Consider the following 57,671-nt stretch of genomic DNA (forward strand, 5'->3'; position numbering starts at 1 on the left):
GATGGGGTGTGTTGCGGCGCGAAGCCCGCTGTCACACCGGGGCGTGGGTGTGGACCGGGCCCAGGGGGCCGGCCTCCGGGCGGGCCAGCGAGGCCGCCCAGCGGTCGCCGATGTCGACGTCCATCACCTGCCAGTGCGATTCCTCGCCGCGGTAGCGGTGCACCACCCGCACGGGGCCGTCCTGCGCCGGACTGACGTCCAGCGTGTTGAGCGGCATGCCCAGCAGGCCGAGGCCGACGGCCTTGACCACCGCCTCCTTGCGGGTCCAGGCCCGGTGGAAGGCGGCGTCCCTGGCTGGGCCCGGGGGCAGGCCGAGGACGTGTGCGCCCTCCGAGGCGGTGAGGACCACCTCGGCCAGGCCGGCCGGTTCGACCGGTCTGAGGGCCTCCACGTCGACGCCCACCCAGTTGCCCGCCCGTACCGCGAGGGCTCCGGCCCCCGCCGTGCGGGACAGGCTGACCGCGAGCGGGACCGGCGGGTCGGAGACGGCGGGCGGGCCGTGCTCCCGGTCGCCGCAGCCGGGGCAGATCCGCCGGCCGAAGCCGACCTCCCCCGGTTCGACGCCGAGCAGCGCGGCCACGGCCCGCCGGGCACCGGCCCTGGTGGCGGTGAACGCGGCGGCGTCCGCCTCGGCGTGGAAGCGCTGGGCCCGGCCCCGCTCCACCTCGTCGAGAACGGCGTAGTCCGCCGGGTCGGTCCGTGCGCCGAGCGGCCACCACCACACGTGGATCTCACCCGACTCCTGCATCCGGCCGACCGTTTCGAGCGCCGGTCGGGGTATGCGCACCTCGCTGATCGCGGTGTTCCGCCGAGGTGTCATCTGGCCTCCTCTCGATCCTTTCGATACGGCCGGTCTCAGGCCAGTCCGTTGAGGCGCAGGAGTAGATCCTTCACCTCGGTGGCGTGGTAGCGGTCCCGTTCCTGCCCCGGGTCGGAGCACAGCAGCAGCGGCCCGTCCCGGTGGTCCTGGGGCAGCCGTCCGTGGCTGCCCTTGACGTGGGCCGGGTCGAGCGGCACCACGGTGAGCGGTGCGCGCATTCCGGCCTTCTTGCGCAACAGGGTGAGTGCTGCCTTCGCCTTCACCGCCTTGTCGGCGGGGTCGAAGAAGAGTTCGGCCGGGTCGTAGCCCGGTTTGCGGTGGATCTCGACGCCGCGCGCGAAGTCGGGGGCGCGGGTGTCGTCGAGCCAGTAGTAGTACGTGAACCAGGCGTCCGGTTCGGCGACGGCGACCAGCTCCCCCGCGTTGGGGTGGTCGATGCCGTAGGTGGCCTGTTCGGTGCGGTCCCAGATCTCGTCGACGCCCTCGGTGTGCTTCAGGACGTCGCGGACGCGCGGGATGTCGGCGGGGTCGGCGACGTACACATGGGCGGCCTGGTGGTCGGCCACGGCGAACGCGCGGGAGGTGCAGGGGTCCAGGTACTCCATGCCGCGCTGGCTGTACACCGAGAGGAGTCCCTCGCGGCGCAGTGCGCGGTTGATGTCGACGGGCCGGGTGACGGGGCTGATGCCGTACTCGCTGAGGGCGACGACGGTGGTCCCGCGGTCGCGCAGGTCGTCCAGGAGCGGGGCGAGCGCGGCGTCGGCCTCGCGGGCGGCGCGGACGGCCCGGGGGCTGTCGGGTCCGTAGCGCTGGAGGTCGTAGTCGAGGTGGGGCACGTAGATGAACGACAGATCGGGGCGGCGGGTGTCGGCGACATGGCGGGCGGCGCCGGCGATCCATCGGGTGGAGGCGATGGAGGCGGTCGGCCCCCAGTAGTTGAAAAGGGGGAACTCGCCCTGGCGGGCGGTGAGTTCGTCGCGCAGCCCGGCCGGTTTCGTATAGCAGTCGGGGGATTTGCGGCCGTCGTAGTGGTACACGGGTCGCGGCGTCAGTACGGTGTCGACGTCCGCGCCCATGGCCCACCACCAGCACAGGTACGCGGTGGTGTGCTCGGGGTCCTGCTTGCGGGCGGCCTGCCACACCTTCTCGCCCCCGACGAGGGCGTTGTGCTGGCGCCACATCATGACCTCGCCGTGGTCGCGGTGGTACCAGCCGTTGGCGACGGCCCCGTGGTCGCGGGGCAGCAGGCCGGTGGTGAGGGTGGCCTGGACGGTGGCGGTGACGGCGGGGAAGACGGTGTCGAGGCGGGCGGTGAAGCCCTCCTGGCCGATGGCCGCGACGTGCGGCATCTCGCCGAGCAGGCGTGGGGTGAGGCCTACGGTGCACAGCACCGCGACCTGGCGGTCGGTCATGGCGTGGCTCCGGCCTGCTCGGTGAGGCCGAGACGGAGCAACTCGCCGTACGTCCACTCCAGTTCGGTGGCGATTCCGGCGGCGATGCCGGCCGACCCGGTGGGCCGGAGTCCGGCGGGCAGTACGTCCCAGGTGTACGTCTCGACCTCGACGTGGTCGGTGAGGGCGCGCTCACCGCCGAGCGTCGCCCGCAGGGTCTCCTGGAGGGAGGCGCTGGTGTTGCGCAGCGGCGGCTCGGGCTGGTCGTGCAGGGGTACGTGGTAGTGGATGCGCCAGGGCGCGTCGCCGGGCAGGGCGCCCGCGAGGGCGGGGGCGAGGTCGTCGGAGCCGTGCAGGGTGCCGTCGGGGCCCTGTTCGCGGACCTGGTGCAGGAAGCGCGGTTCGGCGAAGGGGCGCAGCGCCTCGCGGGACTCGGGGTCGGCGGGGGTGTCGGCGACGAGGGCGGAGGACGCCTGGAGCTTGACGATGGGCACGCCTTCGGCGACGAGGGCCGCGACGGCGCTTGACGGGTCCTCGTGCTGGACGGCGAGGTGGCAGGCGTCCAGGCACAGGCCGATCCAGTCGTGGTCGGCGCCGGCGATGGCCTGGGCGGCCTGGGCGGTGGTCTCTGCGACGCAGCCGGGTTCGGGTTCCAGGCCGACGCGGATGGTGCGGCCGGTCTCGGCCTCGATCTGCTTGAGTCCGGCGGCAAGGTCGTCGAGGTGCCGGGCGGCGGTGGAGCGCTGCACGCCGGTCCAGGGAGTGCGCCAGGCCAGCGGCAGGGTGGATATGGAGCCGCGGGCGGCGTCCTCGGGGAGCAGTCCGGCGAGCACCTTGGCGAGGTTGAGGGTGTAGGTCAGGCGGGACGGCTCGGACCAGTCGGGGAAGTACACGCCGCGTTTGACGACGGGGGTGTGGAAGCCGCGGTAGGGGAAGCCGTTGAGGGTGACGGTCTCCAGGCCCCGGGAGGTCAGGGCCCGGCGCAGCGCGGCGGTGTCGGCCGGGTGGTCGGCGAGGTGGTGGGCCACTTCGGCGGGGAGCCAGAGGCCGAGGCCGACCAGGTCGGTGCCGAGGTGCTGGCGTACCTGTTCCGCGTGGTCGGCGAGCTGGGCCGTGATCCCGTCGAGGGTCTCCGCCGGATGCACGTTGGTGCAGTAGGCGAGGTGGATGGTGGTGGAGTCCGAGTGGTGCAGACGCATGATGTATCGACCTCAACTGCCGCCGCGGGCGATCGAATTTCCGGCGTACAGCCCCGCGGCCTGCACATCGTTGTAACCGTCCAGGTCAAGCCTGCCCGACTGCCCGTAGAACGTGAGCGGGTTGCGCCACATGACGCGGTCGACATCATCCTCGTCGAATCCGGCTTCGAGCATGGTTTCCGCGGTGATCCTGGTGAGCAGGGGATCGCTGTGTCCCCAGTCCGCCGCCGAGTTAACGAGCATGTGCTCCGTTCCGTACTTTTTGAGGATGTCGACCATCCGCTGCGGGGTCATCTTGGTGTCCGGATAGATGGAGAACCCCATCCAGCAGCCGGTTCCGATCACCTCGGTGACGGTTACCTCGTTGAGATGGTCGAGGACGACGTGACCGGGGTCGATGCCGGACTCCTCGATGACGGCCAGGGAGCGGGCGGTGCCGCCGGCCTTGTCGCGGTGCGGGGTGTGGACCAGTGCGGGCAGCCCGAACTCGACGGCGAGGCCGAGCTGTGCGGCGAAGGCGTGCTCCTCCGCCTCGGTCATGGTGTCGTAGCCGATCTCCCCGACCGCTACGACGGAATCCTTGGCGAGGTAGCGCGGCAGCAGGTCGAGGACCGGGGTGCAGCGCGGGTCGTTGGCCTCTTTCGGGTTGAGTCCGATGGTGCAGTGGTGCCGGATGCCGAACTGGGCGGCGCGGTAGGGCTCCCAGCCGAGCAGGGCGTCGAAGTAGTCGGCGAAGCTGGCCGGGTGGGTACGTGGCTGGCCGAGCCAGAAGGCCGGTTCCACCAGGGCGCGTACACCTGCGTCGTACATGGCCCGGTAGTCGTCGGTGGTCCGGGACGTCATGTGGATGTGCGGGTCGAATATACGCATGGCCGATCTCCGTCGGGTGTGTGGCCCGGCTCCGTTGCGGGCCGGGGTGGTGCTCAGCTGTCGTGGGTGGCGACCAGCCACAGGTCGGCGGGTACGGTGCGGCCCGCCGCCCGGCGCTCGGTCGCGAAGCCGACGGCCATCCGGGCCAGCTCGGCGTCCCGGCGTTCGTGCAGGCCGGCCACCTTGGCCAGCGGGATCCCGGTGAAGAGGCACTTCAGGACGGCCTGGCGCCAGCGGTACTGGTCGAGGTGGACCCGTGCGTAGGGACCGAGTGCGGCGGCGATGAGCCGGTTGTCGTTGGTGCGCAGCGCGTCGTCGGTGAGGTGGACGGCGGACGGTCCGAGCGGCAGGAAGGGCAGGGCGCACAGGACGCCGCGCCGCTCCGCCGCATCGCCGTTGCGGTAGCGCTCCGTGGCTTCCTGCGCCAACTCCGTTCCTTCGAGCTCCAGTTGGCCCAGGAGCCTGGTGCGTACGCCGTCCTCGACGCTCCAGCCCGCCCAGCCGGGCAGCCTGCCCCGGCCGTAGACGCGGCCTGCGGCGGGGAAGCGGCTGTCGAGGGCGGCCGGACCCTGTTCGGCGACGGCCGCGAGGTCCTGGGCGAGGCGGGCGCGGTGCTCGTGGTCGAGGGCCGAGCCGAGGCCCTCGGTGAGGGCGCGCAGGGTGAGGGTGTGGTGCACGGTGGTCGGTGCCGCCGTGATCGTCGGTGCTGTCATACCGGTTCGGCCTCCTTCGACAGGGCTGCGGTGCGCAGGAATTCGATGCTGTGGCGGGCGGTCGCGGTCGCCGCGTGGCTGTGCCTGGGCAGCTCCACCGAGACCAGCCCCCGGTACCCGGCGGCGGCGAGGGCACGCAGTACCGGCGGGAAGTCGATCTCGCCGTCGCCGAACGGCAGGTGTTCGTGGACGCCGCGTCGCATGTCCTCGATCTGGACGTGGGCGAGGCGGTCGGATGCCAGTTCGACGCAGCGGGGGACGCTGTGGGGTTCGAGGCACCGGCAGTGGCCTATGTCGAGGGTGAGGCGGAAGCGGTCGGGGAGGCCGAGCTCGTGGTGCAGCCTGCGGTAGCCGGCGAGGTCGGCGACGAGCATGCCGGGCTCGGGCTCGAAGGCGAGGTCGATCCCGGTGGCGTCGGCGTGTGCGACGGTCTCGGCGCAGCCGTCGACCAGCCGCTGCCAGGCCTGTTCCGGGGTGGTGCCGGGGTCCGGGGTGCCGCTCCAGAAGTGGACGGCCCCGGCACCGAGTTCGGCGGCGATGCCGATGGCGCGGCGCAGCAGTCCCAGGCGCAGGTCACGGCCCTCGGGCTCGGCGGAGAGCAGGGTGGGGCGGTGCTTGCGCCAGGGGTCGAGGAGGTAGCGGGCGCCGGTCTCGACGACGACGGCGAGGCCGGTGGCGTCCAGGGCGCGCCGGGTCTCGGCGATCCGCCGGGGCAGGTCGTGGGCGTAGGGGTCGAGGTGCTGGTGGTCCAGGGTGAGGGAGACGCCCCGGTAGCCGAGGTCGGCGAGGACGCGCAGCGCGTCGGGCAGCCGGTGGTCGGCGAAGCCGTTGGTGCCGTATGCGAAGCGCAGGTCGGAGGGGTCCGGGAGGTGGCTCATGTCGAGGACACCTTCCGGGCGAGCCGTCCCACCAGGGGCAGGGCGGCGACCAGCGGCAGGGCGAGCAGGGGTGCGCCGGCGCGGGCGACCAGGGTGGCCTGGAGCGGCAGCAGGGCGTGGATGCCCGCGCCGACGGCGGCGCGGACGCGCGGGGCGGAGGGGTCGCGGACGACGGCGCTCTGGGCGCGGGCACAGGTGCCGGCGTAGGTGGCGAGGGCCGCGCCGGTCACGAGGGCGTCGACGGGCCTGCGGGCGGCGGGCGCCTCCGGTGTCCCGGCGGTGGCGAGCAGCGCGGCGACGGATCCCGCGGCAGGGGCGCCGAGGTGGGCGCCGTCCGTCGCGACGGAGAACAGCCGCGCGGCGGTGGGTGGTTGGGCCGCGTGCGTGGTTGCGGCGCGCGGCCCGGAGGCGGCCAGCAGGTGGGCCGCGCCCGCGCCGGCGATCGCGGTGGTCGTCGCCAGGGACAGCTTCGGCTCGCTCGTGGGTGCTCCGTCGACCTCGTGACGGCTGAGCCGGGTCACCGCGAAGGTGTGCGCGGCGACGGCGGTGGCGGCCGGGAGGGCGGCGGCCGCGCGGCCGGGGCCGGTGCCGTGCAGGACGTCCAGGGCGCGGGCGGCGGCCATGGCGGCCGGGCCGAACGGGGTCGATTTGAGGCCGAGGTCGTAAGCCCAGACGGCGGCGGCCAGCGGCAGGGTGCGCCGGAGCAGGGTGCGGCGGCCACCGGCGAGTGCGGCGAGGCCGAGGCCCGCGCCGGTGAGGCCGATGGCGGTGGCGAGGGCGGCGCTCGGGGTGAGCCGGCCGGACGGGATGGGGCGTTCGGGGCGTTCGGTGGCGTCCTCGGCGCGGTCCGCCCAGTCGTTGAGGGCCATGCCCGCCCAGTACAGGGCGACGGAGGACGCGGCCATACCGGTGGTGCGGCGGATGCCCGGGCGGCCCGCCGCGAGTGCCCCGGCGACGACGTCGCCGGGGACCGTGATCGCGGCGGGGGCCCGGACCAGTTCCGCGTAGGTGCGCAGGGTGGTGTTCATCGCGGGGTGCCGATCGCGGCCGGGACCGGGGCGTTCGCCCAGGCGGTCAGGGCCTCGTACTGGAGGGTGAGGTTGTGCTCGCGGGAGCCGGCCGGGTCCTTGAAGAAGAAGCCGAGTGCGGTGAGCGCGCCGGATTCGCCGCGGCGGCGGCCGTGGGCGGCCAGCCGTACGAGGTCCAGGACGAGCGGGGCGGCGAGGGCGGAGTCGCAGCCCTGCCAGGTGAACTGCATGGACATCCGGACGCCGAGGAAGCCCTCGAAGGAGATGTGGTCCCAGGCGGTCTTCCACTCCCCCATCTCGGGGACGTTGTCGATGTGGACCTGGCCCTGGACGGGGTGGCCGACGGTCTCCTCCAGGCTGCGCTGCTTGGACTCGGTCTTGCTGCGGGCGGCCTCGGGGTCCTGGAGGGTGGCGCCGTCGCCACCGCCGAGCAGGTTGGTGCCGGACCAGGAGCGCAGGCGCAGGGCGCGCTGGGTGAACATCGGGGCGAGCGCGCTCTTGACGAGGGTCTCGCCGGTCTTGCCGTCGCGCCCGGCGTGCGGGACACCGCAGGCGCGGGCGAGCTGCTCCAGGGCGGGCAGCGAGGCGCCCGCGGACGGGGTGAAGTTGACGTAGGCGCAGCCGGCCCGGAAGGCGGCGTACGCGTACAGGGAGCTGGGCGGCAGCAGGTCGGTGCTGGTGGCGAGGACCGCGTCGAGCTCCGTGAGGTCGAGGAAGGCCGGGTCGGGGTCGGGCAGCGGCTCGGTGGAGGAGACGTTGACGACGACGACCTGTTCCAGGGCGTGCCGTTCGCGGAAGGAGACGATGTCCGCGGCGAAGCGCGCGGCGGCCTCGGACTGGGGCTCGCCGGGCCGCTGCGAGCCGTCGCGGATCTCGCGATCGGCTGCCTCCAGGGCGCCGCGCACGCCGTCGAGGAGGGTGGCGGGCAGGACGCCCGCACCGGCGAGTTGCCCGGCCCTCGCCGTCAGTGGGACGGACACGATGTCGTGCCCGCCGAACACGAGGTCGGCGAGGGCCGGGAGCGATGCGTCGCGGAACGGGGGAAGGTCCGTGACGCATCCGTCACAGGAGGCGCTGCCCGCGGCGATCGCGGTGGCGCCGACGGTCGCGGCCGTGGCGACCGAGCCTCGTGCGCCGATCATCCAGACGCCGATGCGGGGTGAAGTTCCGGTCGTGGCTCGCATGGTGGGCTGTGCCTCCTGAGTCGTACGGGGAGTGGGGTGCGGTCCCGGGGCGTGTGCGGGCACGCCCCGCGGACGGGCGGCGCCGCGTTCGGCGGCCTCCTAGAACTTGCCCATGTCGACGGGGTACGGGTAGGTGTCGAAGGCCGTGTCGAGCTGGTCCGGGCTGCGGTGCAGCCACTTGCGGGTGACGCCGTGCACGGTCCGCCGGGGCAGGCGCTTGTTGTCGTTCGCGTCGATGACCGGCTGGCCGATGGACTGGAGCTCCCAGGCGACGCCGGCGAGCCGGTTGATGTGCGTCCACCACTTGACGTCGATGTCCAGGAGCCGGAAGCCGGCCAGGAAGGGGTTCCAGCGGTGGTAGGCGTGGGTGAAGTCCGGCGGCGTGAAGTTCATCATGTGGACCTTCTCGCCGGCCTTGCGGCGCGGGTCGAACAGGACGCCCTGGCCGAAGTCCTGGAAGGAGCGGACCAGTGCCTCCGGGGCGTTCCCGTAGTACTCGCGGTAGACGTCGCGCTGGGCGTTGGAGAGCAGCACGAAGGCGTCGCGGTTGGGGCGGATGAGCTCCAGGTAGCTGCGCGGGTAGCGTCCGCCGGAGCGGGTGGCGGCCCACGCCGAGTCGACCTTGGTGAAGCCGCCGAGCGGCTTGACGATGGCGTCCACGGCCTCGACGGCTTCGGGCGCCGGGTTGAAGTAGAAGCGCTCGTCGTACTCGTACCAGAACTCGTTGGCGCGACGGTCGCCGACCATGCCCGGGACCTCGGGGAACTCGCTGCGGGACCGGCCGTGTGCGGAGGCCGGCAGGGCGCCGGTCACCGTCACCGCGGCCGCCGCCCCGGCGATGCCGGCGGCGGCCCTGAGGACGCCCCGGCGGTCCATGGTGTTCTGCGGCATCGGTGGATCTCCTTCATCAGTGGGCGGTGCGGGGGATTGCGGTGATGGGACGACTCTCGCGGGCCGGACTATGTGGGTCCTATAACCGCTCAGGCAGGGTGTATTGCCTGGTCAAAGGGGGTACGAGCGGTCCCGAAGCCACCGCGATGCCGGGACGATATGGCAACGGATTACGTTCTTCCGGAAACAGATGTACGAATCACTACATCGTTTTTCGGCCATTCAAGCGGCCAGTACCAGTCACTGTCCCCACCAGTGAAGGAGTCACTGTGGTCACGCTCACGAGCGCCCGGGTCCATCAGAAGGACACCGGCGACAACGGGGGCATCCCCCGATTACACGGCCCCCTCGCCTGGTGCGCGGGGGCCATGGCACTGCTCGCGGTGACAGCCGCGGGCGGCCTGTTCCTCGACGGACGCACCGTGCTGGGTGAGGGGGTGTGGCTCAAACCCCTGAAGTTCGCGGTCTCCTTCGGCCTCTACACGATCACCCTGGCGTGGATGATCGGCCGGACGGACCGCTGGCGGCGCACCTTGCGCAGACTCGGCACCGTCACCGTGGTGCTGTTCATCGTCCCGGAGATATCGATCATCACGTTCCAGGCCGTGCGGGGCGAACGCAGCCACTTCAATGTGTCGTCCACGCTCAACGACGTGCTGGTCAAGGCGATGGGCGGCGCGGCGTACATCGGCTGGGCCATGACCCTGCTGCTCGGGATCTTCCTGTTGTGGCAGCGCAAGGTGGACCGGCCGCTGGCCTGGGCCATCCCGATCGGGCTGTTCGTCTCGCTGGCGGGCATGTCGATCGGCTATCTGATGACCACCCCCACGGCCGCGCAGCAGCGGGCCCTCGACGCCGGGGAGCATCCGGTCACGCTCGGCGCGCACAGCGTCGGGGTGCTGGACGGCGGTGCCGGTCTGCCACTGACCGACTGGGCGACCGGTGGCGGGGATCTGCGGGTGGCGCACTTCGTGGGTCTGCACGCGCTGCAGCTGCTGCCACTGGCCGCCGTGGGTCTCGGGATGCTCGCGGGAAGGCTGCCGTTGCTGCGCGGCGAGGGTACGCGTACGGCCCTGATCGTCGTCGGGGGAGCCGGCCACGCCGGGCTCACCGCACTGCTGTTGTGGCAGGCGGAGCGGGGTCAGCCGCTGCTCGAACCCGACCGGCTCACGCTCACCACCGCCGCCTGGCTCGTCGGCGCGGTCGTGGTGGCGGTCGCCGTGGTGCTCGCCACGGCGTCACGTGACCGGCGCGAATCGCCCGGGGGCTGACGCTCCCGGCACGGACGAGGAGGGGGCCACCGCGGCTGCGGTGGCCCCCTCCTTCGTCTGCGCGACCCGCCGGGCGTCCGGTCAGTCGGCCGTCGCGAACGGCCCCCGGCGCAGGGCCGGGGAGATCAGCGCGGCGAGGGCCGTCACGGCCATCGCGAGGCTGAGCCCCAGGATCGTCCGGGTCGGACCGAGGCCCTCCAGCGCGAAGCCGGCCGCGACCGGTCCCGCGGCCATCGCGCCGCCACCCACCAGCATGGCCAGGGAGTTGGCCCGTCCCCGCATGCTGTCCGGTGCGATCCGGACGAGATAGACCCCGCCCGCCACGTTGAACACACCGCCCACGTAACCGCTCAGCGCGAAGATCGCACCCAGCGCGTAGGGGTCGCGGAGCACGGCGACGGGGACCATCAGCAGCGCCCACACCGCCAGCCCGCCGATCACGAGGGCTCGCATCGAAAGCCGTTCGGTCCACCGGCCGCCGCTGAGCGCACCGACCAGACCGCCCGCCCCGCTGAGCGAGAGCACGACGCCCACCTGGAACTCGGTGCCGCCCGCCGACTGGATGCCGGACATCACCGCCAGGTTGAGCCCCTGGAAGAGGATGTTGGAGACGGCGACGGCGGCCATCACGGCCCGCAGGAAGTGCTGGCGCCACATCCAGACGAGACCGGCCCGGACCTCGGCGGCGAGCGCCGTCCGGGGCGCGTCCTTCCGTTCCTGCTGAAGCTTTCCGCGTACTCCGAACAGGCAGGCCACGGCGGCAAGTTGACCGGCGGCTGCCGCCACGAACGGAAGCGCGGAGCCGAGTGTGACCAGTCCGCTGCCCAGCGGCTGGCCCGCGATGGCGGCCCCGCGGGTGCGGGCCTCGTTGCCGGTCATGGCGGCGCCGATCTGCTCGGGCGGCACCACGGCGGGCACGGCGGCCCGCTCGGCCAGCTGGAACAGCACGCCGAGGGTGCCCTCGACGAACGCGGCGGCCAGCAGCGCCCACAGCCAGACGTGCCCGCTCAGGAGGAGCGCGGCGACCACACCGGCCACCGCCGCCTGGCCGAGTCCGGTCGCCAGCATGATGCGCCGCCGGTCCCAGCGGTCGACGAGCGCACCGCCGGGCAGCTGCACCACGAGCTGCGGCAGCAGCAGCGCGGTCCCCACGAGTCCGGCGTCGCTGGGCGACCGGGTCGCCCACAGGACGGCGAGCGGATACGCGACGGCGGTGGCCCGCCCGGCGAGCAGCGAGAGGCCGGCGCCGCCCCACAGCAGGCGGTAGTCGCGGTTGCGCCGCAACGGCACGGGCGGCGCGGCGGTCTCCCCGTCCGGTTCCGTCACCGGTTCGGGCTGCGCGGTCGGCCGGTGCTTCTTCTCCGGTGCGGAGTCGGTCCGTTGCTCGGCCAGGAGCCACGGCAGCACCGCCGGGTCGGTCAGTTCGGTCTGTCCGGTCAGGCCACTCTGTCCGGTCGGGTCGGTCGGGTCGGTCGGGTCGGTCAGGCCGCTCTGTCCGGTCAGGTCGGTCAGGTCGGGCAGGGAGTCGGTCGCGGGTTTCATCGCGCGGCCACCAGATCGCGGTCCGTGCGGTGGGCCGCCCCGGTCACGGGCTCCCCGGCCACGGGCTCCCCGGCCACGGGCTCCCCGGCCTTCGGGGACGCCTCGGCGGTGCGGACGAACTCCAGTACCGCCATCGCGCTGTGCATCTTGTTGGTGGCCTGGGCGAAGGCGATGCTGTGCGGTCCGTCCAGCACCTCGGCCACCACCTCCTCGCCCCGGTGGGCGGGCAGGTCGTGCATGAACACGGCGCCCGGGCTGGCCTCCCAGAGGGCGGGGGTGACCTGGAACGGGGCGAAGACGTTCCGCCAGTCCGGGTCGGGCTTGCTGGTGCCGGTGGTCTGCCAGCGGGTCGTGTAGATCACGTCGTAGCCGCCGGTCAGTCCGTCCATGTCGGACCGCTCGACCAGGGTGGCGCCGGTACGGGCGGCCCGGTCGCGGGCCCGCCGCGCGATCGCCTCGTCGAGGCCGTAGCCGGGCGGGGTGCGGACCTCGAAGTGGACATCGGGGAAACGGGTCAGGGCGAGCGCGAGGGCCGCCGCCGTGTTGTTGCCCTCGCCCGCGTACAGGATCCGCAGCCCGTCGATGTGGCCGAAGTGGCGTACCAGTGTGGTGAGATCGGTGAGCGCCTGGGTGGGGTGTTCCTCAGCGGTCATGGCGTTGACGACGGACATCGTCCCCTGCTGTGCCCAGCCGCGCAGTTCGGCCTCGGGACCGGCGGTCCGGGCGACGAGGACGTCGAGCATCCCGGACAGCACCCGGCCGGTGTCCTCGGTGGTCTCGCCGGTGTTGAGCTGGAGGTCGCCGGGCCCGTAGGCGATGAGGGAGCCGCCCAGCCGCAGTGACCCGGAGGAGAAGGCGGTACGGGTGCGGGTGGAGGTCTTGGCGAAATAGACGCCGACCACCTGGCCGTCCAGCGGGGCGGGCCGCCGGGCGAGGCCGGCGGAGAACTCGGCGCCGCGGTCCACGATCCGCCGCAGCTCCGCGTCGGTGAGGTCGTCGATGGAGATCAGATGACGCATGGGGTCAGCCTTCCTGGGCCGGGTCGTGGGCCGTGCGGACGTCGAGTGCGGCGGCGAGGTGTTCCACCGTGTGGTGGCGCAGTGCGGTCGCGAGGTCGAGGGGGAGCCCGGCCCTTCGGGCGGCGAGCAGCAGGGGCGGTACGAGCAGGGAGTCGCCGCCGAGGTCCCTGAAGTCGTCGTGCACACCGACCTGTTCGAGGCCGAGCACTTCGGCCCAGACGGCGGCGAGCCGTCGCTCGGTGTCGGTGCGCGGCTCCTCGTAGGGGGCGTCGGCGGCGGTGGCGGCGCGGGCCACCAGGGCGAACCGGTCGCGTTTGCCGTTCTCGCCGAGCGGGAGCGCGGGCAGTGCCGTGACGGTCGCCGGGACGACGGCGGCGGGCAGCATCGCGCGCAGCCTCTCGCGCAGGGCGGGCACGGAGACGGTGTGTCCCTCGGCGGGCACCACCCAGGCCGCGAGGCGCTTGCCGCCGTCGGCCGCGTCGACCGCCGTGACGAGGGCTTCGCGCACGGAGGGGTCGGCGGCGAGCGCGGCCTCGGCCTCGCCGGGTTCGACGCGGTGTCCCCGGATCTTGACCTGGTCGTCGGCGCGGCCGAGGAACTCCAGGGCGCCGCCGGGAAGCCGCCGGGCCAGGTCTCCGGTGCGGTAGAGGCGGGTGCCCGGCAGTCCGTAGGGGTCGGGCAGGAACGCGGCGGCGGTGAGATCGGGGCGTCCGGCGTAGCCGCGGGCGAGCCCGTCGCCACCGAGGTACACCTCGCCGGTGATGCCGTCGGGGACCGGCCGCAGCGTGCTGTCCAGGAGCCGCAGGGTGACGCCCGGGAGCGGGGAGCCGAGGGCGACCAGGGTGTGCGGGGCGCGGGGCCGTTCGGGGGCGTGCAGGGTGTCGGCGTGCTGGAGTCCGGCCCGGACGCCGGCCGGGGCAGCGACGGGGCGCGGCGTGCTCCGGTGCCGGGGCAGGACGCGCAGCGCGGTGGCGGCGACGGTTGCCTCGGTGGGTCCGTACTCGGCGGCGAGGACCATGCCGCCGGTCCCGATGCGGGCGGCGACCCGGTCGGCCTGGGCGGCCGGGTAGGCGTCGCCCGCGCAGACGGCGAGCGCGGCCAGGGAGCCGAGTTCGGTGTCGGTCAACTGGGCTTCCAGGAGCGTCAGATGGCCGGGGGTGAGCCCGACGAAGGAGTAGGGCGCGCCCTTGAGGAGTTCGGCGCCGAACTCCCTGGGCCCGTACGACTGCGGGAGCAGCCGCACGGTCTGCCCGGTCATCAGGGGTGCGTACAGCGCGGGGATTCCGAGGTCGAAGCCGACGGAGGTGAACCACGGCGCGCCGCCGGTGCCCGCCGCCGCGTACTGCTCGACCGCCCAGTGCAGGTAGTGCGAGAGGGAGCGGTGGCTGATCTCGACGCCCTTGGGGGTGCCGGTGGAGCCGGAGGTGTGCAGGACGTACGCGAGCCGGTCCGGGTCGTGGGCGGTGGCGGGCCGGGCGGGTACGGGGGTGTCGGTGAGGTCCTCGGTGACCAGGAGGGGGATGTCGCCCAGGCGGGCGGCGTGGCGGCGTTCGGTGACCGCGAGAGCGAACTCGGCGCCGGCGATCCGGGCATCGGGGGTGCAGGGGTCCACGGGCACCTGCGCGGCGCCCGCCTTCCAGACGCCCAGGAGTGCGGCGACCAGGTCGGGGCCCCGGTCCAGGAGCACCGCGACGCGGCTCTCGGGACCGGCGCCGAGGGTGCGCAGCCGGTGGGCGACGGCCTCGGCGCGGGCGTCGAGCGCGGCGTAGGAGAGAGTGGCGCAGGAGTGGGTGGCGGACGCGAAGGAGAGGGCGGGGGCGGTCGGGGTCCGGGCGGCCTGCGCCTCGAACGCGCCGAGCACGTCGTCGGGGGTGTCGGAGTGCGGCAGGGCGGGTGCGGCCAGGGCGGCCCGCTCGTAGGTGTCGGGGTAGGAACCGCGGGCGTCGCCGTCGGTTCCGGTGCGCGCCATGTCGGCGAAGACGGCGGTGTAGAGCGCGGCGAGGCGCTTGGCGCGGCCCCGGGAGAGGGTGCGGGTGCGGGAGGCGATGGACAGGTGGCCGCGCACGGGGGTGCCGACGACGAGCCGGAACTCGTTGGGGCTGTCGTCGCGGCTGGCCATGATGTCGATGAGCTCGGTGTCGACCTGGTGGAAGTCCAGGTAGTGGAAGAGGACGTCGATGAGGTGGGACTCGCCGCCGGGTCTGCGCATGGCGGGCATCGGGTAGCGGCGGTGCGGCCACAGCTCGACCTCGCGGGCGAAGACCTGCTGGGCGAGTTCGCCCCAGGTCGCGGCGGTGCGCTCGTACGGGAAGGGCACCGAGTTGAGGTACATGCCGGAGACGCGTTCGGCGCCCGCCTCCTCGGGGCGCGCGTCGGCGACCATGCCGCCGCGGAACCGCTCGGCGCGGGTGAGCAGCGAGAGGACCTTGCTGTGTGCGGCGTGCAGGACGCTCTTGTAGGGGACCTCGGCGGCGGTGGCGAGGGCACGCAGGCCGGGTTCGACATCGCCGAGCGGGACGTCGATGCGGTAGCGCTCGTCGCCCTCGTCGTCGCCCTGCCAGCCGGCCGGGACGCTGAACCGCTCGTACGTGTCGACGATGTGGCGCCAGTGGTCGCGGTCGGCCGGGTCGTCCAGGGAGCGCAGTTCGCCCGCGACGAAGTCGGCGTAGCGGACGGCGGGCACCGGCGGGGCGGGCTCGGGCTCCGCGCCGGAGCGCAGTGCGCGGTAGGCGCGGAGCATCTCCATCAGCTGGGAGTGGTAGCTCCAGCCCTCGATGACGGGGTGGCACTCGGTGATGGACAGCCACCAGCTCTCGTCGTCCAGGAGGTGGACGGCCATCCGCATGAGCGGTGCGCGGGTGAGGTCGAAGAGCTCCTCGCGGTCGCGGTCGGCGAATTCCCAGAGGACCAATTCGCGGCGGTCGGCCGGCAGGTGGCGCAGGTCGTCGAAGACGCAGGGCATTCGCGAGGCGGCGTGGACGAGCTGGAGCGGCCGGGAGTAGCCGTCGAGGGCGAAGGAGGTCCGCATGACCTCGTGGCGTTCGACGATCAGGTCGGCGGCCCGTTGGAACGCCTCGGGGTCGAAGGGGAGTTCGTCGCGGATCCGGAAGGAGGTGATGTTGTGGTAGCGGTTCTCGGTGCTCTCGCCGTACATCTCGACGAGCATCCCGGCCTGGGTGAGCGAGACGGGGTAGGCGTCGGTGACGTCGGCGGGCAGCGCGGCCCGGTCCTCCTCCCCGATGAGGGCGAACCGGGCGACGGTGCCGCCCGGTCCGGCGCCGTCCGCTTCGCCGAGGGCGGCGCGCAGCCGGGCCACGGTGCGGTGCGCGAAGATGTCGCGGACGCTGGTCTCCCAGCCGGCCTCGCGCAGCGCGCCGACGAGGGTGACGGCGCGGATGGAGTCGCCGCCGAGCTCGAAGAAGTTGTCGTGGACGCCTACGGTGTCCCGGCCCAGGACGCTGGCCCAGATTCCGGCGATGGCTCCTTCGGTGGCGTCGCGGGCCTCGACGTAGTCGCCGACGGCGGTGGCGGCGCGGCCCGGGGCGGGCAGCGCGCGCCGGTCGAGCTTGCCGTTGGCGGTCAGCGGCAGGGTTTCGAGAGTGAGGTAGGCGGCGGGCACCATGTACGGCGGGAGGGTCTCGCCGACTCGGGCGCGCAGCGCGGCCGGGGTGAGGTCGTCGGGGCCGGCGCCTTCGGCGGGGACGACGTAGGCGACGAGTTCCCTGGCGCCGGGGCTGTCCTCGCGGACGAGGGCGACGGCTTCGGCGACGGCCGGGTCCGCGGTGAGCGCGGCCTCGATCTCGCCGGGCTCGATGCGGTAGCCGCGAAGTTTGACCTGGTGGTCGGCGCGGGCGACGAAGTCGAGGTTGCCGTCGGGCAGCACGCGGGCGATGTCGCCGGTGCGGTAGAGCCGGGTGCCGGCCGGGCCGTAGGGGTCGGGTACGAAGCGTTCGGCGGTCAGGTCGGGGCGGCCCGCGTAACCGCGGGCGACGCCGATGCCGCCGATCCACACCTCGCCGGGCACGCCGACGGGCAGCGGTCGCAGGTGCTCGTCGAGGACGTACATGGTGGTGTGCGGGACGGCGCGGCCGATGGGGACGAGTTCGGTGGTGACGGGTCCGTCGAGGAAGTACGCGGAGTTGCCGACGGTGATCTCGGTGGGGCCGTACTCGGCGGCGAGGCGGGTGCCGTCGGGGCCCGCCGAGGTGGTCCAGCGCTCGGCGAGCCGGGCGGTGAAGGAGTCACCGGCGGCGATGACGAGACCGGCCAGCCCCCTGATCTGCTCATCCGTCAGTTGTTGCTGGAGCAGGTCGAGATGGCCGGGGGTGAGCTTGATGAAGGCGTACGGGGCGCCCGCGGCGAGCAGGGCGCCGAGGTCGGCGGTGTCGAAGTCCTGCGGGAGCAGGTGGACGTCGCGGCCGGTCATCAGCGGCGCGTACAGGTCGGGTACGCCGAGGTCGAAGGCGATCGACGAGAACAGCGGGGCGCCACCGGGGCCGGCTTCCGCGTAGGCCCGGACGGTCCAGCCGAGGTAGTTGGCCAGCCCGTGGTGGGTGACGAGGACGCCCTTGGGGCGGCCGGTGGAGCCGGAGGTGTAGATGACGTAGGCGAGTGCGTCGAGGTCGTACCCGGTGGGCAGCGCGGCGGTGGCGGCCGCGCGGGCGGCCTGCTCGGCCGGGTCGTCGGTGACCAGGACGGTGAGGCCGCCGTTGTCGGCGACCGGGGCGGCAGATCCGTCGTCACCGGCGACCGGGGCAGTGGAGCCGTCCTCACCGGCGACCGGAGCGGTGGAGCCGTCCTCACCGGCGACCGGGACGGCGGGGCCGTCGTCACCGGCGACCGGGACGGCGGGGCCGTCGTCACCGGCGACCGGGATGGCGGGGCCGTCGTCACCGGCGACCGGGATGGCGGGGCCGTCGTCACCGGCGACCGGGATGGCGGGGCCGTCGTCACCGGCGACCGGGACGGCGGGGCCGTCGTCACCGGCGACCGGGACGGCGGGGCCGTCGTCACCGGCGACCGGGACGGCGGGGCCTTCGAAGCGGTCGGCGTAGCGGGTCTCGGTGAGGACGGTCCGGGTGCCGGTGGTGGCCAGCATGTGGCCGACGCGCTCGTCCGGGTAGCCGGGGTCGACGGGTACGTACGCGGCTCCCGCACGCCAGATGCCGAGCAGGGCGGCGACCAGTTGCGGCGAGCGGTCCAGGAGGACGGCGACGGTGTCCTCGGGGCCGATGCCGAGCCCGGCGAGCCGGCGGGCGTACTGCTCCGATTCCTCGGCGAGCCGGCGGTAGGTGTACGTGGTGCCGCCGTGGCGCAGGGCGGTGGCGTCGGGGGTGGCCGCGGCCTGTTCCAGGATGGTTTCCAGGACCGGGCGCAGGGCGGTGGCGTCGAGGGGGTGATCGGTGCCGACGGGGGTGGCCGGTCCGTCCAGGAGCAGGGCGCGCTCCTCGGGGCCGATCGGGTCGAGGGCGGAGAGCGGGGCGTCGGGGGTGGCGGCGATCTGGGCGAGGAGTCGGGTGTAGTGGCCGGCGATCCGGGCGGCGGTGGTCGTGTCGAAGAGGGCCGTGGCGTATTCGAGGCTGCCGTGCAGGGTGCCGTCGGCGCGCTCGGTGAGGTGCAGCGTCAGGTCGAAGCGGGCGATGGAACTCGCGGCGGGGACCGGCTCGGCGCTGATGCCGGGCAGGTCGGGGCCGTCGGCCCCCTCGCCGGACGCGAGGTCGAACATGACCTGGAAGAGCGGTGTGGTGGACAGGTCGCGCTCGGGCTCCAGCTCGTCGGCGATCCGGTCGAACGGCGTCTCCTGGTGGTCGAAGGCGTCCAGCACGGTGGTGCGGTTGGCGGCGAGGACGTCCCGGAAGGCCGGGTCGGCACCCCAACGGGCCCTCAGCACCAGGGTGTTGTACGCGTATCCGGCCATCTGCCGCAGTTCGGGGCGGGTACGTCCGGAGACGGCGGTGCCGACCGAGACGTCCCGCTTGCCGGTGTAGCGGCCGAGCAGGGTCTGGTAGGCGGTGAGCAGCACCATGAAGAGGGTGGCGTCGCCGTCGCGGGCGACCCTGCGCAGCGCGGTGGCGGTGGTGGCGGGGACGTCGAAGCCGTGTGTGGCGCCGCCCCAGGTGCGCACGGCGGGGCGGGGCCGGTCGGTGGGCAGGGCGAGCGGTTCGACGCCGGCGAGCTCCCGGCGCCACCGGTCGAGGCCGCGGTCGGCATCGGGGCCGTTCTGTCTGCGGGCCGCCCAGGCCGCGTAGTCGGCGTACTGGACGGGCAGTTCGGGCAGCTCCTCGCCCCGGTAGAGGGCGGCGAGGTCGGCCAGCAGCAGTGGGCGGGTCAGCGCGTCGCAGGCGATGTGGTGCATGACGACGAGCAGGACGTGGTCGTCGGGGGCGAAGCGCAGCAGCCGGACCCGCAGCGGGTGGTCGGCGGCCAGGTCGAAGGTCTCGGCGGCACCGGCCTCGGTGAAGGCGACGGCGGCCGCGTCCCGGGCGGCCGCGTCCAGGCCGGGCCGGTCGGTGACGGCGAGGTCGACGGGACCGGCCGGGTCGACGACCTGCCGTGGGTCGGCCGTGTCCAGGACGTAGCGGGTGCGCAGGATCTCGTGGCGGGCGGCGAGCGCGTCGCACGCCTGCTGGAGGGTGCCCGGCGAGAGCGGGCCGCGCAGCCGGTACGCCATCGGCAGCAGGTATTCGGGGCTCTCCGGGTCGAGCTGGTGCAGGAACCACAACTGGCGCTGCCCGGCCGAGAGTTCGAGGGGTCCGGTGCGGTCGGCGCGCGGGATCGCGGCGGTGCGGGCGGAAGTGCCGGCGCCGCGCCCGGCGCGCCCGGCGAGGCGGCGGCGCAGGAGCTCGGCGCGCAGCTCCTCCTGCGTGGGCTGCGTCGGCGCGGTGGGTGCGGTCACGGCTGGTACTCCCTGTGGGCGAGGGCGAGTTCGGCTTCGGTGAGCGTCTCTATCTCGGCCGTCACGGCCTCTTCCACGGCTTCGGCGAGCCGGGCGACGGTGGGGCGTTCGAAGACGGCGCGCAGGGGCAGTTCGACATCGAACTCCTCCTGGATGCGGGCGACGACCTGGGCGGCGCGCACGGAGTTTCCGCCACTGCGGAAGAACCCCTGGCGGGCGCCGATCCGGTGGCCCGCGACGGCGTCCGGGCCGTGCAGCACCTCGGCCCAGATCCCGGCGATGATCTCCTCGACGGGTCCTTCGGGCGCGGTGTACGGCTCGTCGGCGAGCGCGGCGGCGAGGTCGGGCGTGGGCAGGGCCGCGGTGTCGACCTTGCCGTGCCGGGTGAGCGGTACGGCGGTGAGCGGCACGAGCAGCGCGGGGACCATGTAGTCGGGCAGCCTGCGGGCGCAGTGGTCCAGGAGGGCGCTGTCGCCGGGCACGGGGGTGCCGTCGGCGGCCACCCAGTAGCCGATGAGCGCGGCGTCGGATCCGGTGCCGTGGACGGTTACCACGGCTTGGGAGACTCCGGGGTGCTCGGCCAGGACGCCCTGGACCTCGCCGGTCTCCACCCGCCTGCCACGGATCTTGACCTGGCCGTCGGCGCGGCCGGCGAACTCCAGTGTGCCGTCGGGCAGCATGCGGGCCATGTCGCCGCTGCGGTAGAGGCGGGCGCCGGGCTCGCCGTACGGGTCGGGCACGAAAGCGGCGGCGGTCGGGCCGGGTCTGCCGTGGTAGCCGCGGGCGAGGGCGGTCCCGCCGATGCACAGCTCGCCGGTCACCCCGTACGGCACGGGGGTGAGGTTCTCGTCCAGGACCCGGACCGTGCAGTGCGGGTAGGGGCGGCCGATCGGGGTGGACCGCGCGGTGTCGTGCGCGTCCCAGCGGGTGGAGGCGATGGTCGTCTCGGTGAGCCCGTACTCGTTGATGAACCGCCGCAGCCTGCGCGAGAGGTCGCGGGCGAGGGCGGGCGGGCAGTCCTCGCCGCCGGTCTTGCCGACCAGTGGGCGGCGGCCGAATCCGGCGTCGATCAGCATCTGCCAGTGCGCGGGGGCGGCCTGGAGGTGGCTGACGCCGTGCCGGTCGAGCAGCGCCAACTGGGCACGGTGGTCGCGCAGTTCGTGGTCCTGGGCGAGGACGACCCGGCCGCCCGCGACGAGCGGCATGACGAGTTCGGTCCAGGAGATGTCGAACGTGGGCTGGGCCAGGGCCAGGTAGGCGTCGTCGGGGCCCTGCCCGAAGTCCAGGTGGGCCTGGAAGGCGCGCAGGGTGGGCAGCAGGGTGCGGTGTTCGACGGCGACGCCCTTGGGGCGGCCGGTGGAGCCCGAGGTGTACATCAGGTAGGCGAGGCGGGTGCCGTCCCCGGCGGGCAGCGGCTCGGCGTCCGCCGGTGGCGCGGCGTCCGGTTCCGTGTCCAGGGTGAGGACGGCGCCCCGGTGGATCCCGGCCAGGCGGGCGGCGCCCACCGTGTCGGTGACGAGGACGCCCGCCCCCGAGTCGGCGAGCACATGGGCGATGCGGTCGTCGGGCGCGCCCGGGTCGAGCGGCACATGGGCGGCCCCGGCGTGCCAGCTGCCGAGGATCGTGGCGAGCAGGTCGGGGGTGCGGCCGAGCAGCACGGCGACGGTGGTCTCCGGGCCGGCGCCGAGCGCGCGCAGCCGGTGGCCGAGGAATTCGGCGCGCCGGGTCAGCCGCCGGTACGTCCAGGTCTCGTCGCCGCAGACGACGGCCGGGTCCTCGGGGGAGCGCCGGGCCACCTCCGCGATCGCGGTGTGCACGCCGCCGTCGGACGCTCCGGTGATGGTGTCCCCCGCTCCGGCGGGTCCCGGGCCGTGGGCGACGAGTTCGGCGCGCAGCGGGGCGGGCAGGAGGTCGGCGGTGCCCAGCCGTACCCACGGGTCGTCGGTGACCGCCTCCAGCAGGCGGGTCCAGCAGTCGGCGAACCGTTCGACGGTGGCCGGGTCGAACAGGGCGGTGGCGTACTCGGCCATGCCGAGCAGGGAGCCGTCGTCCCGGCGCTGCACGACGAACGTGAGGTCGGTGCGGGCGGCCTGCCAGGCGCCCCGGAAGGCGTCGAGGTCGCCGGCCGAGGTCGCGGTGCCGGTGCGGCCCTCCTCGTGCAGGTCGAACATCACCTGGTAGAGCGGGGTGCGGGCGGCGTCGCGGCTCTCGTCGAGCTCGGCGACGAGCCGGTCGAAGGGCAGCTCCTGGTGGGCGAAGGCCGTGCGGGCGGTGTCGCGGACCCGGACGACGGCGTCGCGGAAGGTGTCGTCGGCCGCGGCGTCGCAGCGCAGCACGAGGGTGTTGAGGAAGAACCCGACGACATCGGCGGTCTCGGGCCGCTCGCGGCCGGCCACCGGGATGCCGACCGGGACGTCCCAGCGGCCGGTGAGGCGGGCGACGAGTGTGGAGAACGCGGTGAGCAGGGTCTGCTGGAGGGTCGCCCCGCAGCTGCGGCCGAGGGCCGCGACGCGCTCGGTGAGCGCGGCCGGGAGTGTGAAGAGGTGGACGGCGCCGTGCGCGTCGCGCACCGGGGGCCGGGGCCGGTCGGTGGGCAGGTCGAGCGGGGCGATGCCGTCCAGCTCCCGCTTCCAGTGGTCGAGTTCGCGCGAGACGAAGGTGTCGGTGAGCCGGGCGCGCCGGTGGGCGGCGTGGTCGGCGTACTGCACCGGGAGCTCGGGCAGCCGGGCGTCGGTGCCGGTGTGCGCGGCCTCGGCCAGGGCCTTGAGGTCGCGTTCCAGGACGACGGAGGACCAGCCGTCGCAGGCGATGTGGTGCAGCGAGAGAATCACGTGCAGCCGCTCGGTCCCTCCGCGTACGGTCAGGGCGCGCCAGACGGGTCCGTTCTCCAGATCGAAGGGGCGGGCGAACTCCTCCTGCACGGTTGCGTTCAGCTCGGCGGCGGTGGCGGCGAGGGCGGTGCGCAGCCGGGGCGGGCGGGTGCCGGGCGCATCGGCGATCTGGACGGGCTCGGTGCCGTTCAGCACGTACCGGGTGCGCAGGATCTCGTGCCGGTCGGCGAGTGCGCCGAGGGCGGCGGCGACGGTGGCGTCGCTGTACTCGGCGGGCAGGGTGAAAAAGGCGGGGGCGTTCCACTCGCTGCTGCCGGGGCGCAGCCGGTCGAGCAGCCACATGCCCTGCTGGCCGGGCGAGAGCGGCAGGCCCTCGGGCTTGCGGGGCGCGGGAAGGACCGTTTCCGCAAGGTGGTCGTCGCCGGTCGGGTCGGCGGGGTGGCCGATCAGAGCGGCCTGGGTCTCGACGGTGGTCGCGGTGAACAGGGCGCGCAGCGGTACGCGGGTGCCGGCCGTCGCGGACAGCAGTTCGGAGAGCCGGGTCAGCATCAGTGAGGAGCCGCCGAGCTGGAAGAAGTCGTGGGTGGCGCCGATCTCCCCGGCGGGGACGGCGATCAGCTGGGCCCAGATCTCGGCGACGGCCCGCTCGGTGGCGTCGCGCACCGGTATGTGGGCGGTCTCGGTGCGGCTCTCGGCCGGGTCGGGCAGCGCGCCCCGGTCGATCTTCCCGCTGGCGGTGAGCGGCCACTCGTCGACGGTCACGAAGACGGCGGGCACCAGGACATCGGGCAAGGTGCGGCGCAGGAAGGCGCGCAGTTCGTCGGGACGGGGCGCCTCGCCACGCGGCTGCACCCAGGCGGCGAGGCGGTGGCCGCCGCCGGCGGGGTCGGGCACGGCGGCGGCGACGGCGGTGCGCACCCAGGGGTGGGCGGCGAGCGCGGCCTCGACCTCGCCGGGCTCGATCCGTACGCCGTTGACCTTGACCTGCTGGTCGAGGCGGCCGAGGTATTCGAGGACGCCGTCGGCGCGCCAGCGCACCTTGTCGCCGGTGCGGTAGAGCCGCTGTCCCTCGTTGTGCGGGTCGGGCACGAAGCGTTCGGCGGTCAGGTCCGGGCGGCCGAGGTAGCCGAGGGCGAGCCCGATGCCGCCCGCGTGGAGTTCGCCGGGGACGCCGACCGGCACGGGCCGTCCGGCCGGGTCGAGGACGACCACGCGCATGTTGCCGATGGGGCGCCCGACGGGGACGGCGCCGGTGTCCCGGTCCGGGTCCCACAGGTGCTCGGTGATGTCGACGGACGCCTCGGTGGGACCGTAGGTGTTCCAGATCCGTACGCCGGGCGCTCGTTCGAGGATGCGGCGGCACAGGTCGGCGTGGAGGGGTTCACCGGCGCTGAAGACCAGGCGCAGGGCGGTGGCCCGCTCCCAGCCGGGTTCGTCCACGAGGCGCCGGTAGACGGAGGGGACGCCCTGGAGGACGGTGACACCGTGGTCGGCGACGGCGGCGAGCAGGGTCGCCGGGTCGCGCTCGGCGCCTTCCGGCGCGAGTACGAGGGCGGCGCCGCTGATGAGCGGGGAGAACAGCTCCAGTCCGGCTGCGTCGAACCCGACGGTGGTCTTGAGCAGCACCCGGTCGGTGGGACCGAGCCGGTGGCGGTGGGCGAGCCAGCGCACCCGGTTGGCGATGCCCTCGTGCGGAACGACGACGCCCTTGGGGCGGCCGGTGGAGCCGGAGGTGTGCAGTACGTAGGCGGGCCGGGCCGGTTCGGCGACGAACTCCGGTACCGCTGTGGGCTGTTCGACGTCGGAATCCTGGCGCTGTTCGTCGGTGACGTCCTCGGCGAGCAGCAGCCGGGTGCCCGTGGGCAGCTTGCCGGCGGTGGACCGCTCGGCGACGGCCACCGGCGCCTGCGCGTCGTCGAGGACGAGGGCGATGCGGCTCTCGGGGTGGTTGGGGTCGAGCGGTACGTAGGCGCCGCCTGCCAGCCATACACCGAGGAGCCCGGCGACCAGGTCGGGCCCGCGGTGCAGGCACACGCCCACGAAGTCGCCGGGGCGCACGCCCAGGGCGTGCAGCCGGGCGGCGAACAGGGCGGCGCGCGCGCCGAGTCCGGCGTACGTGACCACGCTTCCGTCTGCGCCGATCACGGCGGGCGCGTCGGGGGTACGGGTGCGCTGGGCGGCGAACAGCGCGGGCAGCAGGGGTGCGGTCCTGGGCCGGGCAGTGGTTGCACCGGTGTACGAACCCGACAGCGTGCGGTCGTTCACAGTCTCTCCTCCATCGGGATCGGGCGGCGCGGTGGGGGTCGGGCCCGGCCTCGGATCCGGCGGCCAGTTCGGTCAGGCGGCGGTGGCGTCCATGCGGCGGCGCAGGCTCAGCGGGCGCAGGTCGGTCCAGATCTCGGTGATGCGGGCGAGGCACTCCTCGCGGGTACCCTCGCTGCCCTCGGCGTGCCAGCCGGCCGGCAGGGCACGGTCGGCCCACCAGATCGAGTACTGCTCCTCGTCGTTGAGCACGACGCGGTACCGGGTCTCTTCGGTCTGCTGCTCGCTCATCAGTTCGACGCCCCTTTGTGTGGTCGGTTATGGCCATGTTTGAAGGGCGGCCTATCCGGGCCCTATGCCGGCCATGTATTCATCGGGCCGGGGCATGGGGGCGTTGTCCGTCCGGCGTTCCGGTGCCGGCTCCGGCCACGTCCACCGCACCGGCTACGAGCGCTGGGCCTCGGCCCGCTCGGGGATGCCCGGCCGGGCATCATGGACGCGGAGCGGCACATCAACGATCGAAGCGGTGCCTCAGCGGTCGGAACGCCATCTCAACGATCGGAACAGCGCCTCAACGATCCGTGAGCAGCCCGGCGTCGTGTGCGAGGACGGCGGCCTGTACGCGGTTGGCGCAGCCGGTGCGTGTGAGGATCCGGCTGATGTGCGCCTTGACCGTGCCGGCGCTCAGATACAGCTGATCGGCGATCTCGGCGTTGGACAGGCCCGTGCCGAGCAGTCGCAGGACATCCCGTTCGGCCGGGGTCAGCTCTTCGGTCCTGCGCAGAGCGGCCTCGGTGTCCCGTCCGGACTGTACGTGCCGCTCCAGCAGCCGTCGGGTGATCCGGGGTGCCAGTACGGGTTCCCCCCTCGCCGCGAGTTGCACGGCGCGGATCAGCTCGGTGGGGCCGGTGTCCTTGAGGAGGAACCCGCTCGCGCCGGCCCGCAGGGCGCGCGTCACGCGCGCCTCCTCGCCGAACGCCGTCAGCATCACGACACAGGTGCGGGGCGAGAGGCGGGCGATGTCCTCGGCGGCCGCGATTCCGTCACTGGTCGGCATCTGGATGTCGAGGAGGGCCACATCGATGTCCTGGGCGCGGCACGCCGCTGCGGCTTCCCGGCCATCGCCCGCCTCGGCGACCACTTCGATGTCCTCGGCGTTCTCCAGGATGAGCCGGATCCCGGCACGCATCAGCGCCTCGTCGTCGGCGACCAGGACTCGGATCATCAGCTCATCTTAGGGCTGCCGCCGTAAGCAGTACGACGAGGAAGCCCGCCGTCGGCAGGACCACGAGTGCTGCCACACAGCCCGATCCCAGGATGCGCGGCCAGGTCAGGATCTCGTCCGACAACGGGGCGCGAGATCCTGCCTGTCCGATGGGGCCGGAGCGCCTGGTGCTGCTGGACGGGAGACGGGCCGCGCCCAAGGGGGTTGCGGCAGAAGCACCCGGGAGCGCGGCGGATTCCAGGGGGCCGTCCCCTTGGACGGGCAGCCAGGCCGCCATGCGGAAACCGCCGTTCGTCAAGGCGCCCGCCTCGAATGTTCCTCCGAGCAACGAGATCCGCTCCTGGCAGCCGGCCAGCCCGCTGTGACTTCCCGCGTGGGAGCGATCCGGCGTGTGCGGCGCGTCGTTGGTGACAGACACCTCGATCCCGCTGCCCGTGCTCCTGACCTCCACCTTGGTGGGCGCACCGGACGCGTGCTTCAGCACGTTCGTCAGCCCTTCGCGGACCATTCGGTGAATCGCCTGACGCGTACGGAGGCCCACCTCGACCGTGTCGGGGACGGACCATGCCAACTCGACGGTGCTGCCTGTCCGCTGGGATTCCGTCACCAGAGCGGTGATGTCCTCACGCGTTCCCCTCTGCTCCCCGGGCCTGTCGTCCGACAGGGCCGGGTCCGCCAGGTCGGCGTGCCGCAGGACACCGAGGATCTCGCGCAGTTCGTCCATCGCCGTGCCGGCCGTCGTGCGCAGCAGATCGGCCTGCCCGGCGAGGGCGGGTGCCTGCCGCTCGGCAGCGAGTTCGAGCGCCCCCGCGTAGACGGAGATCAGGCTCAGCCGGTGGCCCAGGAGATCGTGCATCTCTCCCGCGATCCGCGTCCGTTCTTCCGTCCGGGCCGCCGCGGTGGTCAGCGTGCGGGCCTGTTCCAGGTAGGCGTTGCGCTCCCGCAGCAGGCTGACCAGGGGGCGCCGCCGCCCCAGCAGGCTCCCGGCCAGCGTGGGAAGCAGCAGAAGCAGTACCGCGGAGACCGCGGTGCCGGCCAGTTCCGACAGCAGGTCGTCGGACCGGACCAGGGCGCAGACGACGGTCAGGACGCCAACGGCGGCGCAGGCCGCCCCGGTGACCCGCCACGCACGCCTCGGCGGTGCGATGCGGCGGGCGGCGGACAGCACGATCAGCGGCACCACCGCCAGCGTCCACACGTTGGCACCCACGAACAGCAAGGAGGTACCCAGGACAGCGGCGGCCGGACGGCCGCGCCGAGCGGGGACGAGCAGCGCCGCCCACACCCCTTCCAGCACCGCCGACACCGGCCGTTCCGGGGGCACCAGCAGCAGCGGCATCAGGCAGAAGGCTGCCGCCAGGGCGCAGACCAGCGCCTCGGCGCCGACCGTACGGCGCTCGGCGGCACGCACCGCGGCCCGGCTCTCGGCCAGCTCGCGACGCGCCCACCGGGACACTCCGGTCAGCGCGCGTCCCAGCCGTACGGACAGGAGCAACGGCTCTGCTTCTTCGGGCACCCGACTCATTGATCACCCCTGCCCCGCCACCGTGGATCCCCGGGAGGAACGGTAGCCGCGGCGGTGGCGGTCGCCGCACGGCGGGGCCCGGGGGTCATGCGCCCAGCCCGAGACGCAGCTGCGCCCGCAACGCGGCGATGTCCACCCGGTCCGCAGCCAGCATCCGTACGACCGCGCCACCGGCCCCGGCCCCGGCGTCCGTGTCCGTGTCCCTGTCCGTGTCCGTGTCCGTGTTCCTGTCGGTCACTGTCGCTGTCGCCGTCGCCGTCGCCGAGTCGTCGAGCAGCGCGGACAGCAGGTGGACCGTTCCGACCGTGGGCGAACCGTGCTCGGCGGCGGACAGCCGCACGACCGCCATGATCCGGTCGGCGGCGGCGGACAGACGCGTCTCGGAGCCGTCGGGAACCGCAACGGAAACGAAATCGGTCGCCGAAGCCGAAGAGACCAGGGAGACCTGCCGCACGCCGTATCGGCGCAGCAGGGCCGGAGCAGCGTTGGCGTCCGCCAGACTCCCGGGCAGCGAGCGCCCGGCAACGGACAGCGCCCGGTCCAGGGCCAGTGTCCCCAGCAGGAGATCCACCGGCTCCGCCGCGGTGCGCCCGCACCGTACCGCTTGCCGCACGGCCTCGACGGTCACCGCGAACAGAACCGGTGAGCCGTTCTCCGAGGCCCCGGAGGTCCATGAAGTCAGCGCGCGGGTCAGGCGGTTTCCGCTCCTGCCCAGCGTTCCGGCCCGGCGGAGAAGGGTGACGCCGCGGGATTCCGGCCCCTCGTTCTCCGCTGCGGCACTCGCGTCCAGTGCGTCGAGCGCGGTCGCCGAGGCGGCCGTGTCCAGCCTCTGCAGCAACAGGGCTTCCCGTGCCCTGGTGTCCGGCAGGTCCAACAGGGCACGGGCCACGTGCCGGCAGCGCACCGAGATCGTCCCCTCGACGCGGGCCGCCCCGAGCGCGAGCAGCAGGCACGCGCGCATCGCCCCGGTCATCCCGGGCAACGCCCGACTGCTCTGCACGGCCGATCCGCGCGAACCGAGGCCGAAGCGCCACCGTGCCTCACGCCAGGCGGCGTCGACCTCCCTCTCGTCGGCTTCCTGATGGGATTCCTCATCGGCACCGGCGCCGCCTCCAGCACCAGCACTGGCACCAGCACCGGCCGGCACACTGCGCACCTCGTCGTCGCTCACCCAGCCGAGACCCGCCCGGCCGAAGATCATGCCGCTGAGCGAACCGGCCTTCCGTGTCCCCGGAGCGATCGCCCCGCCCGCCTCCGTGTCCCCCAGCACGAGCTCGCCCAGCAGAGTGTCCGTCCCCACGGCCGAGGACTCGCTCCTGACCGCCCGGCGCAACGCCTTCACCAGCAGGTCAATGACGTCCGGCTCGAACTCCGTGGTCACTCCGGCCACGGTCGTGGCGTCGGCGTGTGCTCCGGTCGTCCCTCGCTGGTCCATCGAACGTTCCCCTCGAAGCGTGGTGGCTTGGTCAACACGACGCTAGGCACGCCGCCACGACACCACATCGGCCGACCGGCCACGCTTCCGGTCCGATCGGCAGAGCGGGCTGCTGTCGGTCCTCGCCGAGGGGCGGTGCGACGGTCACTTCCGCTCCGAGCCGGACACCGGTCCCGCGCTCGGCGGGAGGCCGGTCGATGATCCGCCCCACTTGATCGTCCAGTGCTTGCCGAAGCCGACGCCGGCGGCGTCCGTCCCCGGAGATGTCGTCGCACATCGACATCAAAAGTGATGTGCGTCACACGTCTCTAGCTCGGTCGGCCGCCCGTGTGTTTCTCTACAGATGTTCAGATGTCCAACATTTGGAGGTCTTCATGGAGGGGTTGCGGCAGCCGCGCCGGGCGACGACGCTGGCAGCGCAGGTCGCCGACCAGTTGCGGGAGCAGCTGACGTCCGGGCGATGGCCGGTGGGCACGCGTATTCCGGGTGAGCAGGAGCTGGCCGACATGCTCCAGGTCAGCCGGAACACCGTTCGCGAAGCGTTGCGGGCGCTGATCCACCTCGGCCTGCTGGAGGCGCGTGTCGGCGACGGCACGTATGTCCGGGTGACCAGCGAGCTCGAAGCAGTCCTGCTGCGGCGCACGGCCACCACGCGGCCGGCGGACGTCCTGGAGCTACGGGCGGTGCTTGAGGAATACGCGGCCGGTCTGGCCGCTGAGCGCCGGTCGGAGGCGGATGCGGCACGACTCCGGGAGCTCCTGGTGGCGGCTCGCGAGAGCAACCGCTCCGGGTCGATGGCTCAGGTCGCGGCCGCCGACGGGGCTTTTCACCTCGCAATCGTGGAGGCCGGCGGCAACGAGCTGCTCATGGAGCTCTACGAACACCTGGGCAGCGCCCTGTCCGCCCTGCTGGCCGCGTTGCCGTGGGACGACGACGTCGCCGCCGAGCACGATCACTGGCACACCGCGCTCGTCGACGCGATCGGCGCCGGCGACGCGGTCGCTGCCCGGTACGCAGCGTCCATGCTGGTGCGGGTGACCGGCCGACTGAGCGCGGACATCGTCGCCGAGCAGGCCGGTGCCGCTGGGACCGGTCGTCATGCGGGTGAATGATCCGCGCGACCTGTCGGACCAGGTGAGGGCCGCAGCGCCGAGTGGGCCGTCCATGGTGTGGCTACTGGTCGGCGTCGTCCTCGTCGCAGCGAATCTGCGTGCCGCCCTGACCGGGGTGGGTCCGCTGCTTCCCGGCATCGAGGCATCGACCGGACTGTCCGGCACATGGACAGGACTGCTCGGAGCCCTGCCACTGCTCACGTTCGCCGCCACTTCGCCACTGGTCGGCCGGACCGCGCACCGCTACGGCGCGTCACGCGCCCTGGTCACCTCGCTGGCCGTGCTGACGGCCGGGCTGCTCATACGCTCCGTGCCGGGCGTGCCGTTCGTGTTCGTCGGAACGGTGGTGATCGCGGCCGCGATCGCCTACGGCAATGTGCTGCTGCCCTCCGTCATCAAGAGCACTGTGCCGGAAGACCGCATAGGGCAGGTGACCGGCCTCTATGTCACCGCGATGGGCCTGCTGGCCGCCGTCTCGTCCGGGATCTCGGTGCCCATGGCCGACCATCTGCCAGGCGGCTGGCGCACCGCGCTGGGGGTCTGGGCCGCATTGGCTGTGCTGGCCTTCGGGTTCTGGGTACCGCTCTGGAGGCGTACCGGCGCCGCGGCGGCAACCCCTGCCGGGCGAGAGCGCATCCCCTGGCGTTCCCCCTTGGCCTGGCAGGTCAGCGTGTTCATGGGGCTGCAATCCCTCGGTTTCTACACCACGATCGCCTGGCTGCCGAGCATCGTGCACGACCACGGAGTGGGAGAGGCCGCCGCCGGCTGGCAGTTGTTCCTGTACCAGATCGTCGGCCTGGTAGCCAGCAGTGCGCTTCCCGTGTTCGCCCGCCGCTGCAAGGATCAACGACTCCTGGCGGCGGCTGCCTCGGCGATCGTCGCGCTGGGTTTCGCGCTGCTGGCCGTGGCCCCCCAACTGGCCGTCGTGTCCAGCGTCCTCACGGGCCTGGGCGGCGGAGCGTGTCTGGTACTCGCCCTGGCTTTCCAGAGCCAGCGGGCGGCAGACGCCTCGCAGGCGGCGGCGCTGGCCTCGATGGCCCAGTCCGTCGGCTACCTCGTGGCCGCCGTCGGTCCACTCCTCCTCGGCGCACTGCACGAACTCACCGGCGGATGGACGCTCCCCCTGATGCTGCTCGTCGCGCTGACGCTCGCCCAGGCCGTCGTCGGCGCCGGCGCCGGCCGCGACCTGCGCCTGAAGTCCACTTCCCGACCTACCCCAACCGCACGGATCGGAGACTCACCGTCATGACCACGATCGCGCCCTTCAGTTACCTGGACACGCCGACGGCCGCGCCGCTGTCGATCACCGAGCTGATGCCCGGCGTCTACAACCTCCTGGAATACGCCGCGGTCACCGCGGGCGAGCAGGTGCTGGTCCTCGCCGAGCACGGCACCGATCCGGTGGTCATCCAGGCCATCACGGCGGCGGCCGCCTACCGCAACGCCGAGGTGCACGTGCTGTCCATACCGCCGATCAGCGCCGGCGGGTGGGATCGCTCGACGCCCTCACCGCTGCCGTCCGCGGCTCATGCCGCCGCCGACGTAGTGATCTCGCTGACCTGGTGGGGGGAAGTGCACACCACCCGCCTGTTCTTCGACGAGATCGCGAAACAACGCGCCCGGTTCGTCTCCCTGCACCAGACGGCCACGGCGTCGGCCCTGTCGACCGGTGCCCGGTTCCCGCTCGAACTGTACTTCGCGCTGGAGACCAAGGCGTACGCCCGGATCGGCGCAGCACAGGAGATCAGGGTCACGACCGCGCTGGGCACCGACGTGACCTTCCAGGCCTTCACCACCCCGGGTCACCCGAGTGCCCCCCTCACCGCCGGCATGTGGCGGCCCTTCCCCTACGGAGGCGCCAACTTCTACCCCGACCGGACGGACGGTGTGGTCGTCGTCGAGGAATCCACCGTCACCGGCGTCCCCGCCGAGCGGACCACCCTGGAGCTGGAGAACAACCGCGTCACCGCCATCCACGGCGGCACGGCGGCCGCCGAGCTGCTGCGCTACGCGCCGGACGGCTACTACATGCGCCACGCGCTCATCGGCATCAATCCCAAGGTCCGCTCGGCAGGCGGTACGCAGTTCGAACGCGAGAAGCACGCCGGCGCCTTCTACTTCGGCCTCGACGGCCTGACCCCGCAAGGGGCAGTCGACCGCACGGGCCCCGGCCACGCACACTGCGACTGCCAGTTCGACCAGCCCACCATCACCCTCGACGGCCGGCCCTTCGTCGACAACGGCTGCCTTCTGCTCCTCGACGACCCCGAAATCCGTGAGCTGGCTGGGAAGTTCGGCCCGGCCGACATCCTCCTCGATCCCAATCCCCGTCTCGTCCTGCCGGCTCGCCACAGCCGCTGACCGACCGTGGGCAACCCGGGCGGACGAGCCGCCGGGGCTGCCCCCACTACGCAGTGCCACGTACTCGATGGGATGTCCGGGGCCCCTGGCGCGGGGAGAGCGCCAGGGGCCCCTGTCCAGTGGGACGGCTGGGACGGTGTCTCTGCCGTGCGTCAGGCCGCCTGGGGAAGACGGCCCCGCGTCCCGTCCAGGGCCGCCTCGACGTCATGGTCGAGGACCCAGTCGACGCTCTCGGCGTCGATGCGGCGGTTCGCGGCGGCGTCCTTCGGCTGCTGCCCGGTGCGCGAGCCCAGCTGCACGCGGGTGGTGTGCGGGCGGCGCGCCTCCTCGTAGCGGCGCAGTGCGGCGGCGATGCCGTCCGCGCCGGGCGCCGCCCCTTCGAGGCAGACGGCGAGTGCCACGGCGTCCTCCACGGCCTGGTTGGCGCCCTGCCCGTGGTGCGGGAGCATCGGGTGGGCCGCGTCGCCGAGCAGGGTGGTGCGGGCGGTGCTCCACCGCGTCAGCGGCTCGCGGTCGTACAGCGCCCAGCGGCGCACCTCGCCCGCCGCGTCGGCGAGCGCGCGCACGGCCGGGTCCCAGCCCGTCAGGACGGCGTCCAGGTCGGTGCGGTCGCCCGCGCTGGTCCACGACTCGGCGGCGCCTTCGGCGGCCGGGGTCACCACGACGTAGGTGAACTGCCGGCCCCCGGCGACCGGGTAGAGCAGGACGCGCGCGGTGGGGCCCGCGTACATGTACATCAGCGCGGGGTCCAGGTCCGGCAGGTCGGCGGCGGCGACCACACCGCGCAGGGCGCTGTTGCCGGAGTAGACCGGGGCGTCGTCGCCCGCGACCGCACGCCGGACCGCCGAGTGCACCCCGTCCGCGCCGATCAGCACGTCGGCGTGGGCGTCGGTGCCGTCCGCGAAGTGCAGGACGACCCCGTACACGGTCTCCTCGAACCGGACGAGTTCCCTGCCGGTGTGCACCCGCTCGGCGGGAACCCGCGAGGACAGCATCCGGTGCAGGTCACCGCGGTGCACGGTGTAGTACGGGGCGCGGAACCGCTCCTGCCACGCCTCGCCCATCTCCTGGCGGGCCACGGTGGCGCCGTTGTGGAAGGCCCGGACCTCCAGGGCCTCGGGGCGCACCGCGCACCGCTCCAGCTCCGGTCCGAGGCCCAGTCGTTGGAGCAGTCGGGTGCCATTGGGGCCGAGGTGCATGCCGACGCCCTGCTCGCGCAGCTCCTCTCCCCGCTCGTAGACCTGGACGTCCAGGCCCCGGTGGTGCAGTGCGGCGGCGGCCGTCAGACCGCCGAGTCCCGCACCCACGATCGCGATGCGCATGGTCATCGGTGTTCCCAGGAGTTCTCGAAGGATTCGAAGTCGTCGAAGTCGGAGAAGTCCGCGAAATCGGCGGCGTCGTCGAATGAGGTGGTGCCGAGGGCGAGCAGCGCGGCCGTCTCGTCCTGTCCGGCCAGTTCCACGTCGCCGGTCCGGGTGTCCGGGTCGGCGACGGCCGCGGCGAGCATCCGCTCGTAGCCGTCCGCGAACCGCTCGACCGTGGCCCGGTCGAGCAGGTCGGTGTCGTACGAGAAGACGGCGGTGACACCGTCGGGGGTCTGCTCGATGCGCAGCAGCAGGTCCAGCTGGCCCTCCTGCTGGGGTACGTCGATCAGGGCGATGTCCAGCCCCTTGTACGCCACGGACGGGCCGATGACCTGCCCTGGCGGGACGTTGGGCACCGGCGGGTCCATCCGGTCCATCTGGACCAGGAACAGCGCGGTGCGGAAGACGGTGGCCTGCGGGAAGGCCAGGGCGCAGGGGTAGCGGACGTTGACCATGCCCCGCATCACCCGCTCGCCGGCCAGCGCGGCGGTGCTCCGGAAGGTGCTGGTGGCGTCGAACTCGGCCCGTACCGGCATGGTGTTGAGGAAGCAGCCGATCACGTCCCGCTGCGCCTTGCCCATCCGGCTGGTCGCGGGCACCCCGAGGACGAATTCCTCCTGGCCGGTCCAGCGGTGGGTGAGCGCCTGGAAGACGCCGAGCAGATAGGCGAACGGGGTGACTCCCGCGCCGTTGGCCGCCGCGTCGAGTCCCTGGGCGGTGGCCGGGGCGAGCGCCCGGACCACGGTGCCGCCCCGGAGCGAGCGCACGACGGGTCGCGGCCGGTCCAGCGGGAGTTCCGCGGCGGGCGCCCCGGCGACCGACTCGCGCCACCGGTCCGCGCCGCGCCGACCCGCCTCGGAGGCGATGTGGCGCAGTTCCTCGGCGGCGTGGTCGGTGTACGAGCCGGGGATGGGCCGCCAGGCCGGCGCGGTGCCGGTGGAGGTGCCCGCGTAGGCGTCGAGCAGGTCGCGGACGAGCAGCCAGCGCGAGGTGAAGTCGCTGACGATGTGGTGGGCGGCCGTCACCAGCGCCCACTCGTTGTCGGAGCGGCGCAGCAGGACGACCCGGAAGGCGCCGGACTCCAGGCGGAAGGGGCGGGCGCCCGCCTCCTCCGCGGCCTGTTGCAGTCCCTCCTCGTCGATGGCGTCGAGGTCCCTGAACTCCATGCGGACCAGGGCCCGTTCGGCGGCGGTGCGGACCGGGGTGCCGTCCTGCTCGGTGAAGACGGAGCGCAGCAGTTCCTGCCGGTCGCCGACGGCGGTGACCGCCTCGGCCATGGCGGCCGGGTCGACGGGTCCGCGCAGCAGCAGCGGCATCACGATGTTGTAGGAGGCGCTTGCGGGTGCGACCCGGTACGCGGTCCACATCGCTTCCTGGATGGCGGTCAGCGGCAAAGTTCCCTCGGCCGTGGCGCGCTCGTCGGTACCGGTCACGGTGTTCATCCGCAGCCTCCCGCGTGGCTCATGTCGGTGGTCCGGCCGGCGGCCGGGACGGCGGGCGGCTCGGTGGTGGCCGCGGGGACGGTGGCGGGGCCGAAGGACGCGGCGAAGTCGGCGACGCGGTCCAGGCCCCAGTACGGCTCGCTGCCGTTGATGAAGTACGGCACGCCGAAGACGCCGTCGCGGTGCACGTCGAGCAGCGCCCGTACGCCCTGTTCACGCACCAGTGGGTGGTGGGGGGCCTGGTCGACCTCCGCACCGTCCAGACCGATCTCCTCGGCCAGTTCGCGCACCACGTCCGGGTCGCAGATGTCGCGCCCCTCCAGCCAGCGGGCCCGCCCGGCCCGCTCGACCCAGGTGCGGCCGAGCCCCTCGCGCTCGGCGAGGAACCAGGTCAGGTGGGCCGGCTCCCACCAGGGCTTGCGGTCCACCGGCCAGGTCAGCGCCAGGCCGCGGTCGGCGGCGAGCCTGCGCACGTCGCGCAGGATGTAGAACTGCTTGGCCCTGGACATCGGGTGGAACGGGAACTCGGCGCCGGGCGAGGTCTCGGCGAGCAGCTTCTCGCTGGTCGGGTCCGGCTCCCAGAACGGACGCCACTCGACCCGGTCGAGCAGCTCCGGGTGGTCGCGCTCCAGGTCGGCGAGGGCGAAGAAGTTGTAGGGGCTGCGCAGGTTGAAGTAGAACCGGGGCGGCTTGGTGGTGCGGGCGGTCATGGCGAACTCCTTGGGATGACGGGAGGACCGGGGTGTCAGACGACCAGGCCGCCGTCGATGGAGAAGACCTGTCCGGTGATGTAGGAGGCGCGGTCGGAGGCGAGGAACGCCACCAGCTCGGCGACCTCCTCGGGCTCCCCGAACCGGCCGAGCGGGATGCTCCTGGTCATGTCCTTGGCGTACTTCTCGGAGAGTCCGCCGGTCATGTCGGTACGGATGAAGCCGGGGGCCACGGTGTTGGCGCGCAGTCCGGCCCGGCCGCCCTCCTTGGCGAGGGCCCTGGTGAAGCCGATGATCCCGGCCTTGGAGGCGGAGTAGTTGGTCTGTCCGGCCTGCCCCTGGGCCGCGACCGAGGAGAGGGTGATCACGGTGCCCCGGCGGCGCTTCATCATCGGGAAGACGAGTGCCCTGGCGAAGTTGTACGTGCCGTCGAGGTTGGTGCGCACCACGGCGTCCCAGTCGTCGTCGGCGAGTGTGGCCAGGTTGCTGTCCCGGACGATCCCGGCGGCGGTGACGAGGGTGTCGACCGGGCCGAGGGTGTCCTCGGTCTCGGCGACGAAGGCGCGCACCGCGTCCCGGTCGGTGACGTCGACGCGGCCGGCCAGTGTCCGGGCCCCGTGCTCCCGGGCCGATTTCGCGGCGAGCTCGGCCGCTTCCGCCCGGGACTGGTAGCACAGGGCCACGTCGTATCCGTCGCGGGCCAGGACCTCCACGACGGAGCGCCCGATGCCGCGCGATCCACCGGTGACGAGCGCTACCGGTCTCGGAGTGTCGGACATGGTGCGTGGCCTTTCTGCGAGTGCTGCGCGGGAAGTGGGGAACGTGCGGTGGCGGCTCAGCCGAGGCGGAGCAGGGCCGCGCCGACGGTGCCGTCCCGGTCGACGGCGGTGACCAGGGCGAGCCGGTCCACCAGCTCCGGGCGGGCGGCCGACTCGGCGAGTACGGCGGCGAGCTGGAAGGCCGCGCCGGCCGCGGTGGCGTCGCCGATGAGGGGGCGGACCGCGAGGTGGGGCGCGGCGAGGCCGTCCAGTGCTGCCGCCTCCTCCTTGCCGAAGACGCCGGGCGGGGTGCCGGGGGCGACGAGCGCGATGTCGTCGGCGGTGGCACCGGCGGCGGCCAGGACCTCGTCGATGCAGTTCCGCAGCACGACGGAGGCGCGGCCGGTGCTCCGGAAGGCCCGGAACCGGCAGCCGAGGACGGTGGCGAGGACGGTGCGTCCGCTGTCGCGGGCCGCCGCCCCGCTCTCCAGGAGGAAGAGCGCCGCGCCCTCGCCGAGCGGTTCGGCGGCGCTGCCGCCGTGGTCGGCGACCTGCTCCAGCCGGGCGCGCTGTACGGAGAACTCCTCGGCGGCGCCCGCCAGGAGTGCGGTGGCGTGTCCGCCGCGCAGCAGCCGGGAGGCGTAGTTGAGGGCGAGCAGCCCGGTGGCGGCGCCGCCGGAGACGGTGACGTTGGGGCCCTTGAGCGTGTGCCGGATGGCGCTCTGCCCGGTGGGGCAGTTCATCACGGTGTTGGGGAACCTGGCGGGGTCGACCAGGTAGGGCGCCTTTCCGGTGAGCGCGTCCCGGGTGAAGTCCATGATCGACTGGACGCTGCCGGAGGTGCCGAGCACCAGGCCGGTGCTCTCGGGGTCGGCGGCGAGGCCGGCCCCGTACTCCTCCAGGAGCATGCCGACGGTGGTGGCGGCGATGGCGGTGACCCGGTCCATGGAGCGGGTGCCCTTGCGGCCGAGGACGGCCTTGATGTCGAAGCCGGGTATGAGCCCGGCCTCTTCGTATGGCACCGGCCACTGCTCGCTGTCCAGGGCGGCGACGGCGCGCCGTCCCTCGCGCAGTCCGGCCGTGAACCCGTCCCGGCCCAGCCCGTACGGGGAGGACACAGCCCAGCCCGAAACGACCAGGTCATGCGCGGTGGTGACCGCGTCGGCTGACATGCCGTTCAACTCCTCTCAGGCCGCGTCGGGCCGGTTCAGGCCGCCGCTGTCGCGTCGGCGGGCAGGGTCTCGGCCGCGTTCTCGTCCCAGTGGCCGAGCATCAGTACGGCGTTGTTCCCGCCGAAGGCGAGGCCGTTGTTCTGCACGACCCGCAGCCGGGCCTCGACCGCCTCGTTGGGTACGCAGTCCACCGCGCACTCCGGGTCGGTCGTGCGGTGGTTGATGGTGGGCGGGATGAAGCCCTCCCGCAGCGCCAGGGAGCAGGCCGCGGCGGCCAGCGCGCTGGCGGCGCCCATGGTGTGGCCGATCATCGACTTGATCGACACGGTGCGCGGCAGTTCGTCGCCGAAGACCTGCCGGATCGCGCCGACCTCGGTGACGTCGTTGGCCTTGGTGCCGGTGCCGTGCGCCGAGATGAAGTCCACGTCGGACGCCTCGATGCCGGCGTTGCGGTGGGCGGCGGTGATGCAGCGTGCGATGGAGTCCCGGTCGGGCGCGACCGGGTGGCTCGCGTCGCAGGACAGCCCGTACCCGAGGACCTCGGCGTAGATGCGGGCGCCGCGCCCCAGCGCGGACTCCAGGGACTCCATCAGGAGGATCCCGGCGCCCTCGCCGGTCAGGATGCCCTGCCGGTCGGCGTCGAAGGGGCGGCACACGTCGGGTGCGATGGTGCCGAGCCGGTAGAAGCCGGTGAACGTCTTGCGGCACAGCGCGTCGGCCCCGCCGCAGAGCGCCATCTCGACGTCCCCGGAGCTGATCGCGTCGTAGCCGGAGCCGACCGCGTAGTTGCCGGCCGCGCAGGCGGTGGGGACGGTGACCGTCTCCACGTCCTCCAGGCCGAGTTCGCGGACGATGCCGGCGGAGAGCCGGCCGGGCCACACCCGGCGGGCGACGGTGGCGTCGAGCCGGTCCTCGCCCTCGGTGACCTGAAGGCCGATCAGGTGGTCCAGGTCGCGGGACTCGCCGTCGGTGGTGCCGACCGAGACCAGGGTGCGCCTGGCCCGTACGTCGTCCTCGGTGAGTCCCGCGTCCGCGACCGCCATCCGGCTGCCGGCCACCGCGAACTGCGCGGCCCGGCCGAGCTCGTCGGCCGCCATGTCGCGCAGCCACTGCTCGGGGTCGAAATCGGTGATCTCGCAGGCGTTGGAGTACGCGAATCCGGTGGTGTCGAAGGCGCCGATCGGTTTGGCGCCGCTGCGCCCGGCCCGCAGGCCGTCGGCGAAGGCGTCCACCCCGGTGCCGATGCTGGTCACCACGCCGAGCCCGGTGATCACCACCCGGTGCCGGGGGGCCGTGCGCGGCGCCGTGCCGCCCGTCGCTCCGTTCACTTTCCCTCGGCCTCCGCGACCACGGCGTACACGCCCGCCAGGTTGACCATGCGGCTGAGCTCTGCCTGCTCCAGGACGAGACCGAAGTTGCGCTCCATGGAGGCGAGGATCTCGATGGTGCGCAGGGAGTCGGCGTCGTGCTCCTCCTTGAAGAGGCTGATGTCGGTGACCTCGTCGAGTTCGAGTTCGAGGATGTCGCAGACGATCTCCTTGATCTCGGCCTTGCGCTCGGTGCTGAGGTCGGCGATCTGGGTGGTCATGTGGTGCCTCCGGGGCTCGGTTCGGGATTTCTCGGTTCGGGATTTCTCGGGTCTCGGGAGCTGTTCACTAAAACTGTTCGCCGGAACTTTTCACTGGAGCTGTTCACTGGAGCTGTTCGCCGGAACTGCTCGCCGGAACTGCTCGCCGGAACTGCTCGCTGATGAGGAAATCCTGCGGTGACGCGCTATTACTGGGCTATATCGGCCAGTTGGCCCACGAACCCGGCGTCCGACGGCCCGTCCCACAGGTGGGCGACGTCCCCGAAGTGCCGCTGCACCCAGGTGTCGTCGTAGATCGTGTCGAGGTAGCGGTCGCCGCCGTCGGGCAGCACGATCACCACATTGGAGCCGGGCGGTATGCCGGGGGCGAGCCGGGTCAGGGCCGCGACGACCGCGCCCGACGAGCCGCCGGCCAGGATCGCCTCGCGGCGCACCAGGGTGCGGCAGCCCACCACGCAGTCCAGGTCGCCGACGTGCACCACCCGGTCGGCGTCGGCCCGCCGCAGCAGCTTCGGCGCGACGGACGCGCCGTGGCCGGGCACCAGACGGGCGCAGTCGACGGGTGAGTCGAAGAGCACGCTGCCGAGGGCGTCGACCGCGTTGACGGTGGTGCCGAGGCCGTGCCGGCGGATGTACTCGGCGCAGCCGCCGAGCGTGCCGCTGGTGCCGGCGGCCACAACGAGCTGGTCGACCTTGCCGTCGAGGGCTTCGGCGATCTCCCCCATCGTGGTCTCGTGGGCCCGCCGGTTGAGCGGGTTGGCGTACTGGTCGGGCCAGTAGGCGTCGGGGGTGGTGGCCACGAGTTCGGCGACCCGGTGCAGCCGGGCGGACAGCAGTTCCCCGGTGGCCGGATCGGGCTCGCTGATGATCTCGACCTCGGCCCCGTAGGCCCGCAGGATCGCGATGTTCTGCCGGGTGGTGCGGGTGTCCACCACACAGACGAGCCGCAGGCCGTAGTAGCCGCAGATCTGCGCGAGCCCGATCGCGAGGTTCCCCGAGCTGGACTCGATGACCGTCGAACGGCCCGGGACGAGCTCCCCGGACCGGATCTTCGTGGCCACCATGTTCAGCGCCGAGCGGTCCTTGACACTACCGCCGGGATTGAAACGCTCCACCTTGGCGAACACCCGCGAGGTGAACCCCGGCATCAACCGTTCGAGCTCTACGAGCGGGGTTCCTCCCACAGTGGAAAGGATGCCTTTCAGCCCCGTCTCCGGCTCCCGTTCTGTGCGCGCCATGTGATGCGGCCATCCTCTGCTGGGAGATACGAGTGTGGAATCAACAGGTCCCAGGCTGTGCCTGCGCGCTATACGCCCTCCATAAATCCCGACGCCCAGCAATCTCATTCGGCCTTTTCCGCCGGGTTATAGAAGTGCCGTAGGGAGGCTGCCGATTCTGGCCATCCCCACAGTTCCGACACCACAACTTCGGCCAGAAGAGGTAATTCGATATGACGGACACCTCCCCCGCAACAGAAAACGCCATCAAGAAGGTCGTGATCCTCGGCGGCGGTACGGCCGGCTGGATGACCGCCGCCTATCTCGGCAAGGCTCTCCACAGCACGGTCGACGTCACGGTCCTGGAGGCGCCGAGCATTCCGCGTATCGGTGTGGGCGAGGCCACCGTGCCCAATCTGCACCGTGTGCTCTTCGACTTCCTCGGAATCGAGGAGGAGGAGTGGATGCGCGAGTGCAACGCCAGTTACAAGATGGCGGTCCGCTTCATCAACTGGCGTACTCCGGGCAAGGGCCAGAGCAGTCCGCGTGAGCTCGACAAGGGCGGCCCGGACCACTTCTACCACCCGTTCGGCATCAGCCCCGAGCACGACAACATTCCGATGTCGCACTACTGGTTCAAGAACAAGTTCGAGGGCAGGACGGACGAGCCGTACGACTACGCCTGCTTCCGTGAGGCGCCGCTGATGGACGCCAAGAAGTCGCCGCGGCACCTGGACGGCACCTCCCCGACCCGGTACGCGTGGCACTTCGACGCGGCGCTCGTCGCGGACTTCCTGCGCCGGTTCGCCACCGAGAAGCAGGGCGTGAACCACGTCCAGGACGAGATGACGCGGGTCGAGAAGGACGAGCGGGGCTTCGTCAAGGCCCTGCACACCAAGGAGGGCCGGGTCCTGGACGCGGACCTGTTCGTGGACTGCTCCGGCTTCCGCAGCCTGCTGATGAACCAGGCGATGGAGGAGCCCTTCGTCGACATGAGCGACCAGCTGCTGTGGGCCCCCGCGGTCGCCACCGCGGTGGCGCACGACGACGACGCCAACGGCATCGAGCCGTACACCTCGGCGATCGCGATGTCCTCCGGGTGGTCCTGGAAGATACCGATGCCGGGCCGCTTCGGCACCGGCTACGTCTACTCCAGCCGCTTCACCACGCAGGAGGAGGCCACCGCCGAGTTCTGCGAGCTGTGGGGCCTGGACCCGGAGACCACCGAGTTCAACCACGTGAAGTTCCGGGTCGGCCGCAACCGCCGCGCCTGGGTGAAGAACGTCATCGGCATCGGTCTTTCCAGCGCCTTCCTGGAGCCGCTGGAGTCCACCGGTATCTACTTCATCACCGCCGCGGCCTACCAGCTGGCCAAGCACTTCCCGGACAAGACGTTCAACCAGGCCCTGGTAGACAACTTCAACAAGGAAATCGAGGTGATGTTCGACGACACCCGCGATTTCATCCAGACGCACTTCTACTTCGCCCCGCGCACCGACTCGCCCTTCTGGCGCGCCAACAAGGAGCTGAAACTCCCGGCCAGCATCCGCGAGAAGATCGACGCGTACAAGGCGGGACTTCCGGTCAACCCCGCAGCCACGGACGACACCACGTACTACGGGAACTTCGAGGCCGAATTCCGCAACTTCTGGACCAACGAGCGCTATTACTGCATCTTCGCCGGCCTCGGTCTGGAGCCGGACGCTCCGCTGCCGATCCTCTACCACAAGCCGGAGTCCGTGGCCGCCGCGCAGGCCATGTTCACCCAAGTCAAGAAGGAGCAGCAGGAACTCCTCAACTCCCTGCCGAGCACCCACGAGGCGCTCCGTCGGCTGCACGCCAAGTAGTCGTGCCGCACCGCGTCGCCCGACAGCCGGTACTCCTCTCCGGCCGGCTGCCGGGCGCGCGGCACACGTCTTCGACAGGAGAAACCATGACCGACTGGCCCGTTCCGGAAACCGACATACGCCCGCTGATGGGCAGTTTCCCCTCCGGCGTCTCCGTGGTGACGACGCTCGACGCCGACGGCACGCCCCGCGGGATGACCTGCAGCTCACTGACGAGCGTGGCGCTCTCCCCGCCGACACTCGTGATCTGCCTGCGCACGGCGAGCCCCACCACCGAAGCCGTACTCGCCGGCGGGCAGTTGGCGCTCAACCTGCTGCACGAGGGGGCGCACGCCACCTCCGACCTCTTCGCCTCCGGCAACCCCGACCGGTTCACACTGAGCGAGTGGCGGCTGCCACTGGGCGCGGGCGGCCCGCATCTGACGGAGGCCGCGCACGCCATCGCCGACTGCACGGTGGTCGGTACGCGGGAGGTCGGGGACCACACCACGGTCTTCGCCCAGGTACGGCGGTTCACCGCCGAGGAGTCCGCCCAGCCGCTGCTGTACGGGCGGCGCCGCTACGCACGCTGGTCGGACGCCACGGCGACCGCCAGGGAAGGAGCCGGCCGTGTCGGCACATGACCCCCTGCCCGATCTCCTGATCGCCGTCCCGGTGGTCATCCTGGTGTGCCAGGCGGGCGCCCAGCTGTTCCGCAGGTTCGGCCAGCCGCCGGTCATCGGCGAGATCACCCTCGGCATCATGCTGGGGCCGTCGCTGCTGGGCTGGATCTCGCCCGCGGCACAGGCCTGGCTGTTCCCCGACTCGGTGCTGCCGTACATCGGTGCCCTGGGCAACATCGGCCTGCTGGCCTTCATGTTCCTGATCGGTCTCGAACTGGATCTCGGCACATTGCGCGGCCATCGCGGGACCGCGGTCGCGGTCAGTCAGACGAGCATCGTGCTGCCGCTGCTCCTCGGCTCGCTGCTGGCATTCGCGATGTTCGGCTCGTTCGCGCCGCCGGGCGTGGGCCGGTTGCCGTTCGTGCTGTTCATCGCCGTGTCGATGAGCGTCACCGCGTTCCCCGTGCTCGCCCGGGTGCTCACCGACCGGGGCCTGGTCGGCACTCGGATCGGCTCGCTGGCCATGGCGTGCGCCGCGGTCGACGACGTGACCGCCTGGTGCCTGCTGGCGGCGGTGGTCGCGGTGTCGACGAGCGGTTCGCCGGTCGAGGCGCTGACGACGGCGGCGCTCGCCGCGGTCTTCCTCGCCGTCATGGTCTGCGCACTGCGTCCGCTGCTCGCCCGCTGGACCGAGCGGGCCGAGCGGACAGTGGACGGTGTAGTCCTCGTCGTCCTCTTCAGCGGCCTGTGCCTCTCCGCACTGGCCACCGACCGGATCGGTGTGCACGCCCTGTTCGGCGCCTTCGTCTTCGGCCTGGTCACTCCGCGGGGGTCCATGGTCATCGAACGCTGCACGGCACGGCTGCGGGCATTCTCGGTCCCGGTGCTGCTGCCGCTGTTCTTCGTCTCCACCGGGCTGAACACCGATGTCTCGCTGCTCGGCGGCGACCCGGTCCAGTGGCTGTGGGCGCTGGCGATCCTCACCGTCGCGATGCTCGGCAAGTGGGGCGGGAGCACGGCCGGCGCCCGGCTCGCGGGTCAGTCCTGGCGCGACTCCCTGGCGATCGGGGCGCTGATGAACTGCCGGGGCCTGACCGAGCTGGTGGTGCTGAACCTGGGGCTCGAACTCGGTGTGATCGGGCCCGATCTGTTCACCATGCTGGTGCTGATGGCGCTGATCACCACGGGACTCACATCGCCGGCCCTCTCCCGGATCCGGCGCGAGAAGCTCCGCGGGTCCGTGCGGACGGCGTCCGGGCCGCCGGCCCCCGACGGCACGAAGCCGGCCGCGGCCGGCGGGGCGAACCCGGAACGGGACCAGGAGCGGGAGCAGGCTCTGGAACCCACTTCCGCCCGGTGACCGCGCGGACGCGCCATGGCCGTACCCACCGGTCTCCCGGGAGGTACCGCCATGGCGCCGTCCACGATCCGTACCCGCCCCGAGTACCCGGTCACGCCGCCGTCGCGACCCGGGCGACCGGGGCTTCGACGACCGGTGCGCACGGGGCCGAAGTGGCCCGTACCCACCGTTCGAGGGTGTCGGCCGCGGCGCCGGAGTCGATCGCCCGGCCCGCCGCTTCCACCGCCCAGCCCAGCCTTTCGGTGACGGTACGGCCCCCGGTCGGTTCGCCCGCCACGAGCGCGGCGCCCGCGGAGAGCAGCACCGCGTCCCGCACCGGTCCGCGCTCGCCGTCGAGGATCCGCCGGGCGACGGCCGCGTTGTACGCGGCGTCCTCCCCGCGCAGTGCCGCCTGCGGTGCGAGCGCGATCCCCACGTCGCGCGGGTCGAACCGTTCCTGCCGGATGTCGCCGTCGTCCACGGTCAGCACGGTGGACGTGGTGGTGACGGTGAGCTCGTCGAGCCCGTCGTCGCCCCGGAAGACCAGGCCCCGGCCACCGGCCCGGGCCAGTGCTCCGGCGATCAGCGGCAGCAGCCGGGCGTCGGCGACCCCGACCGCCTGGGCGGTGGGTGCCGCCGGATTGGTCAGCGGGCCCAGCGCGTTGAAGACGGTCGGGATGCCGAGCTGTTTGCGCGGCCCCGCCGCGTGGCGCATCGCCGGGTGGAAGTCCGGCGCGAAGCAGAAGGTGATGCCCGCCTCGTCGACCACGGCGGCGATCCGCTCGGGCGGCAGCCGCAGGGTGACGCCCAGTGCTTCCAGTACGTCGGCGGAGCCGGAGGCCGAACTCGCCGCACGGTTGCCGTGCTTGACGACCCGTGCCCCCGCTCCCGCCGCGACGATCGCGGACATCGTGGAGATGTTGACCGTGTGTGCCCCGTCGCCCCCGGTGCCCACCACGTCGACGGTCCTCCCCGGCACGTCGATGTGTACGGCATGGGCCAGCATCCCGTGTACGAGCCCTTCGAGCTCGCCCACGGTCTCGCCCTTGGCCCGCAGGGCCACCAGGAAGCCGGCGATCTGTGCGTCGGTCGCGCGGCCCCGCATCACCTGGTCCATCACCCAGGCGGTGTCGACGGCGGTCAGATCCCGGCCGTCGAGCACCTGCCCCAGCAACGGGGGCCAGGAGCGGTCCTGTTCGGGTGTCGTGGCGCTCACTGGTCTTCTCCTTCTTCGGGTCAGGCGCTCGGCGCCGGGTGCCACGGGTCGTCCAGCGTCGGTCCCTGGGCGGCCACGGGGCTCGGGTGCCACGGGTCGTCCGGCGTCGATGCCTGGGCGGCTGCGGGGCTCGGGTGCCACGGGTCGTCCAGTGTCGAAGCCTGGGCGGCCACCGGGCTCGGGTGCCACGGGTCGTCGAGCGGCGTGGCGGCGGCAGTGGTGTAGGAGCCGACGCGGTCCGCCCAGCCGGCCTCCGAGACGGTCTGCACGGTGGCGAATATCGCCGCACCGGCGAGCGTCACGACTACGGTCTGCTGGATCTTCCCGGTGATCGCATTGAGCTTCATGATTCCTTTTCCCCCTATGAACTGTTGCGGTTCGTTCCGACATCCAGAACATTAGGAAGGACCTGTTTCGAATCATTATCACAGGGACTTCCGCCCATCAGACGCAGCAATATATTTGATATAACCGCTGATCAGCGCCATACGGACGTGAATATTCCAGCCATCCCGAGGGTGTGGACGGGGGGCTGATCTCAATTTCCGACCGATCCCGCAGGCGAGTTCCGCATATCGGTCTCCTCCCGTGCGGGGCCGACCCGGCGGGCGGCCGTCAGAAAGTTGTCCAGGAGCCGCAGACCGCCGACGGTGGTGATGGACTCGGGGTGGAACTGCACCCCTTCCACGGCCAGCGTGCGGTGTCTCAGCCCCATCACATAGCCGTCGTCCTGGGCGTGCGCGGTGGCGATCAGCGGGGGCGGCAGCGGTTCGTCGGCGATCAGCGAGTGGTAGCGCGTGGCGGTCATCACCGGCTCCAGCCCTTCGAACACCCCCGCACCGTCGTGGCGTACGAGGCTGGTCTTGCCGTGCTTGAGCCGCTCGGCGACCGTGACCCGGCCCCCGTACGCCAGGCAGATCGCCTGGTGGCCCAGGCAGATGCCGAGCAGCGGTACGGACCCGGCGAAGGTGCGCACCAGCTCCACGTGGCCCGAGTCGGCCGCGTGGCCCGGCCCCGGGCCGAGGACCACCGCGTCGGGCCCCAGGCCGGCGAGCTGCTGCGGGGTGCGGGTGTGCGACCTTACGACGTCGGTGTCGGCGCCCAGGGTGCGCAGGTACTGGTCGATGATGTGGGTGAAGCTGTCGTACGCGTCGACGAGCAGGACCTTCACGGCAGCAGCTCCTCACCGGTCAGCGCCCAGTAGGCCGCGCCCATCTTGTGCAGGGTCTCGCGCCACTCGGCCCCGGGGGACGAGTCGGCGACGATGCCCGCGCAGCTCTGGGTGGAGTAGGTGCCGCTGCGGCCGTCGTGCACGATCGTGCGGATGCACAGGGCGAGTTGGCTCCAGCCGCGCAGGTCGACGAGGCCGACGGCGCCCGCGTACATGCCGCGCGGCTCGCTCTCCAGCTCCTCGATGATCTCCATCGCGCGGATCTTGGGCGCCCCGGTGACGGTGCCCGCCGGGAAGGTGGCGCGCAGCACGGACCAGGTGTCGTCCTCGGGGGCGAGGGTGCCCTCGACGGTGGAGACGAGGTGGAAGACGTGCGAGTACGTCTCGACGGTCATCAGGCCGTGTGCCTCCAGCGTGCCGGGCAGGCAGACCCGGCCGACGTCGTTGCGGCACAGGTCGACGAGCATGACGTGCTCGGCCCGTTCCTTCTCGTCGGCGACGAGCCGGGCGACCCGGGCCTCGTCGACGCCGGGGTCGCCGCTGCGCGGCGCGGTTCCGGCGATGGGCCGCATGACGACCTTGCCGCCCTCGGTGCGGAAGAGCACCTCGGGGCTGGCGCCGATGACGGTGCGTCCGTCGCGCGGGACGAGGTACATGTACGGAGACGGGTTGCGGCCGCGCAGCCGCCGGTAGACCTCGAAGGGTTCGAGGCCGGATTCGACGTCGATGCGGTGGCCGATCTGGATCTGGTAGATGTCGCCGACGCCGATGTGTTCCAGGCAGCGCCTGGCCCGCGCGAGGAAGGTCTGCTCGTCGCAGGTGTCCTGTACGGAGCGCGGCCGGGGCGCCTCGGGCAGGACCTCGGGGACCGGGCCGACGGCGGCGACCGCCCGGACGGTCTCCTCGGTCAGGTCGAGGGGGGCCGGGTCGGGGAAGGCTTCGCTGTGCGCGGTGAGTCTTCGTACGGTGCCGGGTTCCGGGCCGTACCAGACGGTCTCGCGGAACAGGCCGAGCACGATGTCGGGTTCGTCGTGGTCCCGGTCGCCCCGTTCGGGCAGGGTCTCCATGTGCCAGGCGGAGCCGTAGCCGAAGGTGGCGAGGAAGCCGAAGGCGTAGCTGTCGTGCGGGCGGCTCGTCTCCACGGTGAACAGGTCCTGGACGGCGCGCAGCAGTTGCCAGACCTGGTCGCCGTGGAGGAGACCGCGTTCGTTGCCGGGCCGGGGGGCGAGGCCGAGGCCGTCGGCGGCCGCGAGGGCCGCGGCGACGACGGTTTCGGCGCCGCCGACGGAGATCCGGTCGGCGTGCACCCGGATCTCGGCGAGCAGTCCGTGGCCGACGACGGTGGCCCCGGGGGACTGTCCGGGGCCCTCGCGGCTCTCCAGCAGGAAGACGTCGTGCGCCGACTGTTCGCGCAGTGCGGCGTACAGGTCGAGCGGTTCGTGCCGGGCGAGGGCGGTCTCCTCCACCCGTACGGTGATGGGGCCCGGGCCGGGCCCTGCGGGCCGGGGCGGGCTGTCGAGCAGAGTGGTCACTGTCGTCTCATCTCAGCCGTATCGGCGCATCTCGTGGAAGAAGTCGTCCACGACGGCGAGTCGGCCGTCGGCGCGCAGGGTGTCGTAGATGTGTCTGCCGACCGCGAGGTCCAGTACGCCGAGCCCGAAGGGCGAGAAGACGACGGGCCGGTCGTCGGGGATCTTCAGCTCGCCGGTGAGCACGTCGTACAGGGTGCCGTCGATGAACTCCCGGTTCCCGCTGAGCTGTTCGGCGAGGTGCGGGGAGGTGTCGGCCTTGAGGCAGTGGTCGATGTCGTCGACGACGTTGGTGGCCGCGAGGATGACCTCGGGCGACAGGTCGCGCAGCGACACGTGCAGGACCAGCGGGTTGTGGGTGAACCATGCCGGGTCGGTCACGTGCGGGGCGCCGGCGACGGTGGCGAAGACGACGACGTCGCTGGAGCGGATCAGCTGTTCGGGGCCGGTGTGCAGGGTGACCGTGCCGTTGTCGCCCTCGCGCTCCAGGTGTTCGGCGAAGCCCCGGGCGTGCTCGTCCGACAGGTCGTACACCCCGGTCTCCTCGAAGCTCCAGCCGGTGCCGGCGAGGTACTGGTGGATGAACCGGGCGATCAGGCCGGTGCCGAAGAAGCCGATCCGGCGCGGCCGGTCACGCCCTTCGGTGAGCCGGTCCGCGGCGAGCGCCGCCGAGGCGGCGGTGCGGGCCGCGCTGATGATGGAGCTCTCCAGGCAGGCCAGCGGGTAACCGGTGGCCGGATCGTTGAGGATGAGCACTGCGGAGGCCCGGGGGATCCCGGCCGCCACGTTCTCGGGGAAGCTGGAGATCCATTTGATGCCGTCGACCGGTGCGTCGCCGCCGATCGAGGCGGGCAGGGCGATGATGCGTGAGGCGGGGCGGTCGGGGAACCGCAGGAAGTAGGAGGGCGGGTTGACCGTGTCACCACCGCCGTGCACGCGGTAGGCCGACTCGATCAGCCGGACCACTTCCTCGTGCCGGCCGTCGAGGACTCGGTGCACCTGTGCGCCGGGGATCACGGCGAACGAGGGCACCCCGGGGGTAGGCGGCATCACAGACTCCACAGCTCTCGGGAAACCGAATTTCTGTGACGACGCTAGGCAATCGCCTTATCGGCGTGATATCGCCGGATTAAGCGGACCATGCCCCACCGCCGGTGGCCGGCCCTCGGAGGAACGGCCGGTCCTCTTCTTCCTATTTGCCGAATCCCACCCCCGGGGAAGGACCCGGGGAAGGCCCCGCCGCGAGCCCCGGGGGGAGCTCCGGCAAGACTTCCGGATCGATCTCCGGGGTACCGCTGAGCTCCCGGGCGACCTCCTCCTGCCAGTGCGTGGCCCCTCTGCGGGTGAACAGCTCCTTGGCACCCAGGAGTTCGGCCTGCGCCTCCTCGTCCCGGCCCAGCTCCCGCAGGAGTACGCCGAGTTTCAGCCGGATCGATCCCTCGACCACGGGGCTGCCGAGTCCGCGGGCGACCTTGCGGCCCTGGACGTACGCGGTCTCGGCCGATTCGAGCGCGCCGAGCGCCACCCGGGCCTGGCCGAGTCCGTACAGGGCGTGCGCGAGCCCGTGGGTGTCGGCCTTCGCCCGGGACAGCTCCTCCACGCGCAGGTAGGACTCCTCGGCCTCCTCCGCCCGCCCGGACAGGAGCTGTGCGCTGCCCAGCCGGTACAGGCACTGGGCGAGGCTGCGCGAGGCGCCGGGGTCCATGGACTCCGCGACCCGTACCGCGTCCCGGGCATGGCCGAGGCTGGCCTCGTAGTTGCCCCGGTCCAGCTCCAGCTGGGCCATGTTCTGGAGGACGGACGACTCCGACGACAGATCGCCGGCCTCGCGGAAGATGGGCAGGGCCCCGCGCAGCCGGTCCGCCGCGGCGTCGGGGTCGCCCTGGAGACGGTGGACGACCGCGAGGTTGCGCAGGACCAGGGCCCGGCCCAGCCGTTCGTCCAGGTCTCCGTAGAGCTCCAGCGCCTCCTCGGAGCGCGCCTTCGCCTCGTCCATGCTCTGCCGCATCAGCGCGGCGGCCCCGGTGTGGTGCAGCATGACCGCCTGGCCCAGGCGGTCGTCGGCGGCGCGGGCCGCGTCCAGGGCGTGCACGGCGCAGCTCTCCCAGTTCTCCACGTAGCTGCGCGTCTCGAAGAGCACGGACGCGGACCCCGTGAGGTCCCAGGCGAGATCGGCCATGCCCATCCGGGCCGCCTGCTCGACCATGCCGACCAGGCAGAGCCGCTCCGCCTCGAACCAGGCCAGCGGGTCGGCGAGCAGCTCCTCCAGCAGGTCCGTGTCGATGGTGGCCGGCTCGGTGCCGCTGTGCACGATGCTGAACTCCCCGCCGCTCTCCCTGCGGTGGGCCTCGCGGGCGATGGTCAGGGCGGTGCGGAAGACCCGGCGGCAGGCGTCGTGCCAGGCCTCGTCCGACTCCTCGTCCCGGGCGCGCTCCCCCGCGTACAGGCGCAGCAGGTTCTGGAAGCGGTAGCGCAGCCGGCCGGTCGCGTCGACGCCCACGACCTCCAGGAACTGGGTGTCCACCAGGTCTTCCAGGAGCAGTTCCGCGTCGATCACGTCGACGTCGAGCAGCGCGGCGGCCACCCAGGAGGTGAAGTCCGGTACGTCGGCGAGGCCGAGGCGCCGGTAGAGGCGGGCCGCGTCGACGGAGAGGTAGCGGTAGCTGAGCTCGAATCCGGCCCGGACCCGGGACTCCCCCTGGCTCAGCTCGTCGAGCCTGCGCCGCTCGTCGCTGAGCCTGGCCACCAGGTGCCGTACCGACCAGTGCGGCTTGGACGCGAGGCGGGCGGCGGCGATCCGCAGGGCGAGCGGCAGCCGGTCGCAGAGCTCGACCAGGCGGGTCGCGTCCGTGCGAGCGGCGGCGATCCGCTCCTCGCCGGCGATCTTGGCGACGAGTTCGACGGCCGCGTCGGGCGGCAGTACGCCGAGGTGGACGCGGGCTTCCTTGGGCCAGGTCACCAGCTGCTCCAGCTGGTCGCGGCTGGTGACGACCACGCAGCTGGCGCCGCTGCCCGGCAGCAGCGGGACGACCTGGGCGTGGGTGCGCACATTGTCCAGGACGATCAGCGCGCGGCGTTCGGTGAGCAGGCTGCGGTAGAGCGCGATCCGCTCCTCCAGCGCCTCCGGGATCTGCTGCCCCGGCACACCGAGCGAGCGCAGGAAGCGGCCGAGGACGTCGGCGACGGAGGCGGGCTCGTGCTGCTCGTCGTAGCCCCGCAGGTCCGCGAAGAGCCGCCCGTCGGGGAAGTCGTCGGCGACCCGGTGCGCCCAGCGCAGCGCGAGGCCGGACTTGCCGACCCCGGCGACGCCGGTGATCAGGCCGACGGTGGGGGTCTGGAGCGCGGCCCCGGATTCGATCATCAGCGCGTCCAGTGCCGCGAGTTCGCTCTCGCGGCCGGTGAACCCCGGTACGTCCGGCGGCAGTTCGGAGGGAACCACGACGACATCGGGCACCGCGGCCTCGGCCGCGACGGAGACGGGTCCGTCGGCCGGGGTCAGCGACGGGTCGTCGCGCAGGATCAGGTCGTGCAGTTCCTGGAGGTCCGGGCCCGGTTCGAGTCCCAGCTCCTCGATGAACTGCTCGCGCGCCTCCCGGTAGGACTCCATGGCCTCGGCGCGCCGGCCCGCCCGGTACTGGGCGAGCATCTGGTGGTACCGGGTCCGCTCGCGCAGCGGGTTCTCCTGCACGACCCCGCCGAGCTCGGGCAGCAGCTCGTAGTGGCGCCCCAGCGCCAGCTGGACGGCGGTGGCGTCGTCGTAGGCGTTGAGCCGGTGCTCACCGAGACGGCCCGCCTCCTCCTCGACGAGCAGCCCGGACACCCCGGCGAGCGCGGGCCCGCGCCACAGGTCGAGGGCGCGCCGGTACCGGCCCGCCGCGTCCTCCAGGCGCTGCTCCCGTGCGTCGATCTCCGCCTGGGCGACGAGTGCGGTGAACTCCACCGAGTCGATGTAGTGGCTCTCGGCGTCGAGGAGGTAGCCCGGATGCGCGGTCACGATGGTGTCGTCGGCCGCACCCTGCGCCTTGAACGTCTTGCGGAGCGCGGCGATGACGATGGCGATCTGGGTACGGGCGGTGGCGGGCGGATTCCCGTTCCACACTTCGTGCACCAGAGTGTCCACCGGCACGGTCCGGCCGGGATTGAGCAACAGCAGAGCGAGCGTGGTCCGTTGACGTGCCCCGCCGATGACCACCTTTCGCTCGCCCGACGTCACCATGAGTGGGCCAAGGATTTTGAATAAGAACCGTTCCCCCACCGGGCCTCCCGTTTCCCCCACCCCGAGGAATTCCGGGATCACATTACCCGTCCAGGAGTTCGAAGCGGGTGATCGGCGGCGAACTCTCGGTGGCCGGTTTCCGGCTCCGGGCGCGGGCGCACCGTCCGGGACCGTTTACCTGTCATATGCGGTCACATCCGCACGGGTCCGATCGGCTGTGATCGGACCCGCCGGAGGGGCTACTGCGGGGGGTTTCCGTGTTTGCGGGAGGGCAGGTCGGCGTGTTTGTTGCGGAGCATCGCCAGGGATTTGACGAGCACTTCCCGGGTCTCGGCCGGGTCGATGACGTTGTCCACGAGCCCGCGCTCGGCGGCGTAGTAGGGGTGCATGAGTTCGGTCCGGTACTCCTCGACCATGCGGGCGCGCATCGCCTCCGGGTCCTCGGCGGCGGCGATCTGCCGGCGGAAGATGACGTTGGCGGCGCCCTCGGCGCCCATCACCGCGATCTCGTTGGTGGGCCAGGCGTACGTCAGGTCGGCACCGATGGACTGGCTGTCCATCACGATGTACGCACCGCCGTACGCCTTGCGCAGAATGAGGGAGATCCGGGGCACGGTCGCATTGCAGTACGCGTACAGGAGCTTGGCCCCGTGCCGGATGATCCCGCCGTGCTCCTGGTCGACGCCGGGCAGGAAGCCGGGCACGTCCAGCAGCGTGATGATGGGGATGTTGAAGGCATCGCACATCTGGACGAAGCGGGCGGCCTTCTCGGAGGCGCCGATGTCCAGCACCCCGGCCAGTGACTGCGGCTGGTTGGCGACGATGCCGACGACCTGGCCGTCGAGCCGGGCCATCGCGCAGATGATGTTGCGGGCCCAGCGCTCGTGGACCTCCAGGTAGTCGCCGTCGTCGACGATCTCCTCGATCACCTCGTGCATGTCGTACGGGCGGTTGCCGTCGAGGGGCACAAGGTCCAGGAGTCCGTCGTTGCGCCGGTCGGCGGGGTCGCGGGTGGGCTGGACGGGCGGGTCCTGCCGGTTGTTGGAGGGCAGCATCCCGATCAGGTAGCGGACCTCGGCGATGCAGGTCTCCTCGTCGTCGTACGCGAAGTGCGCGACGCCGGAGGTCTCGGCGTGCACGTCCGCGCCGCCCAGCCCGTTCTGGGTGATCTCCTCACCGGTGACCGCCTTCACGACGTCCGGTCCGGTGATGAACATCTGGGAGGTCTCGCGGACCATGAAGACGAAGTCGGTCAGCGCCGGGCTGTAGGCCGCGCCGCCCGCGCACGGGCCGAGCATCACGCTGATCTGCGGGATCGCACCCGAGGCCCGGGTGTTGCGCTGGAAGATCCCGCCGTAACCGGCGAGCGCGGAGACGCCCTCCTGGATACGGGCGCCTGCGCCGTCGTTCAGCGACACCAGCGGCGCACCCGCCGCGATGGCCATGTCCATGATCTTGTGGATCTTCGTGGCATGGGCCTCGCCCAGCGCACCGCCGAAGATCCGGAAGTCGTGGGCGAAGGCGAAGACGGTCCGGCCGTCCACGAGCCCCCAGCCGGTAATGACTCCGTCGGTGTACGGCCTCCTGTCCTCCAGCCCGAAGCCGGTGGCCCGGTGCCGCCGCAACTGCTCGACCTCGCAGAAGGTGCCCTCGTCGAAGAGGAGCGCCAGCCGTTCGTGCGCGGTCAGTTTGCCCTTGGCGTGCTGGGCCTCGGTCGCCTTCTCGCTCGGCCCGCTGCGGGCCAGTTCCCGCAGGGCGTGCAGCTCCACGACACGTCCCCGGACATCGGTCGGGGCGGCGGCGTCCGGGGCGGGGGAAGCGGAGGCCGAGGGGTCGATGGTCGTCGTCATGGCGGTCCCCTCACTGCCAGCTGAGCGGGGCGTTGTACCGGTCCGCGTGCCGCCACCACCGCGAGCCGGCGACGGCCTGCCTCTCCGGCGACTGTTCGGGCTCGGACCGCAGCGCGAGCAACACCACGGTGAGCGCGGCCAGTTCCTCGTCGGTGGCCTGCCCCCGCTCGACGCTCAGCGCGATCCCGGAGCTGTCCGGACTGTCCATCTCACCCTCCTTCGCCTCCGGGGAGTTCACTGCGGAGATCCCCACGGCCTCTCATGGGACGCCGGATTCCTTGCGGGGGGCTACGCGGCTCCTATGCCGGGGTACCGGTGGACCGCTGCGCACACCGTCCGTCCAATCCACCAACTCCCTTTACCGCAGGCCCAGTTGAGCCAGCCAAGAGTAATTGGCACGAGGCCGGCGCATTCTTCGAAAGTGGCCGCGGTCCCCAAATCCGCACGGCGGGATCGCACCTCGCCCACCCCCATCGGACCCCCACAGAAGGAAATCCCGAATGCGCAAGCGCGCAGCACCGCCACCCCTGGACGCCGCGCGGCAAGGGCCGCCACCGGCCTGAGCGCACCTTCCACCCAGGCGGCAAAAACCTTCCATCTTGGCAACTTTTCCGTTTCGGCAATCTTGCCGCGACGGCAAGATTTGTTCTACGCTGCTCGCATGACACCAGCAGACGAGGCCCGCACGACCGGGCAGTCCGGACTCCGCGAGCGCAAGAAGCGGGAGACCAGGGTCGCGCTGAGCCAGGCGGCGATCCGGCTCTGCGTCCTGCACGGCTGGGCGGATGTGACGGTCGACCAGATCGCGGCCGAGGCCGATGTCTCCGTCCGCACCTTCCGCAACTACTTCTCCGGCAAGGCCGAGGCGATCGCCGCCGGTCACCTGGAGAGAATGCTCCGGATCGCCGACGACCTGCTCGACCGCCCGGCCGGTGAACCGCTCTGGGACTCGTTGCTGCACGCGGTCCTGGGCCGGTTCGTACCGCCGCAGAGCCCCGCGTCCCAAAACGCGCCACAGAACGAACGGTGGCGCGAGGGGGTGCGGCTGATGCTGGCCGAACCCGCGCTGGCCGGCGAGATCGTCAAGACCAACGCCGCCGCCCAGCAGGAGCTGGCCAGGGCCGTCGCGCAACGGACCGGCACCGATGCCGAACGCGATGTGTACCCGAAGCTGGTCGCGGCCGCGGTCGCGGCCGGCACCGCGGTGGCCGTCGAGCACAGCCTGCGCGCCGACGAAGCCGCACCGCTCGGCGCGGTCCTGGCCCAGGTCTTCGAGCAGCTCACCGCCGGCCTGCCGGTCCCGTAACACCGCGCTCCCCTCCCCTTTCTCTTCCTTCCTTTCCGCACCAAGGAGGCACGACCGTGACAGCCGACGTGATCATCGTGGGAGGCGGCCCGAACGGGCTGATGCTGGCCTGCGAGCTGAGCCTGGCCGGCATCAGCCCGATCGTGCTGGAGCAACTCCCGCAGCCCAGCACCGAACCCAAGGCGAACGGCCTGCTCGGCCAGGTGGTGCGCCTGGCCGACCACCGCGGCCTGCACGAGCCGCTCAGCGGCAGCCCGGAACCCCCGCGGCCGAACTCCGCCTACTTCATGTTCGCCGCCATGGGCCTCGACCTCGGCCTGCTGGACGCCAGTCCCGTCTTCGGCCTCGCCGCCACGCAACACCGCATCGTCCAGGTCCTGGAGGAGCGCGCCCGGTCGCTCGGGGTCGACCTGCGGCGCGGACACCGGGTCCGGGCCGTCGCCCAGGACGAGGACGCCGTGACTCTCGACGTCACCGGCCCCGACGGCGACCGACAGCTCCGCGCCCGCTACGTGGTCGGCGCGGACGGCGCGCACAGTGTGGTCCGCAAGCTCTCCGGGATCGGGTTCCCCGGCGTCAGCTACGACCGCCGCACCAACCGCACCGCCCACGCCACCGTCCCGGCCGACTGGGTCGACCCCGTCAACGGCGCGCTCACCGTGCCCGGCCACGGGCCGGTGCTGCCCTTCCTCCCCCACCGCGCCGACCGGGGCGGCTTCTCGTACGCGCCGTTCCCCGGGCAGCCGCCGCTGATCAGCACCACCGAGTGGGACCAGCCCGCGACGGACGAGCCGATGACGCTGGCCGAGCTGGAGTCGAGCGTCCGCCGCGTCCTCGGCGTCGATCTGCCGCTCGGCCCGCCGGACGGGCCGGGCCCCCATGTGCTGCGGCGGCTGACCGGCGGCAACACCCGGGTCGCCGACCGGTTCCGCGACCGCCGGGTCCTCCTCGTCGGCGACGCCGCCCACGTCTACACCTCCGGCGGCGGCCCCGGGCTGAACCTCGGCCTCCAGGACGCCGCCAACCTCGGCTGGAAGCTCGCCGCCACGCTGCGCGACACCGCCCCGCCCGGCCTGCTCGACAGCTACGACACCGAGCGCCGCCTGGCCGCCCGCCGGATGGTGCTCAACGCCGAGGCGCAGTCCGCGCTCACCGCGCCGGGGAGCGACACCACGGCCCTGCGCGAGCTCTTCACCGAGCTGCTCACCGGCAAGGAGGTCGTCCAGCGCCTCGCCGACCTCACCGCGGGCACCGATGTGCGCTACGAGATGGGCGTCCCCGACCCCCACCCCGCGGTCGGCTACTTCGCACCGGACCTGGAGCTGATCACCGGCACCGAGAAGGTCCGGCTGGCCGAACTCGCCCGCAGCGCCCGGCCGCTGCTGATCGACCTGACCGAGGACGGGTCGGTGGCGGCCGTACTGGCAACGGACCAGGACGCCATCGACCCGGTCGTCGCACAGCGCGTCAAGGGCCCGGCCGGCTTCTCCGCCCTGCTGGTGCGCCCCGACGGATACGTGGCCTGGGCCGGCGGCTCCCCCGTACCGGACCCGGCCGAACTCGCCGGGTTGCGGACGGCAGTCGAGCGCTGGTTCACGGCCGGGTGTGGGTCTCCAGGGCGTCGATGATCCCGGGCCAGAGTTCGCGGGGGCGGTCGTGTCCCATGTCGGCGATCAGCAGGAGCTTCGCGCCGGGCACCAGCTCGGCGGTGCGCCTTCCTCCGCTGGGGTCGGTCAGCGTGTCGTCCAGGCCGTGGATCACCAGGGTCGGCACTCGAAGCCCGCGCAGCGCATCGGTGCGCGGGCCGCTGAGAACCATTGCCGCGAGTTGCCGCCCGGCTCCGGCCGGGTGGTGGGCCCGGTCGTAACTCCGGGCGGCCAGCTCACGGAGGG

At 72.5% G+C, this 57,671-nt stretch carries 43 protein-coding genes (1 of these 43 running past the window's edge); 9 read left to right on the forward strand and 34 right to left on the reverse strand.

Going from position 1 to position 57,671, the window contains the following annotated elements; genetic code table 11:
* Positions 1 to 31: 31 nt before the first annotated feature.
* The 9 genes from AADR41_RS10355 to AADR41_RS10395 form a co-directional block, all read right to left on the reverse strand.
* Entirely contained in the window at positions 32 to 820 is a 789-nt protein-coding gene (locus tag AADR41_RS10355; protein ID WP_342281036.1) for a 4'-phosphopantetheinyl transferase family protein, read from the reverse strand.
* A gap of 35 nt (positions 821 to 855) precedes the next feature.
* On the reverse strand, positions 856 to 2,232 hold the full coding sequence (locus AADR41_RS10360) for a nucleotide pyrophosphatase/phosphodiesterase family protein (protein WP_342281037.1): 1,377 nt from the start codon (positions 2,230 to 2,232) through the stop codon (positions 856 to 858).
* Positions 2,229 to 3,410: a metabolite traffic protein EboE gene (gene eboE, locus AADR41_RS10365; protein WP_342281038.1), complete on the reverse strand. Its 1,182-nt coding sequence runs from the start codon at positions 3,408 to 3,410 to the stop codon at positions 2,229 to 2,231. The genes AADR41_RS10360 and eboE overlap by 4 nt, the downstream gene beginning before the upstream one ends.
* Positions 3,411 to 3,422: 12 nt before the next feature.
* Entirely contained in the window at positions 3,423 to 4,280 is an 858-nt protein-coding gene (locus AADR41_RS10370) for a TatD family hydrolase (protein ID WP_342281039.1), read from the reverse strand.
* A gap of 53 nt (positions 4,281 to 4,333) precedes the next feature.
* A complete protein-coding gene (locus AADR41_RS10375; protein WP_342281040.1) occupies positions 4,334 to 4,993 on the reverse strand; it encodes an EboA domain-containing protein in 660 nt (219 codons plus the stop codon).
* Positions 4,990 to 5,871, reverse strand: a complete 882-nt coding sequence (locus tag AADR41_RS10380; RefSeq protein ID WP_342281041.1) for a sugar phosphate isomerase/epimerase family protein — start codon at positions 5,869 to 5,871, stop codon at positions 4,990 to 4,992. The genes AADR41_RS10375 and AADR41_RS10380 overlap by 4 nt, the downstream gene beginning before the upstream one ends.
* The gene (locus AADR41_RS10385) at positions 5,868 to 6,899 is read right to left on the reverse strand and encodes an SCO3242 family prenyltransferase (RefSeq protein WP_342281042.1); all 1,032 of its coding nucleotides are present in this window, start codon (positions 6,897 to 6,899) and stop codon (positions 5,868 to 5,870) included. The genes AADR41_RS10380 and AADR41_RS10385 overlap by 4 nt, the downstream gene beginning before the upstream one ends.
* Positions 6,896 to 8,083 carry an inositol-3-phosphate synthase gene (locus AADR41_RS10390; protein ID WP_342281043.1) on the reverse strand — a complete coding sequence of 396 codons (1,188 nt, stop codon included), beginning with the start codon at positions 8,081 to 8,083 and terminating at the stop codon, positions 6,896 to 6,898. The genes AADR41_RS10385 and AADR41_RS10390 overlap by 4 nt, the downstream gene beginning before the upstream one ends.
* Positions 8,084 to 8,182: 99 nt before the next feature.
* Positions 8,183 to 8,974, reverse strand: a complete 792-nt coding sequence (locus AADR41_RS10395) for a Tat pathway signal sequence domain protein (protein WP_342281044.1) — start codon at positions 8,972 to 8,974, stop codon at positions 8,183 to 8,185.
* A gap of 269 nt (positions 8,975 to 9,243) precedes the next feature.
* Here AADR41_RS10395 and AADR41_RS10400 point away from each other — a divergent pair, with 269 nt between their 5' ends.
* Positions 9,244 to 10,245 (forward strand): hypothetical protein, encoded by a 1,002-nt coding sequence (locus tag AADR41_RS10400; protein ID WP_342281045.1) that lies wholly within the window; start codon positions 9,244 to 9,246, stop codon positions 10,243 to 10,245.
* Positions 10,246 to 10,326: 81 nt separating this feature from the next.
* On the opposite strand, the gene AADR41_RS10405 is transcribed toward AADR41_RS10400, so the two are convergent.
* The 8 genes from AADR41_RS10405 to AADR41_RS10440 form a co-directional block, all read right to left on the reverse strand.
* Entirely contained in the window at positions 10,327 to 11,787 is a 1,461-nt protein-coding gene (locus AADR41_RS10405) for an MFS transporter (RefSeq protein ID WP_342281046.1), read from the reverse strand.
* Positions 11,784 to 12,806: an ornithine carbamoyltransferase gene (locus AADR41_RS10410; protein ID WP_342281047.1), complete on the reverse strand. Its 1,023-nt coding sequence runs from the start codon at positions 12,804 to 12,806 to the stop codon at positions 11,784 to 11,786. Before AADR41_RS10410 ends, AADR41_RS10405 begins: the two co-directional genes overlap by 4 nt.
* A gap of 4 nt (positions 12,807 to 12,810) precedes the next feature.
* A complete protein-coding gene (locus AADR41_RS10415) occupies positions 12,811 to 19,701 on the reverse strand; it encodes a condensation domain-containing protein (protein ID WP_342281048.1) in 6,891 nt (2,296 codons plus the stop codon).
* Positions 19,698 to 24,797, reverse strand: coding sequence for an amino acid adenylation domain-containing protein (locus AADR41_RS10420; protein WP_342281049.1), 5,100 nt, complete (start codon positions 24,795 to 24,797; stop codon positions 19,698 to 19,700). Before AADR41_RS10420 ends, AADR41_RS10415 begins: the two co-directional genes overlap by 4 nt.
* Before the next feature lie 72 nt (positions 24,798 to 24,869).
* The gene (locus tag AADR41_RS10425; protein ID WP_342281050.1) at positions 24,870 to 25,085 is read right to left on the reverse strand and encodes an MbtH family protein; all 216 of its coding nucleotides are present in this window, start codon (positions 25,083 to 25,085) and stop codon (positions 24,870 to 24,872) included.
* Between the two features lie 280 nt (positions 25,086 to 25,365).
* Positions 25,366 to 26,019, reverse strand: coding sequence for a response regulator transcription factor (locus AADR41_RS10430; protein WP_342281051.1), 654 nt, complete (start codon positions 26,017 to 26,019; stop codon positions 25,366 to 25,368).
* Positions 26,020 to 26,023: 4 nt separating this feature from the next.
* Entirely contained in the window at positions 26,024 to 27,535 is a 1,512-nt protein-coding gene (locus AADR41_RS10435) for a histidine kinase (RefSeq protein ID WP_342281052.1), read from the reverse strand.
* Positions 27,536 to 27,629: 94 nt separating this feature from the next.
* On the reverse strand, positions 27,630 to 28,979 hold the full coding sequence (locus AADR41_RS10440; RefSeq protein ID WP_342281053.1) for a hypothetical protein: 1,350 nt from the start codon (positions 28,977 to 28,979) through the stop codon (positions 27,630 to 27,632).
* A 374-nt stretch (positions 28,980 to 29,353) separates the two neighbouring features.
* Here AADR41_RS10440 and AADR41_RS10445 point away from each other — a divergent pair, with 374 nt between their 5' ends.
* From AADR41_RS10445 to AADR41_RS10455, 3 genes are read left to right on the forward strand one after another with little or no spacing between them, the layout of a single operon-like run.
* The gene (locus tag AADR41_RS10445) at positions 29,354 to 30,091 is read left to right on the forward strand and encodes a FadR/GntR family transcriptional regulator (protein WP_342281054.1); all 738 of its coding nucleotides are present in this window, start codon (positions 29,354 to 29,356) and stop codon (positions 30,089 to 30,091) included.
* Between the two features lie 52 nt (positions 30,092 to 30,143).
* On the forward strand, positions 30,144 to 31,340 hold the full coding sequence (locus AADR41_RS10450; protein WP_342281055.1) for a CynX/NimT family MFS transporter: 1,197 nt from the start codon (positions 30,144 to 30,146) through the stop codon (positions 31,338 to 31,340).
* Positions 31,337 to 32,452 (forward strand): hypothetical protein, encoded by a 1,116-nt coding sequence (locus AADR41_RS10455; RefSeq protein ID WP_342281056.1) that lies wholly within the window; start codon positions 31,337 to 31,339, stop codon positions 32,450 to 32,452. The genes AADR41_RS10450 and AADR41_RS10455 overlap by 4 nt, the downstream gene beginning before the upstream one ends.
* Before the next feature lie 152 nt (positions 32,453 to 32,604).
* On the opposite strand, the gene AADR41_RS10460 is transcribed toward AADR41_RS10455, so the two are convergent.
* The 8 genes from AADR41_RS10460 to sbnA form a co-directional block, all read right to left on the reverse strand.
* Positions 32,605 to 33,780 (reverse strand): FAD-dependent monooxygenase, encoded by a 1,176-nt coding sequence (locus AADR41_RS10460; protein WP_342281057.1) that lies wholly within the window; start codon positions 33,778 to 33,780, stop codon positions 32,605 to 32,607.
* Positions 33,777 to 35,258 carry a condensation domain-containing protein gene (locus tag AADR41_RS10465; RefSeq protein ID WP_342281058.1) on the reverse strand — a complete coding sequence of 494 codons (1,482 nt, stop codon included), beginning with the start codon at positions 35,256 to 35,258 and terminating at the stop codon, positions 33,777 to 33,779. Before AADR41_RS10465 ends, AADR41_RS10460 begins: the two co-directional genes overlap by 4 nt.
* Positions 35,255 to 35,968 carry a 2-hydroxychromene-2-carboxylate isomerase gene (locus tag AADR41_RS10470; RefSeq protein ID WP_342281059.1) on the reverse strand — a complete coding sequence of 238 codons (714 nt, stop codon included), beginning with the start codon at positions 35,966 to 35,968 and terminating at the stop codon, positions 35,255 to 35,257. The genes AADR41_RS10465 and AADR41_RS10470 overlap by 4 nt, the downstream gene beginning before the upstream one ends.
* 35 nt (positions 35,969 to 36,003) lie before the next feature.
* The gene (gene fabG, locus AADR41_RS10475; RefSeq protein ID WP_342281060.1) at positions 36,004 to 36,747 is read right to left on the reverse strand and encodes a 3-oxoacyl-ACP reductase FabG; all 744 of its coding nucleotides are present in this window, start codon (positions 36,745 to 36,747) and stop codon (positions 36,004 to 36,006) included.
* A gap of 56 nt (positions 36,748 to 36,803) precedes the next feature.
* A complete protein-coding gene (locus tag AADR41_RS10480; protein WP_342281061.1) occupies positions 36,804 to 37,898 on the reverse strand; it encodes a beta-ketoacyl synthase N-terminal-like domain-containing protein in 1,095 nt (364 codons plus the stop codon).
* A 35-nt stretch (positions 37,899 to 37,933) separates the two neighbouring features.
* Positions 37,934 to 39,226: a beta-ketoacyl-[acyl-carrier-protein] synthase family protein gene (locus AADR41_RS10485; protein WP_342281062.1), complete on the reverse strand. Its 1,293-nt coding sequence runs from the start codon at positions 39,224 to 39,226 to the stop codon at positions 37,934 to 37,936.
* Complete coding sequence (locus AADR41_RS10490; protein ID WP_124723093.1) at positions 39,223 to 39,486, reverse strand: acyl carrier protein; 264 nt, start codon at positions 39,484 to 39,486, stop codon at positions 39,223 to 39,225. The genes AADR41_RS10485 and AADR41_RS10490 overlap by 4 nt, the downstream gene beginning before the upstream one ends.
* Before the next feature lie 188 nt (positions 39,487 to 39,674).
* Complete coding sequence (sbnA, locus tag AADR41_RS10495) at positions 39,675 to 40,724, reverse strand: 2,3-diaminopropionate biosynthesis protein SbnA (protein WP_259933427.1); 1,050 nt, start codon at positions 40,722 to 40,724, stop codon at positions 39,675 to 39,677.
* Between the two features lie 212 nt (positions 40,725 to 40,936).
* On the opposite strand from sbnA, the gene AADR41_RS10500 reads away from it, so the two are divergent.
* The 3 genes from AADR41_RS10500 to AADR41_RS10510 all read left to right on the forward strand — a co-directional run bounded on the left by AADR41_RS10500 (position 40,937) and on the right by AADR41_RS10510 (position 44,512).
* Entirely contained in the window at positions 40,937 to 42,550 is a 1,614-nt protein-coding gene (locus AADR41_RS10500; protein WP_342281064.1) for a tryptophan halogenase family protein, read from the forward strand.
* A gap of 86 nt (positions 42,551 to 42,636) precedes the next feature.
* Entirely contained in the window at positions 42,637 to 43,173 is a 537-nt protein-coding gene (locus AADR41_RS10505) for a flavin reductase family protein (protein WP_342281065.1), read from the forward strand.
* Positions 43,160 to 44,512 carry a cation:proton antiporter gene (locus AADR41_RS10510; RefSeq protein ID WP_342281066.1) on the forward strand — a complete coding sequence of 451 codons (1,353 nt, stop codon included), beginning with the start codon at positions 43,160 to 43,162 and terminating at the stop codon, positions 44,510 to 44,512. Before AADR41_RS10505 ends, AADR41_RS10510 begins: the two co-directional genes overlap by 14 nt.
* A 91-nt stretch (positions 44,513 to 44,603) precedes the next feature.
* On the opposite strand, the gene trpD is transcribed toward AADR41_RS10510, so the two are convergent.
* From trpD to AADR41_RS10550, 8 genes are all read right to left on the reverse strand, one after another.
* Positions 44,604 to 45,707, reverse strand: coding sequence for an anthranilate phosphoribosyltransferase (trpD, locus tag AADR41_RS10515; RefSeq protein ID WP_342281067.1), 1,104 nt, complete (start codon positions 45,705 to 45,707; stop codon positions 44,604 to 44,606).
* 20 nt (positions 45,708 to 45,727) lie between these two features.
* Positions 45,728 to 46,054, reverse strand: coding sequence for a hypothetical protein (locus AADR41_RS10520; protein WP_342281068.1), 327 nt, complete (start codon positions 46,052 to 46,054; stop codon positions 45,728 to 45,730).
* Positions 46,055 to 46,245: 191 nt separating this feature from the next.
* Complete coding sequence (locus AADR41_RS10525; RefSeq protein ID WP_342281069.1) at positions 46,246 to 46,878, reverse strand: anthranilate synthase component II; 633 nt, start codon at positions 46,876 to 46,878, stop codon at positions 46,246 to 46,248.
* Complete coding sequence (locus AADR41_RS10530) at positions 46,875 to 48,410, reverse strand: anthranilate synthase component I family protein (protein ID WP_342281070.1); 1,536 nt, start codon at positions 48,408 to 48,410, stop codon at positions 46,875 to 46,877. The genes AADR41_RS10525 and AADR41_RS10530 overlap by 4 nt, the downstream gene beginning before the upstream one ends.
* A gap of 12 nt (positions 48,411 to 48,422) precedes the next feature.
* Complete coding sequence (sbnB, locus tag AADR41_RS10535; protein ID WP_342281071.1) at positions 48,423 to 49,457, reverse strand: 2,3-diaminopropionate biosynthesis protein SbnB; 1,035 nt, start codon at positions 49,455 to 49,457, stop codon at positions 48,423 to 48,425.
* Between the two features lie 142 nt (positions 49,458 to 49,599).
* Positions 49,600 to 52,623: an AfsR/SARP family transcriptional regulator gene (locus AADR41_RS10540; RefSeq protein WP_342281072.1), complete on the reverse strand. Its 3,024-nt coding sequence runs from the start codon at positions 52,621 to 52,623 to the stop codon at positions 49,600 to 49,602.
* A gap of 239 nt (positions 52,624 to 52,862) precedes the next feature.
* Positions 52,863 to 54,473, reverse strand: a complete 1,611-nt coding sequence (locus tag AADR41_RS10545; RefSeq protein WP_342281073.1) for an acyl-CoA carboxylase subunit beta — start codon at positions 54,471 to 54,473, stop codon at positions 52,863 to 52,865.
* Between the two features lie 10 nt (positions 54,474 to 54,483).
* Entirely contained in the window at positions 54,484 to 54,681 is a 198-nt protein-coding gene (locus AADR41_RS10550; RefSeq protein WP_342281074.1) for an acyl-CoA carboxylase subunit epsilon, read from the reverse strand.
* A 453-nt stretch (positions 54,682 to 55,134) separates the two neighbouring features.
* Between AADR41_RS10550 and AADR41_RS10555 the strand changes: the two genes are divergently transcribed.
* Both AADR41_RS10555 and AADR41_RS10560 read left to right on the forward strand, forming a co-directional pair.
* On the forward strand, positions 55,135 to 55,779 hold the full coding sequence (locus tag AADR41_RS10555) for an acyl-CoA-like ligand-binding transcription factor (RefSeq protein WP_342281075.1): 645 nt from the start codon (positions 55,135 to 55,137) through the stop codon (positions 55,777 to 55,779).
* 56 nt (positions 55,780 to 55,835) lie between these two features.
* Complete coding sequence (locus AADR41_RS10560; RefSeq protein ID WP_342281076.1) at positions 55,836 to 57,407, forward strand: FAD-dependent monooxygenase; 1,572 nt, start codon at positions 55,836 to 55,838, stop codon at positions 57,405 to 57,407.
* Here the strand turns inward: AADR41_RS10560 and AADR41_RS10565 are convergent.
* Positions 57,373 to 57,671, reverse strand: partial view of an alpha/beta fold hydrolase gene (locus tag AADR41_RS10565; RefSeq protein ID WP_342281077.1) — the final stretch only. 586 nt of this gene lie beyond the right edge of the window; the window shows 299 of its 885 coding nt (coding positions 587–885); its start codon lies beyond the right edge, outside the window — the gene reads right to left on this strand; its stop codon occupies positions 57,373 to 57,375. The two genes, AADR41_RS10560 and AADR41_RS10565, sit on opposite strands and share 35 nt — an antisense overlap.

The organism is Streptomyces sp. CLV115 (assembly GCF_038448545.1).
GTDB classification, from domain to species: Bacteria; Actinomycetota; Actinomycetes; order Streptomycetales; family Streptomycetaceae; genus Streptomyces; species Streptomyces sanglieri.

What these genes read in the sequence shown, in the direction of transcription:
- AADR41_RS10430 (WP_342281051.1), bottom strand. Translation starts at nt 26,019, where the DNA reads ATGATCCGAGTCCTGGTCGCCGACGACGAGGCGCTGATGCGTGCCGGG.
- AADR41_RS10520 (WP_342281068.1), bottom strand. Translation starts at nt 46,054, where the DNA reads ATGAAGCTCAATGCGATCACCGGGAAGATCCAGCAGACCGTAGTCGTG.
- AADR41_RS10500 (WP_342281064.1), top strand. Translation starts at nt 40,937, where the DNA reads ATGACGGACACCTCCCCCGCAACAGAAAACGCCATCAAGAAGGTCGTG.
- sbnB (WP_342281071.1), bottom strand. Translation starts at nt 49,457, where the DNA reads ATGCCGCCTACCCCCGGGGTGCCCTCGTTCGCCGTGATCCCCGGCGCA.
- AADR41_RS10455 (WP_342281056.1), top strand. Translation starts at nt 31,337, where the DNA reads ATGACCACGATCGCGCCCTTCAGTTACCTGGACACGCCGACGGCCGCG.
- AADR41_RS10555 (WP_342281075.1), top strand. Translation starts at nt 55,135, where the DNA reads ATGACACCAGCAGACGAGGCCCGCACGACCGGGCAGTCCGGACTCCGC.
- AADR41_RS10465 (WP_342281058.1), bottom strand. Translation starts at nt 35,258, where the DNA reads ATGAACACCGTGACCGGTACCGACGAGCGCGCCACGGCCGAGGGAACT.
- AADR41_RS10425 (WP_342281050.1), bottom strand. Translation starts at nt 25,085, where the DNA reads ATGAGCGAGCAGCAGACCGAAGAGACCCGGTACCGCGTCGTGCTCAAC.
- AADR41_RS10545 (WP_342281073.1), bottom strand. Translation starts at nt 54,473, where the DNA reads ATGACGACGACCATCGACCCCTCGGCCTCCGCTTCCCCCGCCCCGGAC.
- AADR41_RS10540 (WP_342281072.1), bottom strand. Translation starts at nt 52,623, where the DNA reads ATGGTGACGTCGGGCGAGCGAAAGGTGGTCATCGGCGGGGCACGTCAA.
- AADR41_RS10375 (WP_342281040.1), bottom strand. Translation starts at nt 4,993, where the DNA reads ATGACAGCACCGACGATCACGGCGGCACCGACCACCGTGCACCACACC.
- fabG (WP_342281060.1), bottom strand. Translation starts at nt 36,747, where the DNA reads ATGTCCGACACTCCGAGACCGGTAGCGCTCGTCACCGGTGGATCGCGC.
- AADR41_RS10550 (WP_342281074.1), bottom strand. Translation starts at nt 54,681, where the DNA reads ATGGACAGTCCGGACAGCTCCGGGATCGCGCTGAGCGTCGAGCGGGGG.
- AADR41_RS10385 (WP_342281042.1), bottom strand. Translation starts at nt 6,899, where the DNA reads ATGAACACCACCCTGCGCACCTACGCGGAACTGGTCCGGGCCCCCGCC.
- AADR41_RS10460 (WP_342281057.1), bottom strand. Translation starts at nt 33,780, where the DNA reads ATGACCATGCGCATCGCGATCGTGGGTGCGGGACTCGGCGGTCTGACG.
- eboE (WP_342281038.1), bottom strand. Translation starts at nt 3,410, where the DNA reads ATGCGTCTGCACCACTCGGACTCCACCACCATCCACCTCGCCTACTGC.
- AADR41_RS10480 (WP_342281061.1), bottom strand. Translation starts at nt 37,898, where the DNA reads ATGTCAGCCGACGCGGTCACCACCGCGCATGACCTGGTCGTTTCGGGC.
- AADR41_RS10405 (WP_342281046.1), bottom strand. Translation starts at nt 11,787, where the DNA reads ATGAAACCCGCGACCGACTCCCTGCCCGACCTGACCGACCTGACCGGA.
- AADR41_RS10410 (WP_342281047.1), bottom strand. Translation starts at nt 12,806, where the DNA reads ATGCGTCATCTGATCTCCATCGACGACCTCACCGACGCGGAGCTGCGG.
- AADR41_RS10380 (WP_342281041.1), bottom strand. Translation starts at nt 5,871, where the DNA reads ATGAGCCACCTCCCGGACCCCTCCGACCTGCGCTTCGCATACGGCACC.
- AADR41_RS10440 (WP_342281053.1), bottom strand. Translation starts at nt 28,979, where the DNA reads ATGGACCAGCGAGGGACGACCGGAGCACACGCCGACGCCACGACCGTG.
- AADR41_RS10505 (WP_342281065.1), top strand. Translation starts at nt 42,637, where the DNA reads ATGACCGACTGGCCCGTTCCGGAAACCGACATACGCCCGCTGATGGGC.
- AADR41_RS10360 (WP_342281037.1), bottom strand. Translation starts at nt 2,232, where the DNA reads ATGACCGACCGCCAGGTCGCGGTGCTGTGCACCGTAGGCCTCACCCCA.
- AADR41_RS10395 (WP_342281044.1), bottom strand. Translation starts at nt 8,974, where the DNA reads ATGCCGCAGAACACCATGGACCGCCGGGGCGTCCTCAGGGCCGCCGCC.
- AADR41_RS10470 (WP_342281059.1), bottom strand. Translation starts at nt 35,968, where the DNA reads ATGACCGCCCGCACCACCAAGCCGCCCCGGTTCTACTTCAACCTGCGC.
- AADR41_RS10370 (WP_342281039.1), bottom strand. Translation starts at nt 4,280, where the DNA reads ATGCGTATATTCGACCCGCACATCCACATGACGTCCCGGACCACCGAC.
- sbnA (WP_259933427.1), bottom strand. Translation starts at nt 40,724, where the DNA reads ATGGCGCGCACAGAACGGGAGCCGGAGACGGGGCTGAAAGGCATCCTT.
- AADR41_RS10445 (WP_342281054.1), top strand. Translation starts at nt 29,354, where the DNA reads ATGGAGGGGTTGCGGCAGCCGCGCCGGGCGACGACGCTGGCAGCGCAG.
- AADR41_RS10450 (WP_342281055.1), top strand. Translation starts at nt 30,144, where the DNA reads ATGGTGTGGCTACTGGTCGGCGTCGTCCTCGTCGCAGCGAATCTGCGT.
- AADR41_RS10490 (WP_124723093.1), bottom strand. Translation starts at nt 39,486, where the DNA reads ATGACCACCCAGATCGCCGACCTCAGCACCGAGCGCAAGGCCGAGATC.
- AADR41_RS10390 (WP_342281043.1), bottom strand. Translation starts at nt 8,083, where the DNA reads ATGCGAGCCACGACCGGAACTTCACCCCGCATCGGCGTCTGGATGATC.
- AADR41_RS10355 (WP_342281036.1), bottom strand. Translation starts at nt 820, where the DNA reads ATGACACCTCGGCGGAACACCGCGATCAGCGAGGTGCGCATACCCCGA.